The following is a 53641-nucleotide window of genomic DNA, read 5'->3' as shown; positions in this document are numbered from 1 at the left end:
CCGCTCATCAGCCTGCCAGCCGCAAGCTGACACTCATCCGGCCATCCGGGATGAGCCGTGGTCGTCTAAGCTACACCACGTCATGGGACACGATCCAGGCGGCCGGCAAATATGCCGGTTTCGACTGGGATGCGGAAGCGATGGGACAGGTTGGTAAGGTCGGCTCAGCCGACATTCTGGCCTGGGCCATGGGTGCGAGAACCGGCTACACCTTCGAGAATGTCACCTGGTCGCCGCGGATCGGTCTGCAGTTCGACATGGCGTCGGGCGACGGTGATGCGGGCGACGGCACGCTCGGCACTTTCAATCCGCTGTTTCCGAACGGCTTTTATTTCTCGCTAGGCGGCCATACCGGGTACGCCAACCTCGTCCACGTCAAACCATCGGTCACCGTTCAGCCGACCGAAGACCTGACCCTGATGACCGGTGTCGGACTACTCTGGCGACAGACGACACAGGACGCCGTCTACACCCTGCCAGGCATTCCCGTGACCGGCACCGCGGGTCAGGGGTCGGCATGGACCGGAGCCTATTTGCAGGTCAGGGCGGACTACCGCTTCAATCCCAATCTCACGGGGTCGCTGGAAGCCGTCCATTATCAGGTCGGCTCGGCGCTTCGCGACGCCGGAGGCAGTGACAGCAACTATGTTCGAGCGGAATTGAAATACTCATGGTAGCGAATGCGCAGCCCTTACGCACCAACGCCACCGTTCGCCGTACCGAACATTCAGGGGCGGTGGATCGGTCGCCTCATTTGCAAGACGCGGTGTGTACGATGAGCAAAGCCGGGTAGGTATTCTGCGGTCAATATCCCAGCACCCATTCTCAGGACGCCGATTGAAACAACTCGACCAGCATCCTGTCATTGTCTCGGATGTAAGCGAAACGATCACCGGAATTGTTGGGGACGAAGGACGGCGGTATGACGATTTCAACACCCTTGGCCGCCAGCGCGGTTACGGTCTCTTCCAGATCATCGACATTGAGCGCGAAATGATTGACGCCACCGCGTTTCAGGAGTGTTTCGATGTCTTCCCGCTCGCTCGCCATCGGGGCAGCACCTTCGACTTGAAAGATTTCGAGCCGGGCTTCGCCGCGAACGAGCATTGCTGCCTGCGCGCCGGGCAAGGTGAAACTGTACTGGTGCTCGAATCCAAGCTTATCTCGATACCAGTCAAGGCTAGCCTGCAGGTCATTAACGACGACACCGACATGATGAAGGCGACGGACGAAATCTGCCATGTGATTTCCTGGGTTTTATTCTTCTCGTTTCAGATTCGATTCGAACCACCGTCATTGTGGTTGCGGCAGCAAGTACCCTGGCGGAAATGGCCGCCTTCATCAGAATTTCATGCGTGGAGGTTAGTCCTGCATGGGCCAGCAGCATAGTCTTCCCAAATGCGAAACATTGTTGCAAAACGTCGAACAGCAGGCCGATCAAGGATGTCATGGCCTATTATGGGAAGCACTCCCAATCCGGATCCAGGGCGAATCCAATGGCGGTGGCGCTTCAGGCCGGCGATAAACCGCGGATCCTGCGGGTCGACAAGCAGGCGCGCCATGGTGCCGGGAAGCCCACCGGCAAGGCAATCGACGAGATCGCTGACCTTTGGGCATTCGCTGCGCATTGGGCCGACTTCGACGCTGCGACGACGGATTGACCGCTTGACGGAACAACCCTTCGGCAGCGAGGCGCTTATCGAACAGGCGCTCTCCACATGCCGACAGGTGCCTCCAAGGGGGCCGGACCGTCAGCCTGAGCTGCCCCAAGGTAAGATTGCGACACCAGCAATCCGGCTTTTCATGAACGCAGGCCGGAACCCGTCGAGATCGAGGCGTTTTGGCGACCTCACCTCGGCATGCCGTAGGCAAACCAGAAAAGAAAGAAGACTATATGCGGGTTTTCAACATCGCAATTGCAGGTTTCGGAGGCGTGGGACGTGCCACGGCCAACCTGCTTCTGTCCCGGCGTCAGCGCTACCGTGAGGTCTATGGAGCGGATGTGCGTCTGGTCTCCGTCTGCGGATCGCGATCCGGTCTGTCCGACCCCGGCGGCCTCGAAGCAGAGCGGCTGGATAGGCTTGAGACAGGGCTGTCGGGACCGGACTTCGTGGCTGCAAGCGGCGCCGACATTCTGATCGAGGCGGGACCGAGCGATTTCCGCACCGGCGGTCCGGGACTGGCCTATATCCGCTCGGCTCTCGCGGCCGGGCGCGACACGATCGTCATGTCGAAGGGTGCGCTGGTGCATAGCGGAAAACAGTTGCGTGAACTCGCCACGGGTTCGGGTGCGATGCTGAAGCTCAGCGGCGCAGCCGCAGCCGCCCTGCCGACGATCGATCTGGTTGATCACAGCCTGAGGGGTTGCGAAGTGCTCGAAATTGAGGGCATCCTGAACGCCACGACCAATTTCTTGCTCGACGCCATGACGACGAAAGGCCTCGGCTTCGATGCGGCCCTGAAGGAGGCGCAGAAGGGCGGTTTCGCCGAAGCCGATCCGCGCAACGACACCGAGGGCTGGGATACCGCTTGCAAACTCCTGATCCTCGCTAATTTCGGGCTCGGCGCCGACCTGACGATGGACGATCTTGCCGTCGAAGGCATCCAGTCGGTCACCGGAGACCGTATCGAGGCGTGGCGAGCGGAAGGTGTGGTCCCGAAGCTCGTCGGCAACCTGACGCGCACGGACGGCAAATTCCGCGCCGCGGTCGGAATCAGGACCTATCCGCTTTCAGACCCACTTGCGAATGTTCGGGGAAAGGACAAGGCAATCCGCATCACCACCGACGCGATGGGCGATACGATCGCGATCGGATCCGGCAAGGAGCCCTTCGCCACCGCAGCAGCTGCGCTGAAAGATCTCGAGCACATTCTGTCTGCGAGGGTGGCCGTTCCGGTATCGATTTCGGAGCCCTCGTCATGACTGAACTTCCAAGGGATGTAACGCCATCCGCTCGCGAGATCATCGAGACGCTCGGCCTCAAACCGATCCACGGTCATCTGATGCGGGAGCATGCACCCATCTTAGCTTGCTTTTCCGGACGGCAGTTTAGGCTCCGATCATCCAAGGTTGGAGGCGAGGGTTCGCCCCCTTAGCCCAAGGAAGATCGGGCGCAGTCAGGCTATCGCGCCCCCATCGGCGGTCAGAATCGCCCCCGTAATCAGGCTCGCGGCAGGACTTGCAAGAAAGACCACAAGGTTCGCGATTTCGCGTGGCTCGCCGAAACGCCCCAGCGACGTGAGATTCCGCTGGAAATCAGCGGCCGCACCGTCCGCCGGGTTTGCGTCGGTATCCACCGATCCGGGCTGCACAAGGTTTACGGTAATGCCATTCGGACCAAGTTCGCGCGACAGCCCGCGGGTGAAAGAGGTGAGTGCTGCCTTGGACATCGCATAAGCCGTTACGCCCGGGAAGGGAACACGCTCTCCGAGACCCGATCCGATCGAGACGATGCGCCCGCCAGCGGAGAGATGCGGAATGACAGCCTTCGCGAACAGCACGGGCGCGCGCACATTGACGTCCATCAGCGTTTGATACTCGGTCACGTCAAGGTCGGCGATCGTTCCGGAGTGGCCGATCGCCGCGCTGTTGACAAGAATATCGAGACCGCCAAGCGCTGTGACGGCACCGCTGACCGCGCGCGTGATCGCCTCCGGATCAGCACTATCGGCTTGAATCGCAACCGCGCGACGCGCCGTGCTCTCGATGGATTTGGCCACCGTGTCAGCTTTCTCAGCCGAATGCTGATACGTAAACGCGACGTCAGCGCCGTTCTCGGCCAGAGCCAACGCGATCGCGGCCCCGATGCCCCGCGACCCTCCGGTTACCAATGCACGTTTCCCTTTCAGATCAATCATTTTTCTTCCTTCTCTAGGTAGTCGACCCAAGCCCACGTGGTTTGCACGAGATGCGAAGGGTGCTCGACCGCGTATCCCGCTGACTTAATGTTCTCCAGTCACGACTCTTAGTATCGAGAAGTGCTGAACTGTGTTGCAAAGTGCGGAACGTCGGGTGAAGCCGTGGCGTCAAGCCCGCAGCGCACGGAGCAGACCTTCCAGGTTTCGCTCGCCTTCCCTGGTCTGAGCGCCCGCGTTGAGCCCACCCCGGATGAGCTTCTCGGCTGCAGGACGTGCGAACAGCCCCGCCCAGGCGTCGTGCTCGCGACTGAAGCCTTCCCGCAGGTCTGCAGGAGGCACCGCCTTCTTGGCGGCGGCGATGACGCCTTCTGGTAAAGCGGCGATATTGCGCGCTAACCGGTCAACGAAGCCATCAAGCTCCAAAGCCGGCAGCGCCCGGTTGATCCAGCCATAGCGTTCCGCCGTCGCCGCGTCGATGAGATCGGCGCCAAGGATCACTTCGAGGGTCCGGCCGCGCGTCATCCGTGATGACAGATATTGCGTGGCTCCGCCGCCGGGCGTGATGCCCATCAACGCCTCGCATTGCGCAAGCCCTCCCCTCCCCTCCGCAGCGAACGCCATGTCGGCCGCCGCGACGAACTCGGCTCCGCCGCCTCGCGCCAGCCCAGCGAGCTTGACGATCGTTACCTGCGGCTGCTCCCGCAGAAGCTCGCCGAACGCCTGGAACGGATTGAGGCCTTCCGGCGCCTCGCGTGCAATCTCGTCGAAGGCATGCGGCTCATCGATCAATGTCATGTCGACATGGGCAATGAAGAATTCTGGATCCGCGCTCTGGAAGACCAGCACGTGCGTGTTTGGATCGTCGCGAACGGAAAGAAGAAAGCGGCGAATCTCGCTCATCAGGGGGACGTCGAGAACGTTTACCGGCGGATTGTCGATCGTGATCATGGCAATACCGTCTGCCCGAGCAATCCGGAGCCGGCTGAAATCTGTGTCTGTCATACGTAAAGTCTCTATTCTTCGGGAAACTCTGGCGCTGGTGTTTCACACCATTGACCCCTAAAGTATTCATCGGATACCTAGCGTCAATTACGCACCTGAAGCATCCCAGGGATGCCGGAGGATACCGATGGATGAACCAACAGATGAAAATGATCCGGTCTACCGTGCCGACTGCCCGAGCCGCGTGATCCTCGACCAGATCGCCGACAAGTGGTCGATGATGGTGCTGGCGGTGCTGAGCGAGCCCCGACGCTTCAATGCGATCAAGCGCCGTCTCGATGGCGTCACCCAACGCGTGCTGACCCAGACGCTGCGCAAGCTTGAGCGCAACGGCATGGTGACGCGCAGGATTCTGGATGGACGCGTGCTCGGCGTCGAATATGCGCTGACGCCGCTCGGCCAGTCGCTGCAGGGACCGTTCTCGATCCTGTTCAACTGGACCGTCGAGAACATCGACGTGATCCAGAACTGCCAGCGCAGCTTTGACGCGCGCCAGGATCAGGCCGCGGTCTGAATCGTGGACGGTGCGAACAGGAAGCTCATCTGGTCTCGAACGCGGTCATTCGTCACTTTGACAACATTCGAACGATCCACGTCGAAAGCAGTACGGAAGTGCCGATTTCTCTCAGCACTTACCTCAGATGAGGCTCCGCTCAGATCTTTCAGAACCTGATAATTTATGGTGCAACCATTCCGCCACCAATCAGCGATGCAAAGACCTCGACGGCTTCGCTCTGGTGCAAAGTCTGACGCACCACAGCCGACGAAAGCGCTTCTCCCGCGCCGACGAAGCCAATGCAACGCTTCTCCAGATCCCCTGCCGATAGAGTGTCGAAGGGCTTAAGAACTGCAGCGAACATCTGGACCGAGTTGTCGAGCAATTCCTGAAATACGACGGCTTTTTCCTCGCTCCCGGTTAAAGCCGCGCCGACGGTGTGAAATTCATCCGTCATGTCAGCAGCGCAGCGGATGTAAGCTTCCGCCAGCAAACGAATGGTTTCCTCCAGACTCCGCCCGCCGGCTGCCATCGCGGTTCGAAACGCCTTCACCCGCTCGTCATCAATCCACCGGTAAAGCTCGATGAGCAGACCTGACCGGGTGCCGAAATGTTCGTATACCACTGGTTTCGAAATTCCGGCACGGGAGGCAAGATTACCAAGCGTCAGACGGTCTGCACCTTCATCGCGGACGATCAACAATGCAGTATCGAGCAATTGTCGTCGTCTCTCTCCCTTCGAAAGCCTGTGTGAGGAGGTCTGTATGGCAGCGTGATTAGAAATGCCTGTCACGGTCGGGTCCTTGCAAAACCTACTTTTAGTAGGTAAAACCTACCATCAGTAGGTTATCTTAAGTGAGGACATATAACAATGATTTCCCATCCTATTCTCCTGATGGGTGGCACGGGCGCGATCGGGCGACTGACTGCCCGTGCGCTTCGCTCGGCTTACCCCGATGTTCCTTTATTGATCGGTGGGCGCGATCTGCTCAAAAGCCGCAACGCCGCCAGCGAGATCGGGAAAGCAGAGGGCGTCGTGATCGACTCGCGTGCTGACGATCTCGGTCTCGGCGATCGCCCGATTAGTGCCGTCGCGATTTTTTACGCTGACGAACGATTGGCCAGCCTGCGCTTCGCTCAAAGCCGCAGGATACCGCATCTGGGCATTTCTTCAGGCGTCTATGAAATTGCTCCCGAAGTTGCGACCTATATGCACGCGCCAGACGCGGCGGCAGTCGTCCTCGGCTATGAATGGCTGGTCGGCGCCACAACCGTTGCTACCCTCACATGCGCCAAACAATTTGCGCGACTTCACGAAATCAGGATCGGTGCCCTTGTCGATGAGCAGGATGGTGGCGGTCCAGCCGTCGCCGAGGATTTTGAACGATTGAACCGGATGATGCCGGCCGCCCTCACCCGTCGCGACGGCAGCTATGTCTGGCGTAGTGAAGATGATGCCAAAGCCGAGTTCCGTGCGATCGATGGTAGCAAAACGGCCGGGACAGGCTTTTCGTCTATCGATGTTGCCGGCCTGGCCGCAGCAACCGGGGCGCCGAACGTACAGTTCAACATTGCGACCGGCGTGAGTACGTCCCGTCGTCGCGGCGAACCCAAGTCGACGGAGATCATCATCGAACTGGCTGGCGAGGATCACGATGGACAGCCGCTTCGCAACTGTCATGCAGTGTTTCATCCGGGCGGCGCGGCTCCCTTGACTGCACTGGGCGTCAGCATGATCCTTGAACGACTGATCGGGCTGGATGGCAATAGGCCGACCCCGGCAGGGCTGTATTTTCCTTTTCAGGTCCTCGATCACGCCAGCTATCTATCCCGGTTGCACGCGGAAGGTGGCAGCATCGTCCCTCTGGACGCCAAGTGAGTAATTGGTGGACCGGTAAGAGATCCTGCGTAGACGCGGCTCAAGTCAGGTTCGAGACATAGAGATTGAACGGCGCCGATCTGAAACAAGCAGATCGCTTGAAGCAGAGTGATCTCCAGCACTTGCTCTGCGATCGTCATGAAATCCGCAAGGCCCAGCCTCATCCGGATCCTAGTCTTCACGATCTTGTCGAAAGTCTTCAAAACACTCGATTAGCATCTCGGTGAGCACCCGTATCTTGCGTGCGGGGTACTGCCCCGGCGGCCGGATCACATAGATGCCCAATTTGGGCGGCGGATAGCGCGTCATGACCGGGACCAGGGCGCCGGAAGCCAGATGCTCCTTAATTAATTCGTCAGGGACACCGGCAAGACCAATCCCCGCAAGTGCTGCAGCCACAAGAGCCACGGCATTGTCGGCTTTGAATCGGCCCTGCGGCTTCAGCGTAGTGATCTTATCCCCATCCATCGCCAGCCAGGTTTCAGTTCCCTGCATGACGACCTCATGCGTGAGGAATTCCTCTGGCGTTTCAGGTGAGCCGTGTTTTTTGATGTAGTCCGGCGTTGCAACGTACTTGGCCGTGGTCCAGCCGACGCGTCTTGCAAGCATATTCGAGTCAGCAAGATGGCCGACCCTTATCGCGCAGTCGAACCCTTCTGCGATCAGGTCAACGAACCGATCCGTATAGCTGGTTTGAACCTGCAGCTCTGGGTGGCGCTGCGCCAGGGATGCGAGCACCGGGGCGAAGTGCGTCGGACCGAATGTAAGCGGAGCTGCTATTCTTAGCCGACCGCGAAGGTCACCGGCGGGCAATATCGTCTCCCTGGCAATATCGATCTCGGCGCAGACTTTTGCAGCGTGTTCCCGGAAGGTGATTCCAGCCTCCGTAAGGGCGGCACCGCGCGTCGTGCGGGCGAGCAACTGCACACCCAAATCCTTTTCAAGCCGAATAAGGCGACGGCTGACCATCGACTTGGAGATGCCGAGCCGCCGCGCGGCTGGAGAAACTCCGCCAGTATCGGCAACTTCCACGAAGGTCCGCAGGTCTTCGGTATCCAAATCAACGTTCCTGTATTCACGACAGATGAGTGCTCGAATCGCTCCGACCGTATCACAAATAGAAAGAACCGGACCGGCCCTGGCGTTCCCCGTTTCGCGACACAGCTTCACGGGATCGGGCGCTACCGCATCATAAATGAAAATGACACTGTCCATCAAGGCGCCCTCGGAGGCAGTGCGCGCCTGCCGACTTCCCACGCATCAACAGCAGCAAAGGATGCTTCTATGACCTTTCGTAACGGCCTTGATTCACTTCTCCGTCCCGAAGATTCCGTCCTCGTTCTGATCGATCACCAGCCCTATCAGCTCGCAAATCTCAATAGCCACGACCCGCAAGCTGTGGTCAACAGCACGACCGCGCTGGCGAAGCTGGCAAAAGCCTTCGATGTTCCGACCATTCTGACCAGCGTGATCGCGGGGCGCGGCGGACTTCTCTTCAAGCAGATCACCGATGTGTTTCCCGACCAGGAAGTCATCGATCGCACGTGGGTGAACACCTGGCAGGACGAGAATGTGGTGAACGTCGTCAAGGCGACCGGCCGCAAGCAACTGATCATCGCCGGCCTGTGGACCGAGGTCTGCGTTGCAATGCCCGTCATCCAGGCAGCTGGCGAAGGCTGGGACGTGACCGTGATTACCGACGCGTCGGGCGGGATTTCGAAGGAATCTCACGAAGTCGCCATCCAGCGGATGATCGCGGCCGGCGCGAACCCGATGACCGTGATGGCGCTCGCCGGCGAATGGCAGCGCGATTGGGCGCGCACCGGGCATGTCGAGCAGCTGACCGAGATTCTCATCCAGCACTTCGCCGGCAGCGGCATTGCCTATCTCTGGGAGCAGCAACTTCTCAATACGCCGGTCCCGGGCAAAACCGCCTGATCCGAACCGGCTATCGGGAAGGGGAAGGGCGCGTAACCGCAAGCGCCCTCCCCCGTTGCATTCATCATCACCAGTCGACAGCGAGGCGGAGTTTACAACGATGCCGGAGGCCATTGTGCAACGGCACTGGCGGCCGCAAACGCGACGACTATCGCGCTGAGCGATATTGGGTGCCGGAGCGGTTGAGCAGCGACCTCCACTCGTGGCCACCCATCAACCAAAGAGTTTCGAAGGAGCCTTCATGGAAATTGGTGTCGACAGTTTTGCCGCGATCCTTCCTGATCCGACGAGCGGAAAGCTCCCTTCGGCGACCGACCGCATGGCCGATCTTCTTGAGGAAGTGGAGGTCGCCGACAGGGTCGGCCTCGACGTATTCGGCATCGGCGAGCATCATCGCGCCGAATTCCTCGATTCCGCACCGGCGATCATACTTGCCGCAGCAGCGGCGCGCACCAGCCAGATTCGATTAACGAGCGCGGTAACGGTATTAAGCGCCGCTGATCCTGTAAGACTCTTCCAGGAGTTCGCGACCCTCGACCTGATTTCCAGAGGCCGCACCGAGCTCGTCGTCGGCCGTGGTTCGTTCGGCGAGGCCTTTCCGCTCTTCGGCCTGGACACACGGGCATATGACGAACTCTTCGCCGAGAAGCTCGACCTGTTCCTGAAGCTTGGCGAGACAAGCAATCCCGTCTGGGAGGGCCAATTCCGCCCGGCGTTGAACGGTCAGGGGGTCTTTCCGAGGCCCCACCAATCGCGACTGCCTCTATGGATCGGCGTCGGTGGCACGCCGCAGTCCTTCGCGCGCGCCGGTGCGCTCGGCCTTCCGCTGATGGTGGCGATCATTGGAGGAACCTTTGAGCGGTTTCGTCCGCTCGTCGATCTCTATCGCGAGGCCGGTATGCGCGCGGGGCACAGTCCCGAGAAGCTCAAGGTGGGTGTTCATGCGATGGGCTTCGTCGGCGAGACCGACGCGGCGGCCAGAGATGCCTTCTATCCGGGCTGGGCGCATCTGACGACCAAGGTCGGACGCGAACGTGGCTGGTCGTCGCCGTCGCGCCAGCAGTTCGAAGACATGGCCGGCCCTCAAGGCGCCTTCCTGATCGGCGCCCCGGCGACGGTTGCCGAGAAGATGCTTCGGGCCAGCCAGGCGCTGGGCGGTCTTTCTCGCATCACCTTTCAGATGAGCACCGCCTCTCTGGAAACGGCGGCAATGAAACGCTCGATCGAGCTTCTCGGCACCGAAGTGGCGCCGATTGTGAGGGCTGCGGGAAAGTTCTGATCAAGAAACGAAATCGAACCGAGGTTGCCATATGGATATCGAGGATCTGCAGACATTTGTCGAAGTTGCCGACGCCGGGGGCGTTTCTCCCGCCGCACGTCGACTGGGGATATCCAAGTCGATGGTCAGCCGGCGCCTTATCCGTCTTGAGGAAGCGTTGGGTATCCAGCTTCTTGCACGAACGACCCGCGGTGCTGCGCTGACGGAAGCCGGCGTTACCTTTCGCGAGTATGCTGCAAAGGTGTGCGCCGAAATCGATGCGGCAAGGGAGACCATCCTGCCAGTCGGCGATCTTCGCGGGCGCTTGCGGGTCGCCGTGCCACTGACATCGGGGCCGGTACATTTTGCCCCCGTGCTTTCTGAGATGGCCCGGCTCCATCCAAAGCTGCAAATACAGGCTGACTACAGTGATCGCTTCGTGGATTTAATCGCAGAGGGATTTGACTGTGCGATCCGGGTTGGTGCACTGCGCGATTCGAACCTGATCGCGAGGCGAGTTGGCCAGATCTATGGACAGTTGGTCGCAAGTCCTGACTATATCAAGATGCATGGCTCACCGGCAACACCGGACGAGATCAGCTCTCACCAGGCTTTGGTGGGCGCTGAAACGTGGCGGTTCATGGATGGAGACAAAATCGTCACCGTGCAGCCGCAAGGACGGTTCAAAACCGAAAACGGAATGGCACTTGCCAATGCAGCCGCGGCCGGGCTTGGCCTTGCATGGCTCCCAGACTGTGTCACGCGACATTATCTTGCTTCCGGCGCGCTCGTACCGGTCATGACCGCATATCCACTGCCGGTCGGCAATGTCCACGTCGTGCGCCCACCCAGTCCGCATCCGGTGCAAAAGGTCCGCATCCTTTCAGAGTTGCTGATCGAATCGTTCGAGCGAAATGCACCTGTCTGGAGTGCAGGGACATGACGGCCTTCACTCGCACGCTTCTCATGTTTCGAATTGGCTTGTCGCGACAGACTACGGCTTACAGCCCGAAACTGACGGCGGGCCTACGCCACGACGTCCAGGAGATGCTCCGCATGGTCCGGGCGCCGCGCCCGCAGCCCGTCGGTCAGGACTGATCCAATGAAGTGACAAGAACATCTGCGCGCCGATAATCGACCAGAGAATGCTTCAACGACGATCGCTCACCATCGGGAAGATGGTGGCAACCTGGTCCTCCCATCCGGAAACCTAAGAAAAGGAAAGAAAACCATGACGGCAATTACAACGCAGGACGGCACCCGGATCTTCTACAAGGACTGGGGTTCGAAAGACGCGCAGCCCATCATGTTCCATCACGGCTGGCCGCTCAGCGCGGACGACTGGGACAACCAGATGCTGTTCTTCCTCGGCAAGGGCTACCGCGTCATCGCGCATGACCGGCGCGGTCATGGTCGCTCGGACCAGACCGATACAGGCAACGACATGGACACATATGCATCCGACGTCGCGGAGCTGGCCCGGGAACTCGATCTGAAGGACGCGGTTCACGTCGGGCACTCGACCGGTGGCGGTGAGGTGATCCGTTATGTCGCTCGCAGCCAGCTTGGTCGAGTGTCGAAGGCCGTGCTGATCGGCGCGGTACCGCCGATCATGCTGGCGACGCCGCGTTATCCCGGCGGCCTGCCAATGCAGGTGTTCGACGGATTTCGCGAGACGCTCCTGCGCAACCGCGCACAGTTCTTCCTCGATGTCCCGACTGGCCCCTTCTACGGCTTCAACCGCGAAGGTGCCGAAGTAAGCGAGGGGTTGATCCGCAACTGGTGGCGGCAGGGCATGATGGGCGGCGCAAAGGCCCATTACGACTGCATCTCCGCCTTCTCGGAGACGGATTTCACCGAGGACCTAACGGCTGTTACTCTGCCGGTTCTGCTGATGCACGGCGAAGACGATCAGGTGGTGCCGATCGACGCTTCGGCCCGCAAGGCGATCGACCTGCTGCCGAACGGCACGCTGAAGACCTATCCCGGCCTGTCGCACGGCCTGTTCGCCACACATCCCGAACTGATCAATGCCGATCTGCTGGCCTTCATCGAAGGCCGCGACAAGGCTTGAGCGAGGTGGCGGACACCCTGCCGGACTTCGCTTCCAACTATCGATCACGGCGGACGGCTTATCATCCGCCGCCCTTTGATCATGACCAACGCAAAGCAGGAAAGGTACGTGGATGGCTGAAGTGAGCCTGGGGCAAACGATTGGACCGGCAGTTGTCCTGATGGGAGCGGCTGTTGTCGCTGTGCCATTGTTCCGCCGGCTGGGGCTCGGATCGGTGCTCGGCTACTTCGCCGCTGGCGTCCTCGTCGGGCCATCGGTGCTGGGGTTGTTCACCGATACCCAATCCATCCTCCATTTTTCCGAGCTTGGCGTGGTGATGTTCCTGTTCGTGATCGGACTGGAGCTGCGCCCGAACAAATTATGGGCGATGCGGGCCCAGATTTTCGGGCTGGGCCTTGTCCAGGTTTTCTTAGCCACAGCCGCCCTTGCGCTGACGGGCGCATTGCTCCTTGGCCTTTCCGCGACCGTCGCTTTCATCGCCGGGGCGGGGTTTGTCTTATCCTCGACCGCCGTCATCATGTCGGTGCTGCAGGATCGGGGCGAGATTTCCAGCGCACAGGGACAGAAGTCGGTTGCCATCCTGTTGTTTGAGGATCTGATGATCGTGCCGCTGCTGGCGGTGGTCGCCTTCCTCTCGCCGCTCTCGCATGGACAGGCAGGATGGACGGACGCCTTCGTGGCGGTTTCGGCGCTGCTCGTGCTTTTGGGCGTATCGCGCTGGGGCCTGAATCCGTTCTTCGCCTTGCTGGCACGCGCGCGCACCCGCGAAGTGCTGACGGCAGGTGCGCTGCTCGTCGTGCTCGGCGCAGCGCTGCTGATGGATGTCGCCGGATTGTCAATGGCGATGGGCGCGTTCCTTGCCGGAGTGATGCTCTCGAGCTCGAGCTACCGGCACCAGATCGAAAGCGATATCGAGCCGTTTCGCGGCTTGCTCATGGGACTGTTCTTCCTTGCCGTCGGCATGTCGCTGGACCTTTCGATCGTCGCGGCCGAATGGCGGCTCCTGCTGGCCATGCTGGTCGCATTCACGGTCGCGAAGGGCGCCGTGGTCTATGCGGTCGCGCGCCTGTTCGGCGGCTCGAACCATCAGGCCCTGCATCGCACGTCGATGTTCCTCCAGGGCGGCGAATTCGCCTTCGTCCTTTATGCGGCAGCGACATCGGGCGGCGTGATCGATGCGCGGGAGAACGCGCTGTTCGCCACCGTCGTGATCCTGTCGATGGTGCTGACCCCGCTGCTCACAATAGCGACCGACCTTCTGCTTCGCACGGAAGCTTCGATGGATGGCGTCGATCCCGCCCACGATCTCAAGGGGCGGGTCCTTGTCATCGGGTTTGGACGCTTCGGTCAGATCGCGTCACAGATTCCTCTATCGCAGGGCGTCGAGCTTTCTGTCATCGACAAGGACCCTGACCGCATCCGCGATGCCGGGCGATATGGGTTCAAGGTCTTCTTCGGCGACGGGACCCGGCTCGACACGCTGCGCCACTCCGGTGCGGGAGAAGCCGATGCGATCATGATCTGTGTCGACGACCCGAAGGCCGCGATGAAGATCGTGGAGCTGGCGCAGCACGAGTTCACCCAGGCGAAGCTTCTTGTCCGCAGCAACGATCGAGAACACGCGGTGGATCTGATCCGCGCCGGTGTCGATTACCAGATCCGCGAAACGGTCGAATCCGCTTACCTGATGGGAGCCGAAGGTTTGCGGGCGTTGGGCTACGGGGAAGCCGATATTGAAGATGCCACCATCGACATTCGTCGGCGCGATGCCGAACGCCTGTCCGAGCAGGTTCACGGGGACATCATGTCGGGCAGCAACCGGTTGCTCCTCCAACCCGTGCGAAAGCAGCTCTGATGATCCGGGTTTCTGCAAACGTACATATCGCTGTGACCGTTTCTGCTGTGAATCATTCCGGAACGAACGCGCTGATGCTCAACAAACAAAATGATCCATCTGCACATAAGGCGTCAGCGGTGGCTGACGCCTTGAAAATAAATGGTACGCCCGTCGAGTTGCGTGAGCTTCCAGCCGGTCAGGGACTGATAGACAAAGACATCAGCGAGACCGATGAATGGATCGGGAGAAACTTCCAATGAAAGACGGCCAAAAACCGATTGTTTCACAAGGAGTCTACGTAGACGAACGCATAATACCCGTCCCCGCCTCAATAAGCACCGAAGCGCAGGCGATGTTGCATGCCGCCGTACGCGAGGGAACGCCGCTCAACGCGCTCTTCCCGACACCATCACCACAAGATCATGAGGCATGGCGGCAGATGCAGATCGCTGCCGACAGGTATTACGCCGAAACTTTTCCGGAGGCTGTGAAGGAAACGAGAGGAAATCTCGAAACACTACATTTCGGCACAACCACGGTTCATGTGGTGACCCCGGAAAATATTAGACTTGGGAATTGTGTTCTTATCGATCTGCATGGCGGCGCGCTAGTTTTTGGCAGTGGCGGTGCCTGTCGGGAAAGTGCGCGAATACAGGCGGAGCGGCACGGCATGATCTGCTACGGTATTGACTATCGCATGCCGCCAGATCACCCCTATCCCGCCGCCCTCGACGACTGCATCGTGACCTACAGGCACCTGATTGAGCGGTATGGCGCAAACCGTGTCATGTTTAGCGGTCGCTCGGCCGGCGGTAACTTGGCGATGGCTGCTATTATGAGGGCACGGGACGAGGGCCTGCCTTTTCCGGCCGGCGCCGTGCTCCTTTCCCCGGAAGTGGACCTCACTGAGTCGGGTGACAGCTTTCAGGCCAACCGGACGATCGACGTCATCCTGCCGAATTCGCTGATGTCGAATAACCTGCTCTATGCAAACGGAGCGGATTTGTCTCATCCCTACCTGTCTCCACTTTTCGGGGAAATATCGGCCGATTTTCCGCCGACCTTCCTGCAAAGTGGAACCCGCGACCTGTTTCTTTCCAATGCGGTGAGACTTCATCGCAAGCTGAGACGTGCGGGAGTTCCGGCAGAACTGCATGTTTTCGAGGCAATGCCGCATGGCGGATTTGGAGGCGCCCCGGAAGATCAGGAACTCACGGACGAAATCATTCGTTTTGTCACCGGCTGCCTAACGAAGACGGTTCGCTAGGTCAATTCCTTATCCGTTAGCACCCCATGCACGAAAGAATTCGGTCAATAGGGCGACTGTGAAGTCGCCACTCCAGCTTTGCGTCGAAGGTCCCGAATGCATATCAAACGTGGGCACGCCAGGGAAAATGAGGCGTATCGGGTTTGGGGCATTACAGCTCGGCGGCAAGTGGTTCCACCTCACTAATTCAGGTGTGCCTTCCCGCGTTGCGGGTTTGCCTGCTTTTTGGGGCCGTGATGACGGGCTTGAGGGCACCGCTCCGCCCTGCTCGTGTCGCCGAAGAAACGTCCAACGCTCATTTCTCAAGGAGATCAACAGAATGCTGCAACGTCCTTCCGTCGAACATCGTCCGCGATTCTCACCGGCGCGAGTGCCGTCGATAGGACCAAACCTCAGCAGCTTCAGCGATGCACCGGCATCGCGTGCCAAGATTCAATAACCGCGCTCGCTGCCAATACCTGCTGACGAATACATAGTGCAAGTTCCCATTTCAGCGACACAGCTCTTCATAAAAAAGGGCTACAGAAACTCGTGCAGAAACAATAAATATCATGGCGCCAAGGCAGCAAAGGATCTGACGATGACTGCTTGTAACGGCTCTGGTCTGCCGTGCAACGCGATACGTTACCGGATCCAAATCTGATCGAATGCTGAATCGAGGAGTGTCACATTGAAAGCTGTTACAGTTTCGAAGACAGGTGCAGAAACTCGCCTCGTCCTTGCCGAACATACAGAACCTGGGGCCGCTCCGGACGAGGCAATCGTCGCGGTTCGCGCGTTCTCCCTGAACAACGGTGAAGTTCGCGGTGCCCTCTACGAAGGTACCGATGGCGATCGACCCGGATGGGATTTGTCCGGCGTGGTCCAGACGGCCCCGGAAGGATCCGGCTTCCGACCGGGCGATCGCGTGGTGGGCCTGGTATGGAGCGGTGGCTGGGCGGAACGTGTCGCCGTGCCGACGAGCCGGCTTGCCAAAATTCCCGACGACGTCAGCTTTGAAGCGGCCTCGACCCTCCCTGTCGCAGGTCTGACCGCAGCCGTAGCGCTGCAGAAGAAGGCGATCGGTCCAGGAAGCCGTGTTCTCGTCACGGCGGCCACGGGTGGTGTCGGCATTTATGCGATCCAGCTCGCAGCTGCTGCAGGCGCCCACGTGACGGCCTTCGCGCGGGATGGCTCGACTGCGGAATTCCTGCGCAGCCTTGGCGCGAACGATATTGCGGTCGGCGTCGAGGCCGGCGAGAAGGGCGGGCCCTACGACCTCATTCTGGAGGGTGTCGGAGGCACGCTTCTGGGCGAGGCGCTGATGTGGCTGGCATCGCGCGGGGTCTGCGTTCTTTTCGGCGATGCTTCGGAGGATACGCTCACGACCTTTGACGCCCGTCGCTTCCGCCTTCAATCCGGCGGAGCATACGGAGGTACGGCTCTCTACGGCTTCTTCCTCTTGGAGGAGCTAACCCGGCCGGGGCACGCGGCCGATGGGTCGGCCATTCTTGCCGATCTTGCGCGGCGGCTGTCCGATGGAAGTCTTCGTCCGGTCATCGGAAAGACTACACCTTGGACCGACATCAATGCGACAGCCCGCGAACTTCTGAAAAGAGAGTTCGCGGGTAAGGCCGTCCTTACAGTGGGCGGATGAGGAAAAGCCTCAGGATTTACTTGCTCTCCGGTATGCGTGCGATCACCTTGATCTCGAAATCGAACCCGGCCAGCCAGTTTACTCCGACGGCAGTCCAGTTGGGATAAGGCGGCTTGGTGAAAATCCTCTGCCTGACTTCCATGATCGTTGCGAACTGGCTCTTCGGGTCCGTGTGGAACGTCGTGACATCCACAAGATCGTCGAACGTGCAGCCTGCGGCATCGAGTGCAGCTTTCAGGTTGTCGAAGGCCAGTTGAACCTGGCGTTCGAAATCAGGTTCGGGTGTTCCATCGCCGCGGCTGCCGACTTGCCCCGAAACGAAAAGAAGATCGCCTGATCGGATCGCTGCCGAGTAGCGATGTTCTTCGTAAAGAGCATGCCTGTTGACGGGAAAGATGGCTTGGGGTTTTGTCACTTCTCGTTCTCTCTTAATTGTTGTCGATGGGTATGTTAGCCAATCTGATATCACATTCGATCACTTCAGCTGTTCGGGTAGCGGGATGAACTCAGCCTCATCGCCGGGCGGTAGGCGAAAGCGACCATGCTTCCAGTCACCCTTGCGCCAGGCCTCTTTCGCGGCATCGATCTTCTCTTGCGACGAGGCGACGAAGTTCCACGAAATATAGCGCGGCCCATTCATTGTCTCCCCGCCGAGCACCATTAGACGCGCGCCTGTCTCGCCTGCTGTCAGGCTGATCCGATCGCCGGGACGGAACACCATCATCTGGCCAGCAGCAAACGGAGTTCCGGCGATCAGGATGCTGCCCTCGACGACATAGACGCCGCGATCTTCGTGATCGTCGGGCAGCGGCAGCTTTGCGTCGGCGGACAGAATGACATCGGCATAGAAGGTCTCAGTGAAGGTCCTGACCGGGGCCCGCGCGCCCCAGGCCGAGCCGATGATCAGCCGGACCTGCTTGCCTTCATCCTCGATGAACGGCAGCGCATCGCGACCGTGATGTTCGAAACTGGCTGCAGTGTCTTCCGCGTGATCTGGCAGCGCGACCCAGGTCTGGATTCCAAAAGCGGTGCGGGGACGGCTGCGCATCTCCTCGCTGGTGCGTTCGGAATGAGTGACGCCATTACCGGCGATCATCCAGTTCACCTCACCGGGGTAGACCATTTGGTCGGCGCCGGTGCTGTCGCGATGGTGAAATGCGCCCTCATAAAGATAGGTCACGGTCGCCAGCCCGATATGCGGATGCGGACGTACGTCGATGCCAGCGCCGGTCAGGAATTCCGCCGGACCCACCTGGTCGAAGAAGATGAAGGGGCCAACCATCTGCCGTTTCGGGGCGGGTAATGCACGACGCACTTCGAACCCGCCGAGATCGCGGGTACGCGGGATGATGAGGGTCTCGATGGCGTCGAGGCTGCCAGTTTCAGGGCATTCGGGGGTCTGCGTGGGGTTCCAGCTCATGTCAAGTTCCTTCGCTCAAACTGGTCATAGAGGCCGCCGCAGGTGGCAGACGATTGGCAGTTGGTCACCGATATTGAAGGTATTCAGCTCTTCTTGATCCAGTACGTCGGCGTTTGTGACAGGTGCGTGCCTGCGCTGGCGCTCGATTCAGCTATCGACGACAAAGCCTCCCACGATCCGGCCAGGATCGGCCACGTCTTCCCCGACGTGCCAGCGGATTGCGGCGCCGCGCTGATTGGAAGCGCCAGAGGCCGGCGGCGAAGTCGGTGACTACAGCTTTTGGCAGACATCAATCCGGGCTGGCAGCGCTGGTGATCGATCAGAATGATCAGCGGGTCCTCAGAGCGAAGAAGCGAGCTAAAGCCACTATGAAAGGTCATGAAAACATCTTTTGTTGCCGATGAGGTTAGTTTGATTGGCAGGCACAAACCGCCTACGACAGTGCTTCAAAGGACAGTGCCATTTATATTTATGGTGCGGTAGCGCCCGTTCACGCGAAGCTGTGTCGCGCTAAGGGGAACGGCAAATTCCGCAAGTCGATCTTGGGAGCAACCGAGGTACACCCTCGATTTTGGCGGAGTTACTTTCTCGTCGCGATTGTTCGTCGATTACGCGCGAAAATGCCGGCGGCGGTTCGGCGATCCCTACAAAGACAGCAATGGAATGAAAACAAGCAAGGCTTCTTTTGGGAAGGGAGCGCCGAAAGCTTCCATCGGCGAGTGTCGTTTTCCCCCGAGAAGCGATGGAGTTCCGGTATCGGCCCCATCGAGCGTCTTCTTGGCAGTCGCGGCTATTTTGCCTTCGCCGCACCATAACGCAGGCCATCCAGCAGCAGCTTGAGCATTCGTTCGGTGTGCGCCGGCCCATCCTCCCCCGAGGCCACGGCAAGGTTTCCGATCGCTCGCAGCAGATCGTAGGGCGCAACGTCAGCTCGGACTTCTCCCGCACTGGCGGCAGCATTCAGCAGCATCGACAGAGCCGGTTCAAATCGGCTTCGGAAATAGTCCGGCAAGGTGGCGAATGCCGGATCGCCGGAATGGAGCGCCGCAGCCAACCCTTGTTTGGTGGCGAGAAAGCGCGTGTAGCGCTTCAGCCAAGCTGCCAGCGCATCGGCTGGCCCGTGCTCAGCAGCAAGCAGCACTGCCGCATCGGCGCAGGCATCAACCTCGCGGCGGAACACCGCGGCCACCAGGTCGGCACGCGTCGGGAAACGGCGATAGAGCGTACCCAGCCCAACGCCCGCTTGTGTCGCAATCTCCCGTATGGGTGCATCGACCCCCGAACGGGCGAACACGATCTTGGCGGCTTCCAAAACTGCTTCCTCGTTCCTGCGAGCATCAGCACGCATTCGCGGTGCGGGTGCTTCGGCATCGCCAGGAGCCGGTGACACGGCCTCGACTGCATTCCGGAGTTTGGTCGATAACATTTTCTGCGATCCTTCTTGATAAACGGATCATTGATCCGTATTTACAGTATAACGGATCATTGATCCGCTTGCTAGCTCGGAGGTTCGCAGTCCCATGTCCAGCTCGTTCGCTGAAACCCACACCCACACCGCGGGCTTACCCGCTATTGTCTCCATCTCTCCCATTACCTTGCCGTCGCCGGGACGGGGCGTTGACCTGCACGTTCGGCTTTCCTTACCGATCTCAGGCGACACGCTGCCCGTCGTCATCTTCTCGCACGGCAACGGCCAGTCATTTCATGCCTATGGACCCCTTGCTGATTATTGGGCAACACATGGTTTCGCGGTGATCCAGCCAACACATCTGGATTCGCGGATGCTCGGTCTTGCCCCGGACGATCCTCGCCGCCCCCAATTCTGGCGCTTCCGTGAGCAAGACCTTGCCGCCGTTCTCGACGGGCTCGATCGCATCGAGAACGAAGCATTGATGATCCGGTGGCGGCTCGATCACTCGCGCATCGCGGTTGCCGGTCATTCGTGGGGCGCGCAGACCGCCAGTACCTTGCTTGGCACCACCCATCCCGATCCCGACGACGGATCGGTGGTCGACAGGAAGGACCACCGCGTGAAGGCGGGCGTACTGCTAGCGCCGGCAGGTCGAGGCAATGGCCTGACCGAATATGCAGCCCGTACCTACCCATTCATGTATCCAGATTTCTCGACCATGACGGCGCCGACCCTGATCATCGTCGGCGACCGTGATGTGGGCAGGCTTTCGACACATGGCGCCGAATGGTGGCGTGATGCCTACGATTTGAGCCCCTCACCCCAGGCATTGTTTACGGCCTTTGGCGGCGAGCATGCTCTTGGCGGCATCCCCGGTTACGAGGCGCGCGAGACGACAGACGAACGGCCACAGCAGGTCGTCGCCATCCAGCGCCTTTCAACCTCCTTCCTCCGCAGCGCGCTCTATCCCGGCGATCCCGCATTTTCCGATACGGTCGCGACGCTGGCAGCCGATGCTGCGCCGGAGGGCAGCGTCGTGACGAAATAGGCTGCCGGACGCACCTTTCCGGATCCCTCGCAACACGCACCCACCCCTTCCACGGTCACGCTATACCATCACCACAAACAGGAGTTTCACATGAACACCATCCTCATCACCGGCAGTTCGTCCGGCTTCGGGCTTGAGACTGCCCGCTATTTCCTCGATCGCGACTGGACCGTCATTGCCACAATGCGCGCACCCCGTGGGGATCTCTTGCCCGCATCCGAACGGCTGCGCGTCGTTGCACTCGATGTAACCGACGCTGCCAACATCGCTCGCGCTCTGGATGAAGCGGGGCCGATCGACGCCCTCGTCAACAATGCTGGTGCCGGTCTGATGGGTGCGCTGGAAGGCGTGCCGATGGACGCAACACGCCAGCTTTTCGAGTTGAACACGTTCGGTACCATGGCGATGTCGCAAGCGGTAATTCCCGGCTTCCGCGCGCGCGGAACGGGCGTGATCGTCAATGTGTCGTCCGCCGTGACGCTCAAGCCGTTGCCAATGCTGTCCGCCTATACGGCCAGCAAAGCGGCCGTGGAGGCATTCAGCGAAAACCTTGCTTTGGAGGTGGAGCCGTTCGGGGTACGCGTGCGGCTCATCACTCCCGGTCGGGCACCAGAAACTTCCTTTAGCGCAACCGCCCGCGATCGCTCGCAGAACGGCATACCCGAGGCCTATGCCGGCTGGGCGAAACAGGTATTCTCCGCAACACCGCCGCAGCCGGCCGAAATCACCACTGCGAGCGACGTGGCAAAAGCGGTCTGGCAGGCCGTGACCGATGCCTCTTCACCGTTTCGCATCCCGGCCGGCGCAGATGCCGTAAAGCTTGCCGCACAGGTCGCATAACGGCTTGCTTCTGCCCCTTCACCGGCCGGATCGTTCGATGAAATCCGGCCGGCCCGCTCAGAAGAGTCCAGTAAGCCGATGCGCTCCGCTTTGCACCTGTTGGTTTTAGATTCTGTATTTATTCCGGGGATTTAGCGCCGTCGCTCGTAGTGCTATGGCGCACTGGACCGTGGTTTTCGGCTATTGTTGGATACTGTAGCGTAGGAATTGGTTGCGGGGGCGTGCAACCATCTTTACTTGCGTTCCTCGCCACCGCCCTACGCTCTACTAAAATCTCTTCATACCTGCGACCGTAGCGGCCTATTCCGTGCTGCAGCGTAATCGCGATGGTCACCGCTATTGTCCCTGACCTGCCCCCCGCGAGATCCCTCAGTCTGATGTAGAGTCTGCTCAACCGTGAAGGAGCAGACGAATGAGGAAGAGCCGTTTCACCGAGGCGCAGATAATCGGGATGCTGAACGACGCATTCGTCTGGATTAGGAGCCAGCTCGCCAGTATTATCCTGAGTACGGCTTCTGAAGCATCTAGTACAATGGAACCGAAGCGGTACTGACCGCCGCCGATATCCGAGGTCCAGAAACTGATTACTGGCCTTCGTTTTTTGTTATTGGCTTCAAGGCGTCTATCAGTTTCGAAGCATAATCAATTGTCGAAAAGGCTTTGAATGTTATCCGGACGGGGATCCGGCAAGAAACTGCGTTCGAAAGATTGCTTGCATGTATTCGAAACTCGATGACACCTTTGACTTCAGCAGCGGTGCTGGCGTCGACCACTGCATGAAAGTTCTCCGGATCCTTCCCGTGCCGCCACAAAACACATTCCAGCTTGAGACTATTTTTCGCAATCCTTGCGGGATCGCCATTATAATAGAACGCTTCTGCGTCCCGTCCTCTACGGAGACGAGTATCGATGATCGGCTCTAGTTCGCGCCCCATTCCATACCGCGGTCCGAACATGTTCGACATTCGGAGCATTGCATTGAGCGCAGAAAGTTGAAATTCAGGCAAGGCGGGTGGAGCAGGCAGAGAATATTCATTTTCGTCGTCCTCATCGCTCGGACGGCCAATTAAAAGTGAACCAGTCGCAACGATTTCCACCAGAACATCGTTCGCCGGCCGCGTGCCAATATTTTGCGCCAAAAAGGAAAAGCTATTTTTTGTTTCGTCTTGCAGAAGCTTTAGATGAACCTTCTTAAGCGCCGTTTCGATTTTCGCGAGCCAAGTCTCGTAGGCTTGGTTATACTCCACTATCTGCTGTTCGGTAGGAGGGCTGCGTAGACCTCGGAGGGATTCCAACGAGATGCCACGTCTTCCCGGAACAGATGCCGGCCGCACGGGATCGTTGAAATCGGCCTTCAGGGGAAACAGCAGGCGAGCTCGGTCCAAGAGTGTTGCAATTTCTTCTGGCGTCAGGGGAGATGCTTTGGGAAATTGATACTCGAGCGATGACGCAGATCTGCCATCCGCATCGAAACATTTCACAATAAAAGCTGGTTCTTGTTTCTGGAGCCGGGCTATTTCAGCCCGCGCCGCGTTAAGTTCCTTAGACTCTTTGGTTCCTTCGGGTTCGAGAGCCGCCATTCATCTGGAATCGCGATATAATTCAGAGAGACCGCCTCGGCCGACGCCATAACACCGGTGTCATCAGTCAGGACAGCCACATCGGCATCCATAACACTGTCGGCGAATCCGTGGGCTATTCCGACAAGGATATCGTCCGGCTCAGCATAATTCAGATTACCGGCGAGGCCTTCATCGGGTTTCAAGTCAACTCGCAGCGTGAGCGTCACCTTTTGCGGGCTACTGCAGATATCGTGAGGTGTCAGCTTGTTTTTGATAATTTCTCGCAAGACCGATGCTGCCTGGCGAGCGCGCCTTTGACGCCGATCATTGCCACCGCCCTTATGACGGTCAATCTCCTTTTGAACCGGCCGGCTTACAATTAGCTCGATCTGGCCGTAATCGCCAAGTTCGTTCCATGGCAATTCGTGGAGCGCCCTATACTGAAAAAAAGGTTGCTGTCAGGGAACAGGATCAAGTGCTTGGGGCTAGACATGGGGAATGATGACTTTCGGCCAAATAATGTCGATTGCGGGGTATGAGAAAAGTCTAACGCTGAAACGTCTTGATGTATTCTCCCCATCCCTTCGGATGTAACGCTCTATCAACAGCCGCTATTAATTCCGGCTTATTGGTTTTGAAAAGAGATGTCGTTCCGGAAAACCCGTCATAGCCAAAATGCTCAATGGACGCACCGGAGAGCATGCCACACCATTCGCGAACATCATTGATGCGTTCGATCAATGCGTCGCGTCCGAGACTTTTGCCAGTTTGCTGGCCATGAAAAATCTTCTGTCTTATTACATAAGACGCATCGACAGCCTTTTTCAAAGGCCTATAAGGTTCGCCCATCAGATCTTTGACGCTTTTACCGCTAAGATAGTGTATCGCACCCATGAATGTCTCATGCGATAAGCCGGTATTGTCATAAAGCGCTTTTCGGAGACGGGCTTGATCAGAGTATCGCACTGCGGAAGCTTGATAGACAAGGTTGGCTGCAAGCTTGCGCAACTGTCTTTCCAGCTTGATCCAGGCGAGACAAAATCCGTCGACTCCTCGGCTTTCGCAGTCCGACTTTAAAATCAGGGAGACCGTTTCAAACTCTTTGATAAAGCCTTCGGTCATGATTTCAACCAATCCTCATGTTGGCTTCGCTGCAGATGAATTGCGATCCGGCAAACAACGGTTGTTTCCGAATGTCCCAAGATCATTCGAGTAAATCATCAAGTAACTGAAAAACGCCTGCAGTTTCGGCCGCTTCGGTCGCGCAGGAAGCACGCCGACGCCGTAATGGGCTGCCATGATGCCAAAGCTGCGGTTGATCTCTGGATCGTAGAAGCTCGCCTTGTTGACGCCGGACTTCAAATTATCCGGAACGATGAGGCGCGGCACGCCGCCGAAGAAGGCGAACATGCGCACGTGCGAGCCGATCCAGTCCGGCAGGGTCTGGCTCCAGGTTGCTTCTGCAAAGGCGTAACTCGATGCGCCGAGCACGCCGACAAAGATCTCCGCCTCGCGGATCTCGCCGGTTTTGCGATCGACGATCGGTAGCTTCTTGCCGGAATAGTCGACGAACACTTTGTCGCCGGCGACATGGACCTGCCGCATCGTTGGCGTCAGACGCCGCTCAAAGCCACGGAAAAGGTCACAGAACCGGCTGAAGCCGTAGCCGTCAGGATGAACTCCACGGTACTCCTCCCACAGAATCGTCAGGGTCACGCCGGGCTTCTTCAGCTCGACCGCAATGACACTCCAATCCGGCTCGGGCAATCGCCTTACCCCTTGTTTGGTGCCTTGCCGGGCGAAAAGTTTGTCTTGCAGGACATCGTCAGTCATATCGCCAGGCAACGGCCAGGAAAGCCCTGCCGTCGCAGCTCGTCCGATCCCGAGCACCGAACGGTGTTCGTCGATAAAGGAAATTATCGCTTCAGTGGGCGGTCGAGCTCCGCCTCCTTGCCCGGCAGGCGAATGTTTACATTCGCCGAGAGGGGGCAAAATATGCGGATGCTTTGCGCAATATCTCGTTCGCCTGACAAAGCTCGCGGTTCTCTCGTTCCAAGGCCTTCATCTTCTCGGCAACGTCGCTGGGCAGACCTGCTCGCTTGCCGCTGTCGACTTCCGCTTTCTTCACCCATTCATTGAGCGCATGCGCCGAGCAGCCGATCTTGGCGGCTATCGAGCACACCGTCGCCCAACGAGACGGATGTTCTGCTTCATGCTCCGTCACCATTCGAACAGCGCGGGCACGGACTTCAGGACAAAACTTGTTCGTTGCCTTGCTTGTCATAGACCCTACTTCTCACGAGTTGGGGGCCTCCGGCAAACCCGGTGCGGTTCACCAGTCTTGCCAGCGCCGCTCGCTTTTGCCCGCTCCGAAAGCCGCTGAAAGGCGTCAATGATGCGCCGGGCGGCGACCACGAATTCTTCGCCACTGGGTGTCAGCCGTGCCCCCGCTGTCGAGCGGTCAAACAAGAATACTCCGAGTTCATCCTCCAACTCGCGGATGCGCTTGCTGATGATCGGCTGCCGTACATTCAGTTCGTGGCCCGCAGCGCTGAAGCTCCCGTTGCGCGCCGCCGCAACGTAGATGGCGAAGGTCCATTTCTCCTCCTCAAGATCATCGAGACAGGGCGAATATCCGCTCACTCGGCCCGTTACGCCGCGATCCAAAATTCCTGCCGCCCCGGGGAGCACCCAAGAATTCGCCAGGGAGCGCTAGATATTCTACAGAGAAAGATAGCTAACTTACGCAACCAAGACGGAAAAGAAGGAGACCTCCGAGACAACTTCATATTGTCTCGGTGATCTTTGACAACGATTTCGGCACATCTGGATCAAGAGCTCGCCGGCGGGCAAGCGTTTCAACAAAGCTATAGAAGGGCACGATTTGGGCCAGCGCATCGGTAAGAGGGTGCCCCGATTCGATAAACGATAGGGGGGTCGCCACTTTGGCTTTGTCCGACGTTATGAAAACGCGGCCTCCCCTGGAACCCAATTGATCTGCGACTTTCGATATTGCAGGTTCCGCCAAATCTCGGGCGGCGAACGCCAGAATAGGAAATTTCTCCGCGACAATCGACACCGGGCCGTGCATGATCTCTGCCGATGAATAGGCCTCTGCGTGAAGTTCACATGTCTCCTTGCATTTCAAAGCGGCCTCGCCTGCGATTGCTACGCTCGGCCCCCTTCCGAGAACATAAAGCGAGTTCTTCTGATCCAATGCTTCAGCTAGTTCGCTCCAGCCATCGTCAACCGGTGTCGCAAGACCTTCGGGCAGTGCTCGCAGTGCCGCATATAGCTCACCATCAGCACTCCATTCAGCTAAGATCAGGAGACCGGCGACCACCGAATTGACGAAGGATTTCGTTGCCGCAACGGCCTTTTCTGGGCCTGCGGCAATATCGACCGCAGTAGAGCAGGCATCGGCCAGGGGAGATTTCGGCGTGTTCAGGAGGGCTATTGAATAGGCTCCGCTGCGGGTCGCTTCGCTTGCCAACGCCACGATATCCGGGCTTTTTCCTGATTGGGAAATCGCGAATGACACGCAGCGCTCAAGCCGCAATCTCGACTGATATACCGAAACCACCGATGGCCCCATGGACGCCACCGGCAATCCTAAAATCAGTTCAATTCCGTATTTCAGAAAATGTGCGGCATGGTCGGAGGAGCCGCGGGCAATCGTGACGATCGCCGCAGGATCGGCCTTCCTCATCAACTGGCCGATTTCCTGCAATTCACGGTCTGATCTTTCGATGAGGCGCGCAACGGCGGACGGAATTTCCTCGATTTCTCTGCGCATTTGGGTAAGCATGAAGCGTCGCTCTCCAGTTGGAGGATAATAGCTGGGAGGGAACCGGGAATGTCCCCGAAATGTGGCGCACCCGGGCGCTAATCGTAATAATCAGGAACCTTGCGAACGTTTTGCCAATCATCGAAGTCGTGATGGAATATCACCGTTGCATTTTCGCGCTCTGCGATCCGTTTGAGGCGCGTCATCGATCGATGGGCGATGCTTGGATCCACCGCGGGTGTGCCGGTCATGATGCCCAGTTCGAAGTTCGCTTTCTGAGGCATGATCCCGGCGGGCAGAACGATCGTTCCTGTATTTGGAAGACGAAGGACAACGGACTGCTCACCGCGCGTGTGGGCCGGCGTGAATAAGATTTCGACGGAACCGTCACCGAACAGGTCCAAGTCTTCATCGTGTAGTTCCAGAAAATCGAGATCACGGATCGGCTGCATTTCGCGATAGGTATAACTCTTGGTCAGGCGCCGATCGGGCCACCAGGCGTCCTGCAGCTCTCGGTACTGGACGATAAATTTGGCTTTCGGGAACAGATGCATGCCGCCCGCATGATCGGGATAGAGGCACGACATGATGACAAAACGAATATCCTCCGGTTTGATGCCGAGGCTCGCCAACTGTTTGTCAACGACCTGGTCAGCGGCGAATTCGGCCGCCCAATCAAGCGCGCGTTCCTCTCCCCATACAGACGCGGGATCAACCGCCGCCTTTGGATGCAGTCCGGTCTCGAATAGAATTTTCCCCTTCGGATGATCGATTAGAAATATCGGGGTCGGGGCCTTCACGCGTTTGCCCATTCCGGCCATGTGCGTGAACACGCTTTGATCAAAATGCAGAACGCCTCCTGTCATGCAATAGAGTCGTATCGACGGCATGGGGTGGTCCTCCTCGGGTCGAGTTCTCTCGACATTTTAGGAACACCGCCCGGTGCGGGCCGGTGTTCCATTTTGAAAACCGGGCTCTACTTGAGCGGGCTGTTGATCCAGTCCGTCAGCTTCTTGTCGGCTGCGAGTTTCGTGTAGTACTTTTCTTCTAGCGCATTGCTGGCCGGCTCCACGCCGCCGGGAAGCTGGTCGGCATTCTGCTTTTCATAGAAGTCTACGGACTTCTTCCAATAGACGCCGGAGGACGGGTTAAAGACCGTGGTCTTGGCCTTTTCGAGCGTCGGGAAGGCGAGAAGCTGGAAGGTGCCTTTGAAGTCGTCGATGGTGAACGAGGCTGCCGCGCGCTCGTTGGTGGCCTTGACCCAGATCGGAGCAACGTCGTCGAAACGCTCATCCGCATAGCGCGATACGCGATACCAGATAGCGGCAAGCTTGACGGCGGTATCATCGTTTTTGTCGAGCCATTCCTGGGTCGAGACCATTGTCGAATACCACAGGCCCGCCGGTCCGAGAATTTCGCTGCCGCCGACATTCACATACTTGTCAGGCATCGAAAGAAGTTTCGTTTCCTGCGGCAGGCTGCCCACATAGAAATCGCCGGTTCCACGCTGGAAGGCCAGGGCGGCCTGAGCGTCGTCGCCGGATTCCACCACATTGAGGTCCGATATCGTCATTCCGACTTGGTCGAGCGCCGCCGTCAGGAGCGGCTTGTAGGTGGAAAGGACCGTCGGGAAAGTCTTGCCCTTGAAGCCCTTGAGGATCTGTTCCTTGGCTTTTTCAGCGCCGACCTTGGCCTCCAGTTCAGCGAAGGTGTCGGTACCCTTCCTGCCGATCACGATAAAGCCCTTGAACTGGTCGGTGATCAGGAAGCTCCGCAGCGAAGGAACAGATTTATAGAGCGGGAAATCGCAGACATGGCACGACGACACGATGTCGAGACTGCCCTGCCGCATCGCCGCCACACCAGCGGCCGTGTTCGTGATGGTCACGAGATCGAGGTTGATTCCCACCTCTTTGTCGAGCCCCTTTTCCTTGGCGATGACCCAAGGCATGTAGTCGAAGTAGGGAGTGATCCCAACCTTGACTGTTTTGACATCGTCGGCGTTCGCCGCGGCGATGCCGATGCACGAGAGAATGGCGAGCGATGCTACCATTCCTTTTACCGTTCGAAGAAGATTTCTCATTTTTCTACCTCTGGTTGCTTTTTACTTCATGACTTGGCTTATTGTTGTTAGCGCCGCCAATGCGCCCCGAACCCTTAAGCTGCGCCGGTGATCGCTCCGACAATTCCCTTTCCGGCGCTTTTTTCCGTCCATCTCGTCAATGGCCGCTCCAGCGCCACCACGATCTTGTCGAGAATGATCGCCAGCAGGCAGTAGATGGCGACAATTACCAGGATGCCAGCCGTATCGAGGTACTGCACACGAATGATCATGAGATGGCCGAGCCCGACTTGGGCGCCGATATATTCAGCGGCGACGTCCAATCCCCATGAGGAAGCGGCTGCCACTCGGATAGCACCAAGTAGATGCGGGAAGATCGCGGGCAGGATGATCGACCTGTAGATTGTCCAGCGGCCGGCGCCTAGAACAAGGCCGGCGCGAATGTAGACGGCGGGAACATTCTTGATCGCCTCTATCGTTGCAACGCCTATGACCAGCGAAGTTCCGAGGACGATGAGGACAATCTGGGGAGTTTTGCCGAGGCCGAACCAAAGAATGAAAAGAGGGATGAGCGCAAAAATCGGAATCGGGCGGAAGAAGTCCAGAACTCCCCCAAAAATCTCTCTCGCAAGCCGGCTATAAGCCATGATCAAACCCATTGCGAGACCGAACAGGCTGCCGCCGATGAACCCGCCGAGCGTCATCGTGACACTTGCCACAAGGCTTTCCGGCAGAAGTGGAGAAAGAGAAACAAAGGAGTTCCAGACATCTTCCGGCGAGGGAAGGAAAATAGGATCAATGGCGCCCTTTCGGGTTGCCGCGAACCAAAGTACGATCAAAAGGACCGGAACCAGCAATTGTCGTATGAGCTTGTTCCTTTGTACGGAACTGCTCGCGGGCGCTTCTGTTGTGACGGACATTATTGTCCCCTCTTTTGTTTAACTCGCGCTCCTGAAGCGCGTTTCAGTGGATCAGGTCCGAGACTTCACCGCGAAGCTGCTGAAACTCGGCGGATCGCTTGAGTTCGATGGAACGGTTGTCTCCGAATGGCACATTGATGATATGCGCTATGTGCCCGGGGTTTCGGCCAAGCACCACGATCCGGTCGCCAAGGAAAAGCGCTTCTTCAATGTCATGGGTGACGAACAGCGAGGTGGCGTTCGTTTCTTCGCAGACCTTCAGAAATTGCACCTGAAGCCGCTCCTTGGTCATAGCGTCGAGTGCACCATAGGGTTCGTCCATCAGGATCATCTGAGGGCTGACGGCAAGGGCGCGCGCCAGATCGACGCGTTTGCGCATGCCACCCGACAATTCACGAGGATAAAGATTGGCGGCATGCGTCAGCTCCACCGCGGCGAGCTTTTCTTCAACGATGCGCTGCCGTTCAGCAGGGGGTATGCGTTTGACCTTCAGGCCGAACTCGATGTTGTCACGAACCTTCATCCAGGGAAAAACAGCGTCGTCCTGAAAGACCATGACACGGTCCGCGGCAGGCCCGACGACCGGGCTGTCGTTCAGAACAATGGAGCCAGACCGAATAGGGACAAGGCCGGCGACCGCGTTCAGCAGCGTGGATTTTCCGCAGCCACTGGCGCCGATCAGGCAAATGATTTCCCCACCCTGGACCGTCAGGTCGATCTTTTCGAGCACCGTTTTCGCGCCATAGGCGATCTGAACGGATTCGAGCCGCAGTTCTTTCATCATGCCGGTTCTCCCGATTTATCCCAACGATCGTGGCGGCGAAGCGATGCGATCACGGTAGGATCGACTGCTTCATCTCTGCCATGCGTCAACATCCATGTCGCGAAATCGCATCCGAATGCTGTCGCCGCTTCAGCGTCGAGTTGTTGCGCCGCAAGGGCGTGAATAAAGCCGGCGTTGAAGCTGTCTCCTGCGCCGACTGCCTGAACTTGCCCGGTAATTTTGATTGCCGGGATCGTCACACTGGGTTTGCCGCTTTGGCGCAGTAGAGCGCCTCTTTCACCGTTCTTGACCACCAAGACGGCTCCGTCGCCGAGTTGGGCATAAAGTTTCTCGGTGGCAACAATCAAATCCGCCTCGTCCGTCAGCGCAGTTGCTTCGTCGCTATTCATTAGCGCGAAATCGACTTTGGAAAGGACCTCAAGGACGTCGCCACGAACGTTCCAACTCGCTTCCGACCAAGCAAGATCTATTGCAATCTTTATTCCGGCGGCTTTCAATCGAGCGAATACGTCGTGTAAAATCTCTTTGCGAACACGCGGCGGCTGGCACCAGCCGGAAAACAACGCCAGCTCGGCGGCAGGGAAGCTGCGATGCAGCAGCATCTCTCCGAGCTTGGTCAGCGCGCCGGGAAGAGTGATGAACAGCCGCTCACCGTCTTCCCGCACGAGCGCCGTTGTAACGCTGGTCGCAGACCCATCTCGAATATCGAGCAGATCGGTGTTCAGACCTTTCCTTTCCAGCTCTTTCGTGATCCAGATCCCGTTGTCGTCGTTTCCGATCGGGCCAGCGCAACGAACATCGAGGTCTAGGCGTTTCGCAGCCAGAGCAAAGTTTCCAGTGTTGCCTCCAAGTCGGACCTCCATCCTATCCACTTCGGTTTCCTGGCCCCAGGCGGGCAGGTCACGAAATGTAGCGAAGATCTGGTCGACGGTCAGATCACCTACGGCGAGAACAACCGGGCTCATTCAACCCTCGTGATTTTGGGAATAAGCGTCGGTTCGATCGAGCTCATGTTCAAGGCCCGTGCGATCGACACGTTGAGCCTTTGCAACGCCACGGCAAAGACGACGGCATTCAATTCAGGAAGCGTCACAGGAACCCGGACAACCTCGACCGCCTCTGGCAATTCGACGCCGTCAGTTGCTATCGCAACTACTGACGCGCCTTGTTCGACTAAGTCGGAAGCGGCCCGCACCATGACGGGCGTCATATGATCCTGAGGAATAAGCATGACAACAACACTGTCGGGCAAGCAGATCAGTTCCATCGGTCCATGCCGCAGCAGACCGCCCGATACAGGAATGGCAGCGATCCGCATCCCCTCCTGCAGATCAAGGGAAGCCTGTTTCGCAACGCCTATGAGATGGCCTCTGGCAGTCATAAGCGCTACGCGCGAGCGGGCGACAACCGCAGCGGCATCAGCAAACTTATCCTGCTCCCGGCTGGCAACGACGGCAACCTGCTCAGCGATTTGCTTCAGCCAGAAAATGATCGCAAGGTCGCGCCGTCCGGCAAGCCCTGCCGCAATAGCTGTCGCTACGCAAAGCGTCGTTGTGAAAGAAGAGGTATTGTAGAATGCCTTTTCCGCCGCCCTGAAAGGCAAAACGTAAGTAGCTTCACGGCCGAGCGTGCTGCTCTCATATGCCGTCACACCGATGGTAGTCCGCTCGCCCGCTATAGCGTCCAGCAGATTGATGATCTCAGCGGATTCGCCGGATCGGCTGGTGATAATCAGAGGAGATGTGTCGGCCTCGGCAGTCCCGTATCGATGATACTCGCTGGTATCTGCAATGGTGTGAGAGACGCCGGCATTATTGAGCACGAGCCCTGCTGAGTGCCAGGCCCAAAGGGAGGTCGCCATACCGGTGATGACAACCTCTTTTCCCACGCCGACCCATTCCGCCGCACTTCTGTACGCAAGGTCAAAAAGGTCTGCGTTGGCGAGCAGCGTTTCCGGTTGGCTACGGATGTCGTTGATCAGATCAAGCATTCGCTCCATCTCCCGGCTTCACGCTTCCATATGCTGCTACCGATGCCTGCGTGACCTTGCCGGATCGAAGATCCGCCTCGACGAGTTCCCGGTCACGCGTTGAAGGATCGCCGTATCCTGCGCCGCCGCCAATGGCGACCTCGAGCTCGTCACCTGAGTTGAGGATTGCCGCACCTTTCGGTGGCAGTTGTTCTTCCGCCCCGTTCTTGCGAGTGATCTTGATATAGGCCGTCGTCCCGTCCTGTCCGCCCTGCACGCCAGGAGCGTTGTTGACGAACCGATCGGAGTAGACGCTCATCTGAACGCCGTCTTGGAGGAAGCGATAGGTGCGGACGGCGCCAAGGCCGCCGCGATAGCGGCCGGCTCCACCGGAGTCCGGTCGCAGTTCGTACCGTTCCACGCGGAAAAACGACTGTGAAAGCTCAAGCGCTTCGACCGGCGTGTTGCGGCAGTTGCCGAGCGGGTCATCGAGCTGATCAGCGCCATCGTTGCTTGGTCCCGCGCCATATCCACCGCCAAGCTGCTCGCTGATGGCATGGTAGCTGCGAACGCCTTGCCAATGAAGGTCGACTTCGGTGCGGGTGTCGTAGCCAGGCGCCGGAATGCGATCGGGCAAAGCCTTGGAGAGAGCAAGCAGGATCGACTGGAAGACACGCATGACAACCACGTTTCGCCCCTCAACCGGAGCAAATGGGATGGGGTTGACGAGGCTGCCTTCCGGTGCGGAGATGCTGATCGGGCGATAGGATCCGTCATTTAGAGGAATAGACGGCTTCGTCAGCAGCATTTTCAGGGCCGAATAGGCCGAGGAGATCGTCGAAGCGCGCGGGCAATTGATCGCTGTCTTTACCTGCGGCGACGTGCCTTCAAAATCCAGATGCAGCGTGTCGCCTTTGACCGTGACGGCGACATGGACCTCCAAGTTCTTCTGGTCGAGGCCATCAGTGTCAATATAGTCGACGCCCCGGTATGTGCCATCGGGCACTTCGCGGATTGCCTCTCGCATAAAGGATTCAGCATAGTCGAGAAGCTGGTCGGACGCGGCAATCACGATGTCGACGGAATATCGGGCGATCAATTCCTTCATGCGACGGCGTCCGGTCTCGTTTGCCGTTAGTTGCGCATTCAGGTCACCGATCGTATCGCGGGGAATGCGAACGTTCGCCCGGATCAACTGTTCGAGGATTCCGCCATTCCAGTCTCGCGACAGGGAAAAGACCATAGGCGTGAAGCGCATGCGTTCTTCAAACACATCTCGGGCGTAGAGGTTGTAACCCGGAGAGTGCCCGAGATCGACGTGGTGGCCGACCGAACCCGAGAAGCCGATAAGCGTCCCTTCATGGATAATCGGCGAAAACAGATAGACATCCGACAGATGCTGTCCGCCATTGTAGGCATCGTTGAGGATGATCACGTTATCCTCGGTCAGCTTGGAGATGTCTGTCTTTGCAAGCGCGCCCTGCACGGCTGGGCTCACCGAGTTGAGGTGGAGCGGAATGTTCTGCGACTGTGCGAGAACCCTGCCCTTGCGATCGACAAGGCAGGTGGAGCAGTCGGCCGCTTCGCGGATGACCGTGGAATAGGCGGTGCGAATGAAGTCGTTGCTCATTTCCTGAGCGATCGCCTGAACGCTGTTGGTGAAGATGTTGAAGGTGACGGGATCAACGGTGGTCATCAGTTTTTCCTCTCGAGAAGAACACTGCCGCTTTCGATGAGACGAGCACTCCAGCCTTCCGGTACGAAGCAGGTGGAGGTATCAGCCTCGAGAACGGCGGGGCCGGCGATGTTTGTTTCGAGCGTCATCGTCTCGCTCTTGCAGAAGACAGTTTCACGTTCGGCGCCGCGCAGCAGAACCGAGCCGGTCTCGGTGGAAACAGGAACGATCTGATTAATATGGACCGAAACGTCCTTGGTCTTGCGCGGGATGACCACCTTGAGGCGATAGTTGACCACCTCGGCGCTTTCGCCCTCGAAGGCGAAGCCATAGCGCTTTTGATGTGCTTCATGCAGCCGGGCTGTGACCATTTCGGAGGTGACGGTTTCCGGATCAACTGAAATCGCCAGTTCGAAGGCTTGGCCTTCATATCGGACATCCAGTCCGGCAAAGAGCTTCAGCTCACCCGCGCTGAAGCCATGGTTTTCGAATTCCTTGCGCGCCTTCTCGGCCAGCGCCTCGATCTTGACTTGGAAGTCCTTCTGCGAGAGGTCGGACGCCAGCGCCACGTCCGTCTGGACATAGTCGCGGGCGATGTCGGCGACGAGGAGGCCGAAGGCCGACAACACACCCGCGTGCGGTGGCACGAGAACGCGGGTAATTCCAAGTTCGTTCGCAACGGATGCCGCATGGATCGGCCCCGCGCCGCCATAGGCGACGAGCACGTAGTCTCGCGGGTCGTAACCGCGTTGCGTCGACACAAGGCGAATGGCCTGCGTCATGTTCGCTTCAACGATGCTGGTGATTGCCTCGGCAGCCTGGGCGCGGGACATCCCGAGATCTTTGCCGAGGCGCTCGATCACCCCGCGTCCGGCATCAGCGTCGAGCTTGAAGTTTCCGCCCGCGAAGGTCTTTGGGCGAATGATCCCCCGCGCGACGTTAGCGTCCGTCACTGTCGCGTGAGATCCACCATGACCGTAGCATGCCGGGCCGGGATCGGCGCCGGCGCTCTCCGGACCGACGTGCATCATCCCGTAGCGATCGATCGCTGCGATACTGCCACCACCGGCGCCGACCGTCGCGATATCGATCATCGGCACAGCGACGGGAAGATTGTTGAGCTGGTTTTCCGTCGTGATCAGCGGCTGGCTGTCGTTGATCAGGCAGACGTCCGTGCTGGTTCCGCCCATGTCGAACGTAATGATATTCTTGATGCCTGCGCGTTCGGCTGCATAGATAGCGCCCGTCACGCCGGCGGCCGGGCCGGACAGCAGTGTTCTGACGACTTCGCGGCGGATCGCGTTCGCCGGCAGAACGCCGCCGTTCGATTGTGTGATAAAGAGGCTTCCGCCGAACCCGCGTTCCTGAAGTTTTTCGGTCAACTGCCCGACGTAATGGGACATGATCGGCGAAATATAAGCACTCATAGAAGCGGTACTTGCCCGCTCGTACTCACGAAACTGCGGTAGAAGTTCCGAAGACGTGAGAACGAGCAGTTCAGGCGCCATCTCTTCGATAATCGCCCTCACTCGATCTTCATGCATCGAATTCTGATAGCTGTGCAGAAAGCATATCGCGACCGCCTTTATGCCGCCTTCCAGAAGGCGCGGCACGATGCTGCGAACTTCTTCCTCAGCCAGCGCAATGAGCACATCGCCACGGACATCAAGCCGTTCGGTGATAGGCATGACCCATTCGCGCGGAACGACGGGACGCGACCGCTGATAGAAGATGTCGTAAATATTCGTCTTGTCACCGCGCTGGATTTCGAGAATGTCCTGAAAGCCGCGCGTCACGATGAGCGCGGTCGGAACGCCCTTACGCTCAAGCACTGCATTTGTGGCAACCGTGGAGCCGTGCAGGACATCGTGCATATCGCCCCAGGCGATATCGAGCTTGTCGACACCGGCCAGCACGCCTTTTTCGGGCTGCCGCGGCGTCGAAGGGACTTTCAGGGTTTTGAGTTTCGGTTGCTGGCCGTCGTCCTCGAACAGAATGATGTCCGTAAACGTACCCCCGATTTCGACCGCAAGTTTCTGTGGCGATTTAAGCATCGCAAACCTCATCCAATTGTAAAGCGTGTGAAGGTTAGTCTTCAATCAACCGAGCGTAGGTCGATAAGCTGCCTAGCTCGATAATGAATTCCATCATGTCCGACCTGAACCAGGATTCTTCCACTTCGACCGGCGTGCCGGCATCAGTGTAACTGACGCCAGCGACCCGCATAATCGGAGCACCTGCCGCCACACCAAGAACGGATGCGAGAGCCTCGTCCGCGATCTCGGCGCGGAGCGCCTGATGTGCGGCCATCACATTGAGACCGAAACGGTCAGCAAGAACTCTATAGACCGAGCCCTCGACATCCGCCTTCGAAAGCGTCGAGCAAATCCTCTCCGGGATCCAGATCTTTTCGAGCACCACCGGTTCTCCGTCTGCCAGGCGAAGGCGCTCGAAATGAAAGACATGTTCAGCCTCGGAAATATCCAATTGCTCAGCGATTCTAGGCGCCGGTTTATCCAGGGAGAAGGTAAGAACCTTCGTTCCAACGATCTTGCCTGCGGACTCAAGGATGTTTGTTGTGCTTTTGACATCCGACATGTCGCGGGTCACCGGCTGGACCTCGTCGGCTCGCACCAAGCCCTTCGGATTCACGAAGCTTCCCACACCCTGCTGGCGCCGGATGAAACCTTCATTGACCAATTTCGCGAGAGCGAGCCGCACAGTCATGCGACTGACGCCGTACGTCTTCGATATCTGTTCCTCCGTCGGGAAAGGATCATTCGGCTGCAACTCGCCATTGGCGATTTTCAAGCGGAAAATTTCGCTGAGCTGGTAGACCAGCGGAACGCCGCTTTTCACCAGACGGTTTGACATATTCATTCTACCTCCCGCTATCAGTAGAGAACCGATAGATCGTTGTCGCTTGATATTTCTCTCCGGGACGAAGGACCGTCGTCGGAAACGTGGGCTGATTGGGTGAGTCCGGCAGGCGGCGGGGTTCCAGCGTAAAGGCATCTCCCTGTCGGTATTGCCGTCCGCTTGCCCCGACTAAACTACCGTCAAGGAAGTTGCCAGAATAGAACGCCATGCTCGGTTCTGTCGTCTCCACGTCAAGGATACGTCCGGACAGCGGATCGTAGGCGCGCGCCACATGGCGCAGTTCAGGGCCACCATTGAGGACGAAACTGCAATCGTAGCCTTTAGCAAACTTGGTCAGCGGGTGACCGCTTCGGATTCTGGCCCCTATCGCGAAAGGTTGACAGAAGTCCAGAGGACTACCTACGACATTGAGAAGCCTTCCGGTGGGTATCAATTCCGAATCGACCTCGATAACCTCCGAAGCATCCACTGTCAGAATATGCCCCTCAACAGAACCACTACCCTCGCCACCGAGGTTGAAATAAGAATGGTTTGTCAGATTGAGAACTGTAGCGGCATCGGTGACAGCTTCATAGTCCAACCTGAGGACATTGTCGGCGGTAACGCTGTACGTGACTGTTACGTCCAGTCTTCCGGGGAAGCCTTCTTCACCGTCAGGGCTGCTGTAACTGAGACGTGCCGCAGACTCCGAAAGCATCTCGACACGCCATAACTGCTTGTCAAAGCCGCGCAGGCCGCCGGCAATATGGTTCCGCCCATTATTGGCAGAAAGCTGATACCGCACCCCTTCAAGCTCGAACTGTGCACGAGCAATGCGACCGCTGAAGCGCCCCACCAATGCACCAAAATACGGATGATCACGGTGATACTCCTCCTCGGTCGCAAAACCGAGGACGACATTCGCTATCTGACCGTTCCGATCGGGGCTAGCGATCGCTTTTATGCATCCACCGATATCAAGAAATTCCACAGACAGCCCGCGGTCGTTCGAGAGCATGTATTTCATTGTTCACCTCATCGCGCCTCTTATTGAGCGCTACTCATATTGGCATATTGTTATAACAACATGCCAATCGCAAGATTTTTTTTCACATATTTTTTCATGCTGCTAAGCACTTGAAAATGCTTAGATAAGCAGTTCGAGAGAACGGTGATTTACCGCACGGGAGTTCAACCCAGACGGCGCAGTTAGTGCCCGACCCCTCAGCAACGATCCTCCGACACCTCTTGGCTCAATCTGGGACCATTGGAGAGCCGTCGGCCGAGCGCTTCCAGGAATTTGTCGTAACGCTCCCCGCCCTTGGCGCGGGCGGTCGCCTGGGTCGTCTCCGGCATTGGGGCCGTCGTATTCAACCAGAACCGGACAAAGAGGGCCAACGTCTCCACGGCAATCTCCAGATCCCGCTCCAAACGCAGAAGATTGCGATCAATCCGATCAAGGCGTTTGACAATAGCTGCTTCCTTCCGCTCATCGGCATCCGGCGACAGGAAGGACGCGATGGCAGCCTCCGCAATCAACGAAGCCGATTGCCCGCGTCTGTCCGCTAAGTCGGTAAGTCTGCACTTGAGTTCTGGCTCCAGATAGACGGAAAGGCGATGCTTCTTTTCCGAAGCTATGACCATTTCAGAGTTCCATCCCGTCGCTGGAATCCATGGAGGCTTAGCCGCCGACCAATCTGGTTGAGGACGAGACGGACCAACGGCTTGGTCCTCGATATGTCCGAAGGCGGAACAACCAGATAAAGCGTCGAAGGCTTTTCCCCTCCAACAATGTCGGAGATCCGCCAGTCGCATCGCCGGGTCACGGTCGCCACGACGGGATCACGGTAGAGCCCAAGGAACGACATGGCGGTGGAGAGCACGCCTGAGCGCTCATTGTCAGATTTGTTGAGCAGTTCCCGCGCCGCGCTGGCGATCACCGGATGCGGCCCCTTCTCTCCGAGATGCGGTGTCGCCATCATCGCGGCCAATGTAGACTCGATCGGTCGTCGCGGATCGGACAAAAATGCCGAAACGCCGGCCAGGGTCTTTTCGTTCTCAGCATAGAGGACATGCAGGATCGCGCCTACAAGGAGCGAGTGGGAAGTCTTTTCCCAGTGGTTGCGTTTTTCGAGCGAGCCCTCAGGATCGACCAGGACGTCGGCGACGTTCTGGACATCCCTCACCTCCCATTCGCCTTTCCTGACCTCCAGCAATGGATTGTAGGCGGCCGAATTCTGGTTCGTCGGATCGAAGAGCAACACGCGGCCGTGCCTGGCTGAGAGCGGCAATTATTTCCGCCGATCTCTAATTCCTTCCGTCATCGTAGCAGTTTTCGTCTTCATGTTAACGCCTTGCATGCCTCACGAAATCTCGCAGTAGCGAGCCCTAGCTTGCGGGTTAGGCATAGGCTAATAATCGGTCCAGCGGAAACCATAGATGTTGAACCAGGAGTGATTCTGGCAATGAGATTCCTTGGTATTCCCGAGATCTTGGCGCGATGATGATCTGGAATCAGTTCACGATAAAGGAAAAGGGCACCCGCAAGAGCTGAGCTCTCGCGCAGCGATCGGTGGAAATTTGATCCCACTTTGATCTGACTAAGGCTGATTTCCGCCTTCTTACGTTTGGCACGAGCCGGCGGGATTACCGTTTCAAAACGCGAGCTTGTGGAAACCTCCGAAAATACTCAACGCCTATCTTACATTATATGTAGAAACGATAAGACGGATTGGGCGTCGCGTTATCCGAAAGCTCGCACATCAGTTCTCCCACGCGCCGTGCAAAGAGCAGCGTGATCGGGAAACGGGTGATCCCATCGCTGGAATTCCAGTTCATTTTGGTCAACGCCAGGATTTCCTCCGCGCGTGCACGAATGTCAGTTTCACCGCAAGAACCGATTTCCAGAGGTGCTGGAATGTGCATTCCTGGGAATTCGTTCCACCAAGGAATATAGCCGCTCGTGAACAGATAGGAGTGACCATCTAGCGAACACAATGTGCCGCGCCATGGTTCTTCGGTTCCTTTGCGGACGACACGAAACGAGGTATTGCGCAGCCAGATCAGATCACAGTTGGCGACCCGATCTTTGGCAGCCGTCCGAAAGCCTCGTTCTTCTTCAGGCTGATAGTTTGTCGTCTTATGAATTACCACGCGGTCGGGCGTCACTCCGGCTCGTCGCTCATACTCTTCCAGTATCTGCTCGAGCAATTGACGCGCTTGCGCCTGGTTCAGGTAAGGTTGGCGATCACGCTTCTGGTCATGATCAATGCTGGCACCTTTGATCGCATAAGGTTCGATATCTGTCGAATAAGCCTGCGCCACGCTGGCGTAGACCAGATGCCCGCCACGCTTTTTCATGTGGTGAAAGGAAATCCCGACAAAGCAGACATTCTTCGGCAGATCAGCAGGCCGCCACGGGATGCCCTTGGATTTATAATAGATGGAAACGGCAGCGTTCCAGACACGAGTAGCCTGACTTTGCCCCTTATCGTCTGGCCGTTCGATTGTGTCCCGTCTAACGACCTGGATCGGAACAGCCTGGCTATCAGACATGATCTTGGCTTTCAGGGCACGGTAGAACGTTCGGAACAGCAAATCGTCAGCCATCGTATAGAGGGCGCTCGCTGCTTCAAGCTCGTCTGGCGAGGGCTGAAAGAGCGCAAGCTGGTCGCTTTCCTCCTCGGCGCGCAAAAATTCCAGCGCCCGGCGTTCCTCTGGTGACAGGCCGGGGTTCATGACGCGCAAATCACCGAGTTCGGGCTTGATGCATAGGATTATACAATCAGGAGCCTCGTCTCCGTACAAGCTGCTGATCTCGTATTCGAAGAGCTCGACCAGTTCGCCGAATTTTTGGCCCTTTTGTGCCTCACGGAAAAGCTGATCATATTTCGAGGAAGAAACGATCCGCCTGTGCCGCTTCTCCGTGATGAATTTCGCATTCAAGGCCTTTTCTAGTCCCGGCCAATTCCTAAAACGCGCGGAGTTGTTCTCCTTCGCCGGAATGAAAGTCTCAAATCGCGACAGCCATGCAACGGCAGCATCGATATCCTCTGAAAGGCCGACAAAACCAAGCTTAATCTGTCGTAGACCGGTGTTGTCGGATGGCCCATTCTTTGGCAATCCCCGGCGTGGATCGATGTCGGTTTTCGCATTAGAAAACTCGATTCTGGGCTCATGCAGTACGTCGATCTTCATTTGAATCGTCATGATCCACCAGCCCTTCTTCTGTTACATCCTGGGTGTAAAAACTGCCTTCCAGCACCAGATCAGGCACGTTTTCATCACCGATATTTATCGTTTGTCCTCCTTGGGATAGGAACCGCCCCCAAAACACGAGATCGCTCTCGACATTGGTATTTCTATCGAAGCGAATGCGACGCGTAGCGCGGCTTGTACGCATATATCCCGGCAACGGGGTGATGCCGTCCTGTTTCGTGAACATATAGAACGGCTTAATCCGGACACCCCACCCATTGCCCAAGCGCACGATCTCGTAGCCGAAGCCTTCACATTCAAACCAAGGCTTTCCGTCATCACCGCGCTTTTTGACAACATCGCGTCTGATACCCTTCCGCCGTGGCGTGTCATAAACAATAGTTCTGTTGTCTTTATTCCTGCTCTGGAAATAGGCACGTTTCGCCGGATGGCCTTTCTTCGTCTTTTCAACGACAAGGCCGTCCTTCTCAAAGGACCGAATATGCTGCTCAAAATGCTTGCGTATCAGCCAAGCAATTTTCCGGTGCAGCACAATGTCTGAATCCGCCTCTGTCAGTGAGATGACTGTCGCCTCTTCCAAAAGGGCATTCGCGAATAAAAGGTTGGCGATAGGGGCAGGCAAGAACGTCCATAAATCACCGCTGCGGCGCTCATAGACGAAGGTACCGACTTCATGCAGCGGAACGTCCCGCCCCAGATCGACGCCCTCCCTGATCTTGAGGCGGATAATTGCCTCAGGCAAAGCGGAGAACATCAGCGAGTTTATCGTATAAGTTCCCACAGGTCGGGTGTCGATCGACACAGAGGCTGATCCAGCAGAAGCGCCCGGTCTGAAAAGCTTGGCGAGGAAACCATCCTCTCCCGGCGGGAAAGCGAATGACGCAGAACCGCCAGCTTCGAAACAAAGATCGAGGGTGTCGGACAACCCCGTACCCGCGCGTTCCATGGCGCTGATCCCAAAAAATACATCGCATAGGGTTCTGTTTCGAAGATCGCTGAACTCCGGCACGGGGGAAAACGCACCCTCGTCATTTGTTTCAAGTCGATTTTTCGACTGCGCAGACATTCCGCCCGGATTGGAAAAGCACACGGCAGAGTTTCCGTCCACGTCGATTTGACTTGGCGCAACCATCTCATAATCCCGGTGAACAATCATGTTGACCAGCATTTCGATCAGAGCGCGTTCAGGGTATGCGGCGCGCGTATAATGCTTTTGCTTACCTTTAACCTTGATGATGGGATTGACGTCTTTGCTTTCCAGCCACTCAAGCAATGCACGATATTGAGAGATGAGATTGCCTTCGAAAACGATGCGCCTCTTTCCGGAAATAGTCGCGGAAATCACAGAGTGCGGAAAGAAGCGTTCAGGATTTCGACCGAACAGCAGGATGCAGGCATTCGTCGGCTGTTCGGAAGCATCCTTTTTCTGGACCAATAGGCCGATCTCGCGCATCAACGGCTTGAGCTGATCCGATGTGAGACTACCGCGCTCAAGTTTCTCGCAATATTGCCGGAGGGTTACCAGCGCCAGGTCCGCATCGACATCAGCCCAGACAGCCCCGTCACATATCCGGTCATCAAAGCTCTCTCCGGCTTCGGCCACTGGAAGAGCTACGAACCTCTGGACACCGGCAAGCTCCACATTCAAGTCGGACAGAATTTCATCAAAGCCTTTGATCTCCAGTTGTTGAAAATTACTTCCCAAGCGGTCCGACAACGCCTGAACATTGGAGTGAAGCTGCTCACCTGCTCTCACGCACCAAAATATACCGTGCCGGAATTTCTGGTCTTCGGCTCCGAGGAGCGATGACATGATCGACGGCTCGTACCCTCGATACCCCATGACGATCAAGGGCGAGAACTCAAGGAGTGGATGCAGCTTTTCGAGGAGAGCGCTATCGAGAGTTTGCGTCTCATGAACAAGGTTTCGGTCGGTATACTGTTCTGCTTTGCCGTGAAGCCAGACAATCTGAGCCCTTGCGAAGGGGTTAAATTCGTTGAAGTCGTCGGGCCTGCGATTGATTTCCGCAACATGCCTTATATGAGGGTGCTTCTCCCCGAGCGCCATCGGCAGGCACAAATCGAAATTGGTGGTCATCACCGTTCCGGCAAGCCCGCGCAGGACGAGATCAGCAAGGGCGCGGTAACCTGAACCGAGCCCGCCCTTCAGGCTGACGAGCTCCAACAACAACCGCCGTCTATATGCTTCCGGCTTTAGCAAATTCTCGACGACGAGCGGAAAATTCTCGGCGAGATGATCATCTCCATGAATAAACCACTCCTGCTGATGCAGCCAACTGGTCCATTCCGATGGTTTAATGCGCTCGGGAAGTGTCCTGCCTCCAAGCTCACGCTCGGCATAGACTTGCTTTGCAAGCCGACGGACGCTTTCAGCAGCGAGAGGAACACCGGAGGAAAATGAGGCCCCCGCCCCCAACAAAAATGTGGGGCGAGCGTCGTTGTCGGGCCTCAATAGCGAGGCAAGAATCGAAACGCTAGTTTTGTGGCTCATACAACCAGCGTAACAATTTACAAGAACAACTCAAGAACATTTGGGGTTCCGAGCGCGCGTTATCCTCATCTTTCCTAAAATAACCCACCAGTGCAATGCGGCAGCCGCACCCAAGCCGGCCAGCCCAGCTCGGCAGGCACGCCAAAATCGATTGCGTGAATAAGATCAGGGGGAACCGTCCATATCAAAAGCGTGCGGGGCGGTGCGGGCGCATGCGAACGCCGATGGCAGCATATTCTTCGCGGGAGTAATCTCGAACGACATCCATGATTTCAGGGTGCTTCAGACGGATGTGAGATTCGACCAGACGACTAAGGCTGCTGCCAACAATAACAGCAGTCCCTTCTTGCTCGCCGCCTGACACGGCGAGGTTTCCTCACAAATTCTTGAAGATTGGAGTTCGCCGATGCGCGAAGCAATGCAACTCGTCCCTATGGTCATAGAACAATCCAGCAGAGGGGAGCGGTCTTTCGACATTTACTCCCGCCTTCTCCGAGAGCGGATCATTTTCCTCAACGGCGAGGTAAACGATGCCGTTTCAGCTCTGGTCTGTGCCCAATTGCTGTTCCTTGAAGCGGAAAACCCTAAGAAGCCGATCAATCTTTACATCAATTCGCCAGGCGGAGTAGTGACCTCCGGCCTCGCCATGTATGACACCATGCGCTACATCCGCGCGCCTGTGCATACGCTGTGCATGGGAACGGCGCGCTCCATGGGATCGTTCCTGCTGATGGCGGGCGAACCGGGCCAGCGCGCTGCGTTGCCCAATGCCAGCATACTCGTCCATCAGCCCTCTGGCGGTTTTCAGGGGCAGGCATCGGACATGCTCATCCACGCCGAGGAAATCCTGAAAATCAAACAACGCATGACCCGGTTATATGCCGACCATTGCGGACGCAGTTACGAGGAGTTCGAACGCGCCATGGACCGTGATCGTTTCATGACGGCAGAAGAAGCACTTGAATGGGGACTAATCGACCGCATTCTACAATACCGGGAGGAGCCGTCTGTTACAACCACGCCGCTGACCTGAAATCCCTACTTCACCAGCATCATTATTTGTGGACACGTGTTGTAGAAGATGCAGCGCTTCCGTCAGCGCTGCGGCGTCCGGACTGCGGAGAGAGACGATATGGCTTTCGACGAGACGATCAGATCGGCGAGCACGACCAGCGCCCTTTTCAGATCGTCCGGTGAAGGGCCGCCCAAGCACAGGCGAATCCCGGTCGCTTGATCATCAGGATCGACGGCGACGCTGTCCGGCGCAGTCACCATCACGCCGAGGGCGGAGGCTGTTAGCGCAAACTGCTCCGCCTTGCTGCGAGACATCGGCAGCCAGGCGTGAAGCGCCGCAGGGTGAACGTGGCAAGTCTCCTGTCCAAGCAGCGACGCGGCGAGCGCTGTGCGACGGCGGGTCTCGATCCCAATCGCCTGTCTGACCGATGCGACAACACCGTTCACAAGCCAGTCCTCCATCACCGACATGGATAGCGGCGATGGTCCTATTGGCAGAGCCCTCAAGAAAGCTTCTGCCCTTTCTTCCATTCCAGGCGGCAAAGTTAGTGCGCCGATCCGCAATCCCGGACCGAGCGTCTTGGAAAGGCTGGCGACGTGAACAACGTGTTCCGGCGAAAGAGCGGCAAGAGGAAGCAATCCGGGGTCGATGTCCGTTGCGTATACACCGTCCTCGATAATGACGGCGTTCCGCCGCCGGCAGATTTCGACGATGGTCTGCCGCCGAGCGCGACCCATTGTGGTGGTGGTCGGATTGTGCAGGGTCGGCGTGACATAGACGGCCCGGTAGGGAACAGACGCCTCTTCGTCCAGGGTCGCGGCCAACGCGTCCGGCATCATGCCTTCTTCGTCAAGTTCTATTCCACGCAACCGATAGCCTCTATGACGGGCCAGCGCAATGGCTCCGGGATAGGTCAGCCGTTCGGTGAGAATGACACCATCGCGCCCGCATGCGAAATCGAACGCCAACGAAATTGCCTGTTGTGCACCGGCTGTCGGGATGACCTGTCTCGGATCGACGACAAGCGAAAAAGTCTCTAACCAACGGGACAGCAACCGTCGATGTTCCTCGTGACCCGCCAGCGGTGCGTAGAGGTTGAGGTGAGCGGCATCGATCTTGTGAGCGATCGTCGTGAGCGTGCGTGCCAGGAGCCGCTCCCCGATCATTGCGGGCGGCGTATTGATCGATAGATCGATGCGAGGGCCGGAACGCGCCGCTCTGGTCGCGACAAAGGTGCCGCGCCCCTTAACGCTACGCGTGAGCCCCTGCCTCCCCAGCATGGCATAAGCTTTCGTGACCGTACCGACGCCGATACCTAGTTTCCAAGCCAGATCCCGATGAGCAGGCAGCCGGTCGCCGCTCGTCAAGCGTCCCTCAAAAATATCTTCGCTCATTGCCTGCATCAAACGCTCAGCGGCATTCGCCGTACCGTCGGCCAATCGTGGCTGCCAGGGGGACCGTTTACGCATCCGTACCGCCTCAATAGTGTATCGTGACACTTTAATGCTATTTTTGAAAGTGTGTCACGTTCTATATATCGCGTCAGAAGAAGGATACAGCAAATGTATAATTTCCCGGACGCGATCAATTCCGACCTTGGGCTGATACAGACTGTTGTTGCGCTGAGCATTTATACTATCGTCACATCGATCACACCGGGACCGAACAATATGATGGTGCTGGCTTCCGGCGTGAATTTCGGGATCCGGCGAACAGTGCCACACGTCCTGGGAATCAGTCTGGGATTCGCTGCGATGGTTATTGTCGTGGGAATGGGTTTGGGCGCAGTCTTCGATCTCTATCCCATGCTGAACGCTGTGTTACGCTGGGCTGGTGCAGCATATCTGGTCTATCTGGCTTACAAGATAGCCCGATCGGGCACGCCGGATAATTCCGACAGCAAAGCGGGCAAACCGTTGGGCTTTCTGGGAGCCGCAGCCTTCCAATGGGTTAACCCGAAGGCTTGGGTGATGGCTCTCGGCGCCGTTGCCGCCTATCTGCCGCCACACCCTTCTGTGGTATCGGTTCTGGCTATGGCAACACTTATGGCTTTGCTCAATGCCCCATGCGTTGGAATATGGGCGAGCTTCGGAGTCGGTCTTCGATCTTTCCTGACCAAACCCGCCCAGCTGAAGCTCTTCAACATCTCGATGGCCACGCTTTTGGTAGCGTCTCTTTATCCGATTGTGGTCAGGTCCTGATATTTCAGATCGCATTGAAGCCGTTTTACTTCATTAAAGCCACCAACAACCGAGCCAGCATAAAAGAAAGCAAAAGAACAAACGTCGAAGTGATGAGAATCCCTGTAAAATGTGCAATAAGCGCGCCCAAGGGGGTGAGCTTGTCAGCAAGGGGATCGAACAGTTTTTTCATCCAGTGTCACTCCGATTTCGTAGACAGTTCTACGAACGTGAGAATAAACGCCGGTCCATGATATGAGAAAGACGGACACTATTGTTTCAATGATAAGAAAACGTTATCTTTCGACATGAAATCGCTGAATATAGACGCCCTACGAGCCTTTGTGCTCGCAGCAGAAATGAAGAGCTTTACACGAGCTGCGGAAGCGCTCGATACCACGCAAGCGGCAGTCAGCCTGAAAATCAGGCGGATCGAAGACACTCTAGGTCGCAGATTGCTTGACCGTACACCTCGTCGTGTCGCACTATCGATGGACGGAGAGGCTTTTCTTCCACATGCCCGCGCGCTTCTTTGCAAGCATGAGGAGGCGGTGAGTTGCTTTGGCAGCGCTAGCCGCCGCCTCGTCGTTGGGATAAGCCATCATCTTGTTGGAAGTGACTTACCGCTTTTATTGAAACGCCTCAGTACCGCCCAACCCGGAATTATCCTGGAGTTGCACTTGTCATCCTCACGCAAAACCCTTGAGGAGTTCGATAACGGTGCGCTCGACGCAGCAATCATCCTTCAGCATGGCAATGGCCGCCGCGGTGGCGAGATAATTCATTCCGAAGAATTTAGCTGGATGGCATCCCCGGAATACAAGACGGGACCCAAGGAGCCCCTGCGACTTGCAACCCAGCCGGAACCTTGCAGCGTAAGGGCCATGGCAATTGCTGCACTCGAACAAAGCCGTATTCCCTGGCAAACAGTTTTTGTTGGAGGAGGCGTTGCAACGATCGGCGCTGCGGTCGCGGCAGGGGTTGCAGTCGCAGCCATGGTACGGCGCGTCGCGCCATTAGGAACTCTCGACGTCACGCTGCCGCTCGGACTGCCTGAACTCCCCACGAGGGATGTTATTCTCTATTCGAATCTCGCCGATGACACAGCCCGGACCGCTCTACGTACCCTTGGCGCCGCTATTCGCACAACATCACGAAGCGGCTAATATACCGCCACATCTGAGCCTCGTGGAAATGTCCTGGACTTCCGATCATCTCGTTTCTAACAATACCGAAGCAACAATATCCGGATGTGAGATCATGGCGTCATGCGGAGCGTCAATCTCAACATAATGCCAGCCGCCGCTGAACGCCCGTGATATTGAGCGAGCCAGAAATGTTCCGTCTGCCTGACTACAGCGAATATATGTTTTGCGAGGGACCATAAGCGGGTTGAGCGTCACCGGTTCGAAATAGCTTGCCGCCGGATGTGGCGTCAGCTTCCCGTCAACCCATGCCTGATCAGCTTCCGTCAAGCCGAACTCGGCGGAGGGAAGTGGCGGAATATGCCAGTTCCCGTCTTCAGAAACCTTGGCGGCATAGATGTCGATCAGGGACGGCGCGTGATCCAGCAATTTCTCACCGTCCTCCGGCAAGAAAGCATCCAGAAGCACGAGATGTGAGACCAGTTCTCCAAGGCGCCCCACGGCAGCCGCCGCTGGGAAACCGCCATAGCTGTGCGCCACCAGAGTAACATCGCGACAACCGCTTGCGCGGACTTGCGAAACTATATCCTCTGTGTGGGTCGTCAGATCGATCTGCGCTGACAGGAGATCGGCACGCTCGGCAAGTCCCGACAAGGTCGGTGCAACGGCGGTGTGCCCCTCCGATCGAAGCCTGTCAACGAGCCGTTGCCAACACCAGCCGCCGTGCCATGCTCCATGGATAAGAACAAATGATACCATTTCTAAATCAGCCTCAGTAACAGCGGTAATCCGGATTTTGCAATGTGCTTAGAGCAGACCATCTGCGAATTATCATCGCGATGCATCAATCACCCTCGCCAGGCATGCGGTACCGCGCGGAAACTCTCGTTCCATCCTTAAGTAAAGCGCAATTCCAAACAGAATAAAGATCATCACCATGCTCATGCGAACATGCCTTGACGCTGCTTTGATCCAGTTCTCCGATCGTTCTCAAAGCGCCTGCAATCTTTTCATGACGGATCATGCAATCGCTGACTGATTCATATGTGGACTGGTTTTTCTCGCAGAATCGACCAGCCGCATCCTCCGTGCGATAAAAATGGTCCACGACAATCAGGCCGATCAGAAAAAAGATGACAACAAAAACAAGCATCCGATGCAGCCTTTTTTCATGGCGCGTTTCCGCTCGGCCCACACCTGCAAAGCCATCAACGACAGTCTCGACAAGAGTTAGAAAGAAAGATTTCATGTAGTCTCTTGCCCGAATTTACGTTTCCGCGACTTCGGGACTGAGAAATCTCCTAACCATCGTAGTGATGAGTTTTCTGCTCTCCTCGAAACTAATGCCGGGAACCATCAAGGGCAGCATCGGGGCCGCGTCCACTATAGCGATCAACATGGCCGCGGTATCATCGGGATTGAGATCTGGATCAACCTTTCCGCCCTCCTGACCAGATTTCAGTGTCTGCGCCAGCAACTGCCGCACGGATTTGGTATTTTCTGCAAGGATATCGCGCACTCGATCATTGCGCCCGGCTTCAGCCAAAAGCTCGAATAGAATGCGACAATGCTCTGTATCATCCCAACTCGTCATGCTCCAGATTTCGGACAGCAGTATAGTCGCAAAATCTTCGCTATCCTGTCGGTGTTCGAAATAAGTATGAAGGGTTGAGAGATACTCATTGGCCATCTGCTCGATGATCGCATCCTTGCTGGGGAAGTAGTGGTAGAGGTGGCCCGGACTCATCCCCGCTTCCTTGCAGATCATCGAGATCGAGGCGCCCTGCAGCCCATATCGCAGGAAGCAGCGGTGGGCGGCCTCCAATATCTCCTTCCTCTTTCCCTCATGCTGCTCTGGTACGCGTACGCGGCCCATATAACCTCCTTAAATAGAGCGATCGATCTATCTATCTTGACGATCGGTTGGGTTTTCAAATAACTAGAATGGTCATTCAATCTATTATGGAAGACGCCGCTCGTCCAGTTGGATCGAACCGGCGCGATCGCTTCCGCTGAAAGTGGGGTATTATGAATAAAACCATCCTGTCGCTCAAAGCAGTCGTGGCATGGTTGCTTGCTGCCTTTTTCCTGTTCGGCGCTTACGGCAACACCTTCCTTTCACCCGATAATGCCGCTGCCTATGCCCGGTGGGGCTATCCGGACTGGTTCCATTATCTGACCGCCCTTCTGGAGCTTTGCGCGGCGTTGCTTCTGGTCGGATACAGGACCCGCCTTTACGGCGCAGCTCTCGGTGCCATTGTAATGGCCGCGGCATCCCTGACCACACTCATCCATGGTGACTACGACCATTCCGCGGCGCCTATCATTGTATTTGCCGTTTCTCTCCTCGTGACCGTTCTCAACATGCCCGCGCGCGACAAGACCGCCTGAACCTTTACTCTCGGAGCTACGATATGACACGACCAGCAACACCTGCAGGCGCCAATGGAAATGTAGGATCTGATAACAGTACATGGGCTGACCTTCTTTCCGGACGCAATCTTGCCATCCTCACGGTTCTTGCCAGCGGCGTTCTTCTTTACGCTATGAACCTCTATTTTACGGCAGCGCTGATGCCGTCGATCGTGGCAGATATTGGAGGTCAGCATTATTATGCCTGGGTAACAACATCTTTCGTCGTCGCCGCCATCGTCGCTTCGCTCTTCGTAAGCCGTCTCCTCGACTGGAAGGGGGCAGGAACGGCCTATGTTCTGGGCTTTATTACATTTGCCGTGGGAGCCGCCGGAAACGCCGCTAGCCCTGGCATGGAACTATTGATCCTCGGTCGTGTTGTCCAGGGCTTGGGCGGCGGTCTGCTGGCAGGCCTCGGTTACGCGGTCATCCGGTCGGCGCTGCCCGAGCGTCACTGGGCACGCGCAACCGGTGCCGTGTCGGCGATGTGGGGTCTCGGTACGCTGTTCGGTCCGGCACTCGGCGGCGTTTTTGCCGAGTTTGGTCTGTGGCGCTGGGCTTATGGCGCTCTCGCGTTTGCGGCGCTTGCCTTCGCGATACTCGCTCAGCGTTCCTTCGGCGGCATGCAAGGTTCCGGGCATCGTACGGCTGTGCCCGTTGCTTCACTTGTTCCCCTCATCCTGGCAATCGTCTCTATCAGTCTCAGTTCAATCGTTCCGATTGGATGGCCTACTTTCACTATGATAGGAGCAGGTTTGGTTCTTCTTACGCTGTTCGTCATCGTTGAGCGACGCTCCCGCGAGACGATCCTGCCACACATCACCTATCGACGCGGCAATTCGCTGAAATGGGTCTACATCACGGTTGCCACACTCAGTGCCGGTGTGATGGTAGAAACTTTCATTCCGCTGTTCGCACAGAAAATCGCCAGCCTTACACCCCTTGTGGCCGGTCTTCTCGGCGCCGTCCTTTCTCTCGCCTGGGTCATCGCGCAATTGTTCGTCGTTTCTATTTCGTCGGATGCCGGCAAGCGGCGTGCCATCCGTCTGGGTCCACTCCTCCTGACGGGCGGCCTCATTGCCTACGGGCTACTGCAGGTCCCCGGAACCGATGTTGCCATGGTCGCGATCTGGGCTGCCGTTCTAACCATCGCCGGCGCTGGCATCGGACTGGCATGGCCACTGCTCGGCGTCGCTGCCATGAGCGCTACAGATGATCCCGCGGAAGGAGGAAAAGCGGCAGCGGCTATTACCACTACTCAGCTCATTGCGTTCTCTATTACTTCGGCTCTTTCTGGAACGCTGATGGCCGCTGGGGGCGAAAACGTTATCGACGCTGCTCGTTATGTTATCCTGGGAATAGCGCTCCTCACCCTGACTGGCATCCTCACAGCCGGTATCGCAACAAGGCGGTAAGCCTTGTGCCCTTCGCCGGTGGTTTCCGTCCGGCGGAGGGCTATTGTCATGAGATCACACCCCCGTCTGACAGTCTGGACGCCCGCTCGCAACAGCAGCCTCATCTCTAGCCAGACCGGGCATTAACTATTGGTTTTAGTTGTAAAATTCGATTTATTTCAATGCTCAAACCCAATAGGAATGAAGACCGATGACGCAGAACAACAAGCGCATAATCTCCGATCCAGTTTTCTTAACACTTCTGATCGCCCTACTCATTAACGTGGTTTTCGGTGGCGCCCTCTGGCAAAACCTCGCAGCTTCAAGCAGTCTCGGTCCCGGCTGGCCAGAATTGTTGCAGGGGATATCGGGCTTCCTCGTGTTGATCCTTCTACTCATAAGGGCACTTCAGCTCAGCAAACGGACAAATGTAGAATGAATGGCTCCTGCCCAGATTTCCCAGTGAAGCAAACGCATCCTTATCGATTTCCTCAGGTTCTAATTGTGTTATCACGAGACCCGAGGAATTGAGCCGGCATTGCCTCAGGCAAAATGCTCTCGCTGGGACGCTCATGGTTTCCTGATTGGGGCGAGGCCCACTGTAGGTGATGTCTGCCCACAGATGCCCTGTCCGGTGCATCGACATTGAACTGCCAGGCGGAAGTGTCGTCGACCATGACCGATGAGTTGCCGCCGTAGGAAACAGGCCGACGCTAGCCGATCTACGCCTTCATTGCGTCTAGTCTGCCGAGACGAACGATGTGGTCGACGCAACGGGTGGTCTCTCCCCAATCGAGGATGCCATTATGAAGCTTACGATAACCAGTTCGTCCGTCAACCCGGTAGTCCAAATGCAGTCCGGCTTGCGATCACGCTCCACTCAATCGCCTTTTTTTGTCCGGGGTTTTAGGAGAATCCGCCGCAATACTCTTCTAGTTTCAACCGTTTTATCGGAGGACAGAGCAAAACTGCATTGAGATTTTTCTGCATCCTGCTATTGAATATCTGGACTTATATGGTCCTAGCGAGTTTGATTACCAGACTCGCATCGCAATGCCCCACCATGGACCTGCATTGCTCCCGCGTCGCTAGGTCCTGTTGACAAAGTATGGCAGCCATATCTTTGCGGCTGCCAGGGCGAGGAATGCCGAGAAGGATTTTCGTGTCTTGTCGTATCGGGTCG

At 57.4% G+C, this 53641-nt stretch carries 55 protein-coding genes and 3 pseudogenes; 22 read left to right on the top strand and 36 right to left on the bottom strand.

The window, feature by feature from the left end; translation table 11 throughout:
- On the top strand, positions 1-677 hold a 677-nt coding region (locus tag J2046_RS31685), incomplete at its 5' end, for an alginate export family protein (protein WP_210058616.1).
- Between the two features lie 148 nt (positions 678-825).
- On the opposite strand, the gene J2046_RS34425 is transcribed toward J2046_RS31685, so the two are convergent.
- Positions 826-1242: a VOC family protein gene (locus J2046_RS34425; protein WP_210058615.1), complete on the bottom strand. Its 417-nt coding sequence runs from the start codon at positions 1240-1242 to the stop codon at positions 826-828.
- Between the two features lie 254 nt (positions 1243-1496).
- On the opposite strand from J2046_RS34425, the gene J2046_RS31675 reads away from it, so the two are divergent.
- Positions 1497-1661 (top strand): hypothetical protein, encoded by a 165-nt coding sequence (locus J2046_RS31675; RefSeq protein WP_210058613.1) that lies wholly within the window; start codon positions 1497-1499, stop codon positions 1659-1661.
- 233 nt (positions 1662-1894) lie between these two features.
- Positions 1895-2923: a homoserine dehydrogenase gene (locus J2046_RS31670; RefSeq protein WP_210058611.1), complete on the top strand. Its 1029-nt coding sequence runs from the start codon at positions 1895-1897 to the stop codon at positions 2921-2923.
- 194 nt (positions 2924-3117) lie between these two features.
- Here the strand turns inward: J2046_RS31670 and J2046_RS31665 are convergent, their stop codons facing one another.
- Both J2046_RS31665 and J2046_RS31660 read right to left on the bottom strand, forming a co-directional pair.
- Positions 3118-3858 (bottom strand): SDR family NAD(P)-dependent oxidoreductase, encoded by a 741-nt coding sequence (locus J2046_RS31665; protein WP_210058609.1) that lies wholly within the window; start codon positions 3856-3858, stop codon positions 3118-3120.
- A 168-nt stretch (positions 3859-4026) separates the two neighbouring features.
- The gene (locus J2046_RS31660) at positions 4027-4860 is read right to left on the bottom strand and encodes an enoyl-CoA hydratase/isomerase family protein (RefSeq protein WP_210058608.1); all 834 of its coding nucleotides are present in this window, start codon (positions 4858-4860) and stop codon (positions 4027-4029) included.
- A gap of 127 nt (positions 4861-4987) precedes the next feature.
- On the opposite strand from J2046_RS31660, the gene J2046_RS31655 reads away from it, so the two are divergent.
- Positions 4988-5374, top strand: coding sequence for a winged helix-turn-helix transcriptional regulator (locus tag J2046_RS31655; protein WP_210058606.1), 387 nt, complete (start codon positions 4988-4990; stop codon positions 5372-5374).
- Positions 5375-5537: 163 nt separating this feature from the next.
- Here J2046_RS31655 and J2046_RS31650 read toward each other — a convergent pair whose 3' ends face one another.
- Positions 5538-6074, bottom strand: a complete 537-nt coding sequence (locus J2046_RS31650; protein WP_233470413.1) for a TetR/AcrR family transcriptional regulator — start codon at positions 6072-6074, stop codon at positions 5538-5540.
- A gap of 153 nt (positions 6075-6227) precedes the next feature.
- Here J2046_RS31650 and J2046_RS31645 point away from each other — a divergent pair, with 153 nt between their 5' ends.
- The gene (locus tag J2046_RS31645; RefSeq protein ID WP_210058604.1) at positions 6228-7235 is read left to right on the top strand and encodes an NAD(P)-dependent oxidoreductase; all 1008 of its coding nucleotides are present in this window, start codon (positions 6228-6230) and stop codon (positions 7233-7235) included.
- A gap of 171 nt (positions 7236-7406) precedes the next feature.
- On the opposite strand, the gene J2046_RS31640 is transcribed toward J2046_RS31645, so the two are convergent.
- Complete coding sequence (locus tag J2046_RS31640; protein ID WP_210058618.1) at positions 7407-8294, bottom strand: LysR family transcriptional regulator; 888 nt, start codon at positions 8292-8294, stop codon at positions 7407-7409.
- 225 nt (positions 8295-8519) lie between these two features.
- On the opposite strand from J2046_RS31640, the gene J2046_RS31635 reads away from it, so the two are divergent.
- The 9 genes from J2046_RS31635 to J2046_RS31595 all read left to right on the top strand — a co-directional run bounded on the left by J2046_RS31635 (position 8520) and on the right by J2046_RS31595 (position 17245).
- Positions 8520-9173 (top strand): hydrolase, encoded by a 654-nt coding sequence (locus tag J2046_RS31635; RefSeq protein ID WP_113482805.1) that lies wholly within the window; start codon positions 8520-8522, stop codon positions 9171-9173.
- Positions 9174-9414: 241 nt separating this feature from the next.
- Positions 9415-10452 carry an Atu2307/SP_0267 family LLM class monooxygenase gene (locus J2046_RS31630; protein ID WP_210058603.1) on the top strand — a complete coding sequence of 346 codons (1038 nt, stop codon included), beginning with the start codon at positions 9415-9417 and terminating at the stop codon, positions 10450-10452.
- A gap of 31 nt (positions 10453-10483) precedes the next feature.
- On the top strand, positions 10484-11374 hold the full coding sequence (locus J2046_RS31625) for a LysR family transcriptional regulator (protein WP_210058602.1): 891 nt from the start codon (positions 10484-10486) through the stop codon (positions 11372-11374).
- Complete coding sequence (locus J2046_RS31620) at positions 11371-11529, top strand: hypothetical protein (RefSeq protein ID WP_210058601.1); 159 nt, start codon at positions 11371-11373, stop codon at positions 11527-11529. The genes J2046_RS31625 and J2046_RS31620 overlap by 4 nt, the downstream gene beginning before the upstream one ends.
- Before the next feature lie 133 nt (positions 11530-11662).
- Positions 11663-12505 (top strand): alpha/beta fold hydrolase, encoded by an 843-nt coding sequence (locus J2046_RS31615; RefSeq protein WP_210058600.1) that lies wholly within the window; start codon positions 11663-11665, stop codon positions 12503-12505.
- Between the two features lie 112 nt (positions 12506-12617).
- Positions 12618-14360, top strand: coding sequence for a monovalent cation:proton antiporter-2 (CPA2) family protein (locus J2046_RS31610; protein WP_210058599.1), 1743 nt, complete (start codon positions 12618-12620; stop codon positions 14358-14360).
- Complete coding sequence (locus J2046_RS31605) at positions 14360-14602, top strand: hypothetical protein (protein WP_210058597.1); 243 nt, start codon at positions 14360-14362, stop codon at positions 14600-14602. Before J2046_RS31610 ends, J2046_RS31605 begins: the two co-directional genes overlap by 1 nt.
- Positions 14599-15609: an alpha/beta hydrolase gene (locus tag J2046_RS31600; protein ID WP_210058596.1), complete on the top strand. Its 1011-nt coding sequence runs from the start codon at positions 14599-14601 to the stop codon at positions 15607-15609. Before J2046_RS31605 ends, J2046_RS31600 begins: the two co-directional genes overlap by 4 nt.
- Before the next feature lie 670 nt (positions 15610-16279).
- Positions 16280-17245 (top strand): zinc-binding dehydrogenase, encoded by a 966-nt coding sequence (locus J2046_RS31595; protein WP_210058594.1) that lies wholly within the window; start codon positions 16280-16282, stop codon positions 17243-17245.
- 16 nt (positions 17246-17261) lie between these two features.
- Here J2046_RS31595 and J2046_RS31590 read toward each other — a convergent pair whose 3' ends face one another.
- From J2046_RS31590 to J2046_RS31580, 3 genes are all read right to left on the bottom strand, one after another.
- Positions 17262-17660 (bottom strand): RidA family protein, encoded by a 399-nt coding sequence (locus tag J2046_RS31590; protein ID WP_210058592.1) that lies wholly within the window; start codon positions 17658-17660, stop codon positions 17262-17264.
- Positions 17661-17720: 60 nt separating this feature from the next.
- Positions 17721-18665 (bottom strand): pirin family protein, encoded by a 945-nt coding sequence (locus J2046_RS31585; protein ID WP_210058591.1) that lies wholly within the window; start codon positions 18663-18665, stop codon positions 17721-17723.
- Between the two features lie 790 nt (positions 18666-19455).
- Positions 19456-20013, bottom strand: coding sequence for a TetR/AcrR family transcriptional regulator (locus J2046_RS31580; RefSeq protein ID WP_233470417.1), 558 nt, complete (start codon positions 20011-20013; stop codon positions 19456-19458).
- 172 nt (positions 20014-20185) lie between these two features.
- On the opposite strand from J2046_RS31580, the gene J2046_RS31575 reads away from it, so the two are divergent.
- Together J2046_RS31575 and J2046_RS31570 are read left to right on the top strand one after the other, a co-directional pair.
- A complete protein-coding gene (locus J2046_RS31575; protein WP_151616433.1) occupies positions 20186-21124 on the top strand; it encodes an alpha/beta hydrolase family protein in 939 nt (312 codons plus the stop codon).
- Between the two features lie 90 nt (positions 21125-21214).
- Complete coding sequence (locus J2046_RS31570) at positions 21215-21964, top strand: SDR family oxidoreductase (protein WP_151616432.1); 750 nt, start codon at positions 21215-21217, stop codon at positions 21962-21964.
- A gap of 584 nt (positions 21965-22548) precedes the next feature.
- Here the strand turns inward: J2046_RS31570 and J2046_RS31565 are convergent.
- The 22 genes and pseudogenes from J2046_RS31565 to J2046_RS31460 form a co-directional block, all read right to left on the bottom strand.
- Positions 22549-23544: a hypothetical protein gene (locus J2046_RS31565; protein WP_210058590.1), complete on the bottom strand. Its 996-nt coding sequence runs from the start codon at positions 23542-23544 to the stop codon at positions 22549-22551.
- Positions 23478-23948, bottom strand: a complete 471-nt coding sequence (locus J2046_RS31560) for a PIN domain-containing protein (RefSeq protein WP_210058589.1) — start codon at positions 23946-23948, stop codon at positions 23478-23480. The genes J2046_RS31565 and J2046_RS31560 overlap by 67 nt, the downstream gene beginning before the upstream one ends.
- 124 nt (positions 23949-24072) lie before the next feature.
- Positions 24073-24648: a hypothetical protein gene (locus J2046_RS31555; RefSeq protein WP_210058588.1), complete on the bottom strand. Its 576-nt coding sequence runs from the start codon at positions 24646-24648 to the stop codon at positions 24073-24075.
- Between the two features lie 15 nt (positions 24649-24663).
- Positions 24664-25359 (bottom strand): IS21 family transposase, encoded by a 696-nt coding sequence (istA, locus tag J2046_RS31550; RefSeq protein WP_233470416.1) that lies wholly within the window; start codon positions 25357-25359, stop codon positions 24664-24666.
- A gap of 45 nt (positions 25360-25404) precedes the next feature.
- Positions 25405-25810 (bottom strand): annotated as a pseudogene (locus tag J2046_RS31545) (transposase); the annotation flags it as partial.
- A gap of 5 nt (positions 25811-25815) precedes the next feature.
- On the bottom strand, positions 25816-26169 hold the full coding sequence (locus tag J2046_RS31540; RefSeq protein WP_325169815.1) for a LysR family transcriptional regulator: 354 nt from the start codon (positions 26167-26169) through the stop codon (positions 25816-25818).
- A gap of 142 nt (positions 26170-26311) precedes the next feature.
- Positions 26312-27334, bottom strand: a complete 1023-nt coding sequence (locus J2046_RS31535) for an SIS domain-containing protein (RefSeq protein ID WP_210058587.1) — start codon at positions 27332-27334, stop codon at positions 26312-26314.
- 77 nt (positions 27335-27411) lie between these two features.
- The gene (locus J2046_RS31530) at positions 27412-28203 is read right to left on the bottom strand and encodes an N-acyl homoserine lactonase family protein (RefSeq protein WP_210058586.1); all 792 of its coding nucleotides are present in this window, start codon (positions 28201-28203) and stop codon (positions 27412-27414) included.
- Between the two features lie 86 nt (positions 28204-28289).
- Positions 28290-29366, bottom strand: a complete 1077-nt coding sequence (locus J2046_RS31525) for an ABC transporter substrate-binding protein (RefSeq protein ID WP_210058584.1) — start codon at positions 29364-29366, stop codon at positions 28290-28292.
- A 104-nt stretch (positions 29367-29470) separates the two neighbouring features.
- A complete protein-coding gene (locus tag J2046_RS31520) occupies positions 29471-30295 on the bottom strand; it encodes an ABC transporter permease (RefSeq protein ID WP_210058582.1) in 825 nt (274 codons plus the stop codon).
- A gap of 43 nt (positions 30296-30338) precedes the next feature.
- On the bottom strand, positions 30339-31079 hold the full coding sequence (locus J2046_RS31515) for an ABC transporter ATP-binding protein (RefSeq protein WP_210058580.1): 741 nt from the start codon (positions 31077-31079) through the stop codon (positions 30339-30341).
- The gene (locus tag J2046_RS31510) at positions 31076-32044 is read right to left on the bottom strand and encodes a carbohydrate kinase family protein (protein WP_210058578.1); all 969 of its coding nucleotides are present in this window, start codon (positions 32042-32044) and stop codon (positions 31076-31078) included. Before J2046_RS31510 ends, J2046_RS31515 begins: the two co-directional genes overlap by 4 nt.
- On the bottom strand, positions 32041-33069 hold the full coding sequence (locus tag J2046_RS31505) for an SIS domain-containing protein (protein WP_210058576.1): 1029 nt from the start codon (positions 33067-33069) through the stop codon (positions 32041-32043). The genes J2046_RS31510 and J2046_RS31505 overlap by 4 nt, the downstream gene beginning before the upstream one ends.
- Positions 33062-34744, bottom strand: a complete 1683-nt coding sequence (locus J2046_RS31500) for a hydantoinase B/oxoprolinase family protein (protein ID WP_210058574.1) — start codon at positions 34742-34744, stop codon at positions 33062-33064. Before J2046_RS31500 ends, J2046_RS31505 begins: the two co-directional genes overlap by 8 nt.
- Positions 34744-36777, bottom strand: coding sequence for a hydantoinase/oxoprolinase family protein (locus J2046_RS31495; RefSeq protein WP_210058572.1), 2034 nt, complete (start codon positions 36775-36777; stop codon positions 34744-34746). Before J2046_RS31495 ends, J2046_RS31500 begins: the two co-directional genes overlap by 1 nt.
- Before the next feature lie 34 nt (positions 36778-36811).
- On the bottom strand, positions 36812-37603 hold the full coding sequence (locus J2046_RS31490) for a GntR family transcriptional regulator (RefSeq protein ID WP_210058570.1): 792 nt from the start codon (positions 37601-37603) through the stop codon (positions 36812-36814).
- Position 37604: 1 nt separating this feature from the next.
- Positions 37605-38609: an aldose epimerase family protein gene (locus J2046_RS31485; RefSeq protein WP_210058569.1), complete on the bottom strand. Its 1005-nt coding sequence runs from the start codon at positions 38607-38609 to the stop codon at positions 37605-37607.
- 197 nt (positions 38610-38806) lie between these two features.
- Entirely contained in the window at positions 38807-39226 is a 420-nt protein-coding gene (locus tag J2046_RS31480) for a CopG family transcriptional regulator (protein ID WP_210058568.1), read from the bottom strand.
- A 35-nt stretch (positions 39227-39261) separates the two neighbouring features.
- Positions 39262-39861: pseudogene (locus J2046_RS31475) on the bottom strand (type IV secretory system conjugative DNA transfer family protein); the annotation flags it as partial.
- 427 nt (positions 39862-40288) lie between these two features.
- Positions 40289-41791, bottom strand: coding sequence for an argonaute/piwi family protein (locus tag J2046_RS31470; protein ID WP_210058567.1), 1503 nt, complete (start codon positions 41789-41791; stop codon positions 40289-40291).
- Positions 41757-44312 (bottom strand): hypothetical protein, encoded by a 2556-nt coding sequence (locus J2046_RS31465; RefSeq protein WP_210058566.1) that lies wholly within the window; start codon positions 44310-44312, stop codon positions 41757-41759. The genes J2046_RS31470 and J2046_RS31465 overlap by 35 nt, the downstream gene beginning before the upstream one ends.
- Before the next feature lie 184 nt (positions 44313-44496).
- Positions 44497-44676, bottom strand: a complete 180-nt coding sequence (locus J2046_RS31460; protein WP_210058565.1) for a hypothetical protein — start codon at positions 44674-44676, stop codon at positions 44497-44499.
- Positions 44677-44718: 42 nt separating this feature from the next.
- On the opposite strand from J2046_RS31460, the gene J2046_RS31455 reads away from it, so the two are divergent.
- Positions 44719-45345, top strand: a complete 627-nt coding sequence (locus tag J2046_RS31455; RefSeq protein ID WP_210058564.1) for an ATP-dependent Clp protease proteolytic subunit — start codon at positions 44719-44721, stop codon at positions 45343-45345.
- Positions 45346-45407: 62 nt separating this feature from the next.
- Here J2046_RS31455 and J2046_RS31450 read toward each other — a convergent pair whose 3' ends face one another.
- Positions 45408-46796 carry an aminotransferase-like domain-containing protein gene (locus J2046_RS31450; protein WP_210058562.1) on the bottom strand — a complete coding sequence of 463 codons (1389 nt, stop codon included), beginning with the start codon at positions 46794-46796 and terminating at the stop codon, positions 45408-45410.
- Between the two features lie 93 nt (positions 46797-46889).
- On the opposite strand from J2046_RS31450, the gene J2046_RS31445 reads away from it, so the two are divergent.
- Complete coding sequence (locus J2046_RS31445; RefSeq protein WP_210058561.1) at positions 46890-47528, top strand: LysE family translocator; 639 nt, start codon at positions 46890-46892, stop codon at positions 47526-47528.
- Between the two features lie 25 nt (positions 47529-47553).
- On the opposite strand, the gene J2046_RS31440 is transcribed toward J2046_RS31445, so the two are convergent.
- On the bottom strand, positions 47554-47700 hold the full coding sequence (locus J2046_RS31440) for a hypothetical protein (protein WP_021586616.1): 147 nt from the start codon (positions 47698-47700) through the stop codon (positions 47554-47556).
- 115 nt (positions 47701-47815) lie between these two features.
- Here J2046_RS31440 and J2046_RS31435 point away from each other — a divergent pair, with 115 nt between their 5' ends.
- Positions 47816-48673 (top strand): LysR family transcriptional regulator, encoded by an 858-nt coding sequence (locus J2046_RS31435; protein WP_210058560.1) that lies wholly within the window; start codon positions 47816-47818, stop codon positions 48671-48673.
- 45 nt (positions 48674-48718) lie between these two features.
- Here the strand turns inward: J2046_RS31435 and J2046_RS31430 are convergent, their stop codons facing one another.
- The 3 genes from J2046_RS31430 to J2046_RS31420 form a co-directional block, all read right to left on the bottom strand.
- Positions 48719-49411 (bottom strand): alpha/beta fold hydrolase, encoded by a 693-nt coding sequence (locus J2046_RS31430; RefSeq protein WP_210058559.1) that lies wholly within the window; start codon positions 49409-49411, stop codon positions 48719-48721.
- Between the two features lie 85 nt (positions 49412-49496).
- Positions 49497-49901: a hypothetical protein gene (locus J2046_RS31425; RefSeq protein WP_210058558.1), complete on the bottom strand. Its 405-nt coding sequence runs from the start codon at positions 49899-49901 to the stop codon at positions 49497-49499.
- Between the two features lie 18 nt (positions 49902-49919).
- A complete protein-coding gene (locus J2046_RS31420) occupies positions 49920-50528 on the bottom strand; it encodes a TetR/AcrR family transcriptional regulator (RefSeq protein ID WP_210058557.1) in 609 nt (202 codons plus the stop codon).
- A gap of 152 nt (positions 50529-50680) precedes the next feature.
- On the opposite strand from J2046_RS31420, the gene J2046_RS31415 reads away from it, so the two are divergent.
- The 3 genes from J2046_RS31415 to J2046_RS31405 all read left to right on the top strand — a co-directional run bounded on the left by J2046_RS31415 (position 50681) and on the right by J2046_RS31405 (position 52897).
- Complete coding sequence (locus J2046_RS31415; protein WP_022567473.1) at positions 50681-51043, top strand: DoxX family protein; 363 nt, start codon at positions 50681-50683, stop codon at positions 51041-51043.
- Positions 51044-51066: 23 nt separating this feature from the next.
- Positions 51067-52479: an MFS transporter gene (locus J2046_RS31410; protein WP_210058556.1), complete on the top strand. Its 1413-nt coding sequence runs from the start codon at positions 51067-51069 to the stop codon at positions 52477-52479.
- Between the two features lie 190 nt (positions 52480-52669).
- The gene (locus J2046_RS31405; protein WP_210058555.1) at positions 52670-52897 is read left to right on the top strand and encodes a hypothetical protein; all 228 of its coding nucleotides are present in this window, start codon (positions 52670-52672) and stop codon (positions 52895-52897) included.
- Positions 52898-53546: 649 nt separating this feature from the next.
- On the opposite strand, the pseudogene J2046_RS34475 reads toward J2046_RS31405, so the two are convergent.
- Positions 53547-53641, bottom strand: a pseudogene (locus J2046_RS34475) (IS5 family transposase); the annotation flags it as partial.

It is taken from the genome of Neorhizobium petrolearium (assembly GCF_017873175.1).
Taxonomy (GTDB): Bacteria; Pseudomonadota; Alphaproteobacteria; order Rhizobiales; family Rhizobiaceae; genus Neorhizobium; species Neorhizobium petrolearium.
The sequence above is the reverse complement of the archived record's forward strand: the minus strand, read 5'-3'. Positions and strand labels throughout refer to the sequence as shown.

Coding starts and splice junctions, on each gene's coding strand:
- J2046_RS31610 (WP_210058599.1), top strand. CDS start 12,618: ATGGCTGAAGTGAGCCTGGGGCAAACGATTGGACCGGCAGTTGTCCTG.
- J2046_RS31520 (WP_210058582.1), bottom strand. CDS start 30,295: ATGTCCGTCACAACAGAAGCGCCCGCGAGCAGTTCCGTACAAAGGAAC.
- J2046_RS31420 (WP_210058557.1), bottom strand. CDS start 50,528: ATGGGCCGCGTACGCGTACCAGAGCAGCATGAGGGAAAGAGGAAGGAG.
- J2046_RS31415 (WP_022567473.1), top strand. CDS start 50,681: ATGAATAAAACCATCCTGTCGCTCAAAGCAGTCGTGGCATGGTTGCTT.
- J2046_RS31555 (WP_210058588.1), bottom strand. CDS start 24,648: ATGACCGAAGGCTTTATCAAAGAGTTTGAAACGGTCTCCCTGATTTTA.
- J2046_RS31530 (WP_210058586.1), bottom strand. CDS start 28,203: ATGCCGTCGATACGACTCTATTGCATGACAGGAGGCGTTCTGCATTTT.
- J2046_RS31625 (WP_210058602.1), top strand. CDS start 10,484: ATGGATATCGAGGATCTGCAGACATTTGTCGAAGTTGCCGACGCCGGG.
- J2046_RS31570 (WP_151616432.1), top strand. CDS start 21,215: ATGAACACCATCCTCATCACCGGCAGTTCGTCCGGCTTCGGGCTTGAG.
- J2046_RS31580 (WP_233470417.1), bottom strand. CDS start 20,013: ATGCGTGCTGATGCTCGCAGGAACGAGGAAGCAGTTTTGGAAGCCGCC.
- J2046_RS31665 (WP_210058609.1), bottom strand. CDS start 3,858: ATGATTGATCTGAAAGGGAAACGTGCATTGGTAACCGGAGGGTCGCGG.
- J2046_RS31440 (WP_021586616.1), bottom strand. CDS start 47,700: ATGAAAAAACTGTTCGATCCCCTTGCTGACAAGCTCACCCCCTTGGGC.
- J2046_RS31465 (WP_210058566.1), bottom strand. CDS start 44,312: ATGAGCCACAAAACTAGCGTTTCGATTCTTGCCTCGCTATTGAGGCCC.
- J2046_RS31585 (WP_210058591.1), bottom strand. CDS start 18,665: ATGAGCTGGAACCCCACGCAGACCCCCGAATGCCCTGAAACTGGCAGC.
- J2046_RS31410 (WP_210058556.1), top strand. CDS start 51,067: ATGACACGACCAGCAACACCTGCAGGCGCCAATGGAAATGTAGGATCT.
- J2046_RS31600 (WP_210058596.1), top strand. CDS start 14,599: ATGAAAGACGGCCAAAAACCGATTGTTTCACAAGGAGTCTACGTAGAC.
- J2046_RS31615 (WP_210058600.1), top strand. CDS start 11,663: ATGACGGCAATTACAACGCAGGACGGCACCCGGATCTTCTACAAGGAC.
- J2046_RS31490 (WP_210058570.1), bottom strand. CDS start 37,603: ATGAATATGTCAAACCGTCTGGTGAAAAGCGGCGTTCCGCTGGTCTAC.
- J2046_RS31675 (WP_210058613.1), top strand. CDS start 1,497: ATGGCGGTGGCGCTTCAGGCCGGCGATAAACCGCGGATCCTGCGGGTC.
- J2046_RS31605 (WP_210058597.1), top strand. CDS start 14,360: ATGATCCGGGTTTCTGCAAACGTACATATCGCTGTGACCGTTTCTGCT.
- J2046_RS31515 (WP_210058580.1), bottom strand. CDS start 31,079: ATGATGAAAGAACTGCGGCTCGAATCCGTTCAGATCGCCTATGGCGCG.
- J2046_RS31500 (WP_210058574.1), bottom strand. CDS start 34,744: ATGACCACCGTTGATCCCGTCACCTTCAACATCTTCACCAACAGCGTT.
- J2046_RS31450 (WP_210058562.1), bottom strand. CDS start 46,796: ATGCGTAAACGGTCCCCCTGGCAGCCACGATTGGCCGACGGTACGGCG.
- J2046_RS31670 (WP_210058611.1), top strand. CDS start 1,895: ATGCGGGTTTTCAACATCGCAATTGCAGGTTTCGGAGGCGTGGGACGT.
- J2046_RS31485 (WP_210058569.1), bottom strand. CDS start 38,609: ATGAAATACATGCTCTCGAACGACCGCGGGCTGTCTGTGGAATTTCTT.
- J2046_RS31565 (WP_210058590.1), bottom strand. CDS start 23,544: ATGGCGGCTCTCGAACCCGAAGGAACCAAAGAGTCTAAGGAACTTAAC.
- J2046_RS31635 (WP_113482805.1), top strand. CDS start 8,520: ATGACCTTTCGTAACGGCCTTGATTCACTTCTCCGTCCCGAAGATTCC.
- J2046_RS31620 (WP_210058601.1), top strand. CDS start 11,371: ATGACGGCCTTCACTCGCACGCTTCTCATGTTTCGAATTGGCTTGTCG.
- J2046_RS31480 (WP_210058568.1), bottom strand. CDS start 39,226: ATGGTCATAGCTTCGGAAAAGAAGCATCGCCTTTCCGTCTATCTGGAG.
- J2046_RS31445 (WP_210058561.1), top strand. CDS start 46,890: ATGTATAATTTCCCGGACGCGATCAATTCCGACCTTGGGCTGATACAG.
- J2046_RS34425 (WP_210058615.1), bottom strand. CDS start 1,242: ATGGCAGATTTCGTCCGTCGCCTTCATCATGTCGGTGTCGTCGTTAAT.
- J2046_RS31405 (WP_210058555.1), top strand. CDS start 52,670: ATGACGCAGAACAACAAGCGCATAATCTCCGATCCAGTTTTCTTAACA.
- istA (WP_233470416.1), bottom strand. CDS start 25,359: ATGACTGACGATGTCCTGCAAGACAAACTTTTCGCCCGGCAAGGCACC.
- J2046_RS31470 (WP_210058567.1), bottom strand. CDS start 41,791: ATGACGATTCAAATGAAGATCGACGTACTGCATGAGCCCAGAATCGAG.
- J2046_RS31645 (WP_210058604.1), top strand. CDS start 6,228: ATGATTTCCCATCCTATTCTCCTGATGGGTGGCACGGGCGCGATCGGG.
- J2046_RS31630 (WP_210058603.1), top strand. CDS start 9,415: ATGGAAATTGGTGTCGACAGTTTTGCCGCGATCCTTCCTGATCCGACG.
- J2046_RS31660 (WP_210058608.1), bottom strand. CDS start 4,860: ATGACAGACACAGATTTCAGCCGGCTCCGGATTGCTCGGGCAGACGGT.
- J2046_RS31430 (WP_210058559.1), bottom strand. CDS start 49,411: ATGGTATCATTTGTTCTTATCCATGGAGCATGGCACGGCGGCTGGTGT.
- J2046_RS31525 (WP_210058584.1), bottom strand. CDS start 29,366: ATGGTAGCATCGCTCGCCATTCTCTCGTGCATCGGCATCGCCGCGGCG.
- J2046_RS31455 (WP_210058564.1), top strand. CDS start 44,719: ATGCGCGAAGCAATGCAACTCGTCCCTATGGTCATAGAACAATCCAGC.
- J2046_RS31655 (WP_210058606.1), top strand. CDS start 4,988: ATGGATGAACCAACAGATGAAAATGATCCGGTCTACCGTGCCGACTGC.
- J2046_RS31435 (WP_210058560.1), top strand. CDS start 47,816: ATGAAATCGCTGAATATAGACGCCCTACGAGCCTTTGTGCTCGCAGCA.
- J2046_RS31575 (WP_151616433.1), top strand. CDS start 20,186: ATGTCCAGCTCGTTCGCTGAAACCCACACCCACACCGCGGGCTTACCC.
- J2046_RS31425 (WP_210058558.1), bottom strand. CDS start 49,901: ATGAAATCTTTCTTTCTAACTCTTGTCGAGACTGTCGTTGATGGCTTT.
- J2046_RS31495 (WP_210058572.1), bottom strand. CDS start 36,777: ATGCTTAAATCGCCACAGAAACTTGCGGTCGAAATCGGGGGTACGTTT.
- J2046_RS31505 (WP_210058576.1), bottom strand. CDS start 33,069: ATGCTTGATCTGATCAACGACATCCGTAGCCAACCGGAAACGCTGCTC.
- J2046_RS31535 (WP_210058587.1), bottom strand. CDS start 27,334: ATGCTTACCCAAATGCGCAGAGAAATCGAGGAAATTCCGTCCGCCGTT.
- J2046_RS31510 (WP_210058578.1), bottom strand. CDS start 32,044: ATGAGCCCGGTTGTTCTCGCCGTAGGTGATCTGACCGTCGACCAGATC.